The organism is Bacteroidales bacterium (genome assembly GCA_041671145.1).
Classification (GTDB): domain Bacteria; phylum Bacteroidota; class Bacteroidia; order Bacteroidales; family JAHJDW01; genus JAQUPB01.
Genome location: JBAZBZ010000012.1, coordinates 10817 through 68487, shown reverse-complemented (window position 1 = coordinate 68487; position 57671 = coordinate 10817). Strand labels below are relative to the sequence as shown.

The window sequence follows — 57671 nt, the reverse complement described above, 5'->3', positions numbered from 1 at the left end:
TCGGGAAATTTATTAACCTGTGCATTGAAAAAATGCTTTTTTGTTGAAGTATTAAGAAGAATCGCAATTGTATTTTCAAACTTTTTTTGGTTACTCCAGAATGTATTCCACACAAGACGTCTGTCGTCAGCTATTTTGGATTTTCTATATTTTAAATAATTTGTCAGATTTAATGTTACCTTTTGTCCGTTACTCATTATAACTTCAGGATAAGGGATTTCAACATTATTTAACATACTTGAAGCATTGCCGGGACCATCGGAAAATAAATTTGTAAGTGATACTATTCGTTGTTGCTCTTCAGGCAAAATATGAGCACTGCTTCGTAAAATATCATATATCCTAAAATCATAAGGTTTGAGTTTCGGTTCGGCTTTAAGATAGGAGGCGAATTTTTCCTTGCCGAGCTTAATTATGTCAGCATTTATAAAAGCAAGTTTCGAACTGAATTGAACATACATTTCCTGTAATTCACCTTTTAAATTTTGAAATATTGCATTTCCCATATCGGCATCACTCGACATCTGAATATAAGAAGATAATTTTTCTGCTTTTAAATTTACATTATCTATTAAGTCAAGTAATGCAAGCATTTTTTGAGGTGAAGAAGTCCAATCTTTTGAAAGCTCATCAACTTTGTTCATTATTTTTTTTGTTTCCTCCTTGTCATTTTTCCAAGCATCAAGATTAGGATACAAATCTTCAAGTTTCCATGTAAATTCCACCGGAATATCTTTTCTTTCTGTTAATGAATAATCAGGAATTTTTTTATCCTGTGAAAAGCCATAAACAGAAAGCATTATCATGAATGCTAATAAAATTTTTGTGATGAATCTGTAGTTTTTCATTCGTATAAATTTTAATTTAAAAAATAATTTAAAGCAAAATACTTTGAAGCCATAAATGTAATTAATTATTAATTATGCATACATTTTTATATATTTTTTTCATCATTGTTCGATTAAAAATAAAAAAATAATTGTTTAAATTTTTGAAATGACGAAATTTATTAAAATAGTTAAAAAAATACATGAGAAGTTCCAATTAATTTCATTCTATAATAAAATTGTTGCTAATTGATTTATAATAATTTATAAACGTAAAAGTAAACTTATTTTGTTTCATAAAAACATTTTTTCAACTTTTTATAGTATAATCAATTAATAATTTTTTGTTAATAAAAATATTATTTATTTCCCTTGGATTTATTATTTTTTTTGTAATTTTAATATTTTATACTTCATTTTTTAATAAAAAATACTAAAGATGACTAAATATTTGTACTTATTTATTTTTATATTAGTTTCAGAATCTAAATTATATTCGCAAACAAGTTGGAATGCAGATATTAATGGTAATTGGGATGTTTCTTCCAAATGGTCGAAAGGTGTTCCTGCCACTGGTGTTGCAACTACAATAAATAAAAATGTAAAAATCACTCTTAATGCAAACGGAAACTGCGGTAATTTAACAATAGGCAATAATGATGCCCTTTTGGATTTAAACAGCAACACAATAAATATCAGCGGCAATATAATTATAAATAAAGCTTCAAATATTTTTTGTAACAAAAGTAATGTTGTGTTAAACGGAGCATATCAGCAAACCATAACAACAAACGATAGTTCTACTTTAGTATTTTATGATTTAACAATTAACAATGTTGCCGGAATTAAATTAAATAATAATATTCGCGTTGTACACAAATTGAATATTATCTCAGGAGAATTTGATGTTAATAATTCCGCAATTACTATTGCCAATGGCGTAGAAATATCCTGCACCGAAGGAACAATAATATCTTCAACAACCAAAGGCAGTATTAATTTTGAAGGGGTTGTTGATTTGGTTTATAATACCACAAATACTATTTATGCAGGAAAAGAAATGCCTAATGATAATACAGCTTTGAGTAACCTTACTTTGAATCACAGAAGTTTAATTTTATTTATAAATTACAACATAACCATAAATGGAAATTTGATTTTTAATAGTGGTAATCTTAATTTAAATCAACATGATATAAAATTATGTCCAACCTGCTCAATAATCGGAGAAAATAGCAACAATAAAGTTTATGGCGAAGGGCATGTTTTTATAACAAAAAATTTGAACAAGCCCGATTATATAAATGCCGGTAATCTGGGAATAGCAATTACTTCTCCTGCCAATTTAGGAAAAACTACAATTATAAGGGGACATACACTTCAAACGGGTACAAATTTTACGGGCATCAATAAATTTTACAAAATAATACCATCAAATAATATGAATTTAAATGCTACTTTGGATTTTTACTTTTTTGAATCCGATATAAATAATCAGGATAAAAACCAGCTGAGTTTCTTTTATTCCACAAATGGAGGAACCGACTGGTCATTTAAGGAAACCAAATTAAAAAATCTCGAAAACAATTATTTAAAAACTTCCGAATTTAGTGAATTATCAATGATTACGATAGGTAATTATAAAGAACTTTCTGTTCCTCTTTCTCTATTGTCATTTGAAGGAATCTACGATGAAGGGAAAATTTCTCTTTACTGGGCAACAGCTCCAGTTGAAGATGGTGATAATATTATAGTTGAACGCTCCACAAACGGTAAATCTTTTAATACTATTAACATGATTAATAAAAAGTCGGAAAAAAACAGAAGTGCAAAATTCAATCTTTCCGATAACAATCCTCCGAAAAGTTCAATTGTTTATTACCGCCTGAAAAAAAAATCGGAAGACGGTTCTTATAAAACAAGCAATGCTATTGCTACAAAATCAAATAGCTATTCTTCCGAATTGATTGTTGACCATCCTGAGCATGATGGCGATGAAATGGAAGTAAGAGTCAAAAATTCCGGTAATTCAATTGTTTTTGTGGAAGTAACCGATATTTTTAATTCCATTTATTATTCTGAAATATATACCACAACACAGAATAGTTTCACAGGACTAAACATAAAACTTAAAAATCTCAATAAAGGTGAAATGTATTTTCTGAAAGTAACTAATGGTAAAGATAACGTTGCGAAAACATTTATTTACTAGAACCTCCGATATTTCTATTGTAATCTGATTGGATTTATAAACTTCCTATATATTGCCTGCAAATACTGATGTTTTATTTTAGCGAACTATCCTTCTTAAACCCAACAAACTGTCGGATTTTGCACTTTTCAGACATCCTCTAAATAATTATCAATAAATTATTTTTTCTCTTTTTTGGCTTTGACTTCTGTTTTAGCAGATTTTTCTTTTTTTGGTTCTTTATCTGCTTTTTCTTTCTTAGGAGCTTTTTCTGTTTTAGGTTCTGTCTTTTTTTCTGTTTTTGGCTTATTTGCTTTTGGTTGTGTTTTTTCAGTTTTCTCAGCAACCTTTATTTCATTGGGTTTTACAATTTCAACTACTTCCTCAATTATTGTTGTTTCAACAATCATAGATGTTTCAATAGGTTGAACAACTTCGTGCGCTTTTACAACTACAGGAGTTTCTTTTACTTCCTGTTTTTTTGGTTTTCCAACAGTTGTGGCAGTTTTTATGAATGGTGAGTTCTTTGCTTTTTTTCTTCTTCTGCTGGCACCATAAGAACCCATGAATATTTTACCTCTTCTAGATTTTTTATCACCTTTTCCCATAATATTTTTAAATTAAGTTTAGTGCAAAAATAAAAAAAAATTAATTAAATCCCCTTTTTTTATACTCTTTTTCCAATAATTCATGATTTTTCAATGAATTGCGGACCCATTGGAGAAATATTTCATCAATTTCCTTTTCAGCAAGCTGCCATTTTACAAGAGATTTTCTAAGTTTTAAAGTCAGGTGATGTAAACATATTGCAGCAGATACTGAAATATTCAAACTTTCTGTAAATCCGTACATCGGAATTTTCAAAAATTCATCGGCATTATTTATTGCATCTTCCGACAAACCTTTCATTTCAGTTCCAAACAGCAAAGCAAATTTTTTGTCAACCTTAAAATCGTCAAGCTCACAGTTGTTTTCGTGAGGTGTTGTTGCAATAATCTTGTATCCGTTTTTTTTGAGTTTATTTATGCAATACAAAGTATTATTTTTTTGTTCATTGTAATGATGAAGTGTAAGCCAATTTGCCGAGCCCAGAGCAACATCGGGATTTACCTTGTATTTATTTTTATTTTCTATAATATGAACGTCCTGAATACCAAAGCAGTCGCATGAACGCAAAACAGCGCTTGCATTGTGTGGTTGAAAAATATCTTCAAGAATAACAGTAATGTGCTTTGTACGAAGCTTTATTATTTCTTCAAATTTATTTTTCCTGTTTTCGGTGATGAATTGAGATAAAAATTTTATTAATTCTTTTGATTTTTGCATAAATTGATAAGGTATTTTCGTCAGAAATATTTCAATTAGAAAATTGTTAAATTGTCAAAAATTTTAATATTAAACTTAAATCCTAAATCTTAATTCCTAATTTCTGAATTTTGGTCCTTTTTACTCCTCGTCCTGTCTTCTTTTATAATTTCAGCTAATTTTCTTGTGAGTTTTTCCGATGATTCTTTCATTAAATGATTTGCATCATAAGTTTTATAGTTATCGCAATTAACAGTAAAATCAATATATTTTGCATTTTCTTTTTTTGAAAGAACAGCCATTTTATCATTAAAATCGGGCATATAGTTATTTTCAAGTTCAAGCATTCTTTTGTCAATGGGAACTCTTACCAGATAAACTTTTCCGTGTTGTTTCAGAAAGCTGATGGTTTCTTCAAGATAATCCAATCTCCATTGGCAGAATTTACTTGGCTTGAAATAAAAATCAATATATTTTTTAAGCCATTTGGTTTTTCTTTTTTCAATTTCACTATCCGATAATTTTGTAAAACCTTCGAGCCAACCGTCATCATGAATTAAAACTTCTTTTTTAATATTATTCAGAAACATGAAATAATAAGAGTTTTCGTAATGTCTTAATAAATATTCGAAGTTAGGATTTGTATTGAAGAAAAACTGATGATTAAGAAATCTGCCGTTTTCGGGAGCATTTTCGAAATAATTTTCTTTCACCGAATTTTGAATGGAAATACTCAAAGGGGATACTTCAAGAATGAAAATGCCATTATGCGTTTCGGGCTTAACTTTCTTTTTTATGGCATCAAGATAAATTTTTCCATAAGGTGAATTGCCGAAATTAAAACCAAAATTATACATTGGTTTATCAAAAACGAGCCCGCTGTTATTTATAATTGATGGTTGTATATCAATTACTGCTTTTGACATTCCAATAACAAGTGAGGGCTTTTGTGGGGTTGTGAATTTTAAATAATAAACATCAATATATCCGTTTGCAAAAACAAAAACTGATATAACAAATAAAATTATTACTGGAATTATAAGTATTAATATTTTAAAAATTAATTTTCTCACAAAATATTTATCTTTTTACAAAAGTAGGAAAAAGTAGTATAAAGAATAATTTATATTTCAATAATTATAATATAAAAAAATTAATTTTGCTGAAATTATATTAAACTAAAATATTGAATTTAAAAGAAAAATCAATACGCGATGAAATTGCTACAATAAAAGCAATGGTTTTGATTTATTGTAAAAAAAAACACAAAAAGAATATTGATGATTGCGAAGAATGCAAAGAGCTTATTGAATATGCAATTAATAAAATTCAGAAATGTCCGCATGAAGTAAAGCCGAAATGCAATAACTGCAAAATTCATTGTTATAAAAACGAAATGCGTGAAAAAACGAAACTGATAATGAGATATTCCGGTAAAAAAATCATATACAAGCATCCTATACTGGCAATTAAACATTTTATGCATTAAAAAAATTACTTTGAATAATAATATCAAATGACATTAATAAAAGGTACAATATTTTTAATTCCCACAACTCTTGGTAATGCCACTATAGACAAAGTATTACCGTTATTCAATAAAAATGTAATTAACGAACTTGATTATTTTATTGTTGAGGAAGTTCGCACTGCACGAAGGTTTTTGAAAGAAATGGGATACAAAAAAATTTTTGATGAAGTAACTTTTTTTGTTCTCAATGAACATACAAAGCACGAGGAAATATCCGACTTTCTGGTACCTGCAGAAGAAGGTAAAAGTATCGGAATAATTTCAGAATCGGGCTGTCCTGCTGTTGCCGATCCGGGAGCATCCATTGTCAGCCTTGCTCATAAAAAAAATATCAGAGTAATTCCTTTAATAGGACCATCTTCAATTTTGCTTTCACTTATGGCATCGGGATTTAATGGACAGAATTTTGCTTTTCTCGGTTATTTGCCGGTTGAAAAAAATTCAAGAATAAAAAAAATAAAAGAAATAGAAAGAGATGTTTACAATAAAAATCAAACACAAATTTTTATCGAAACTCCTTATCGCAATCACAATTTACTGAGTGATATTTTAAGTTCCTGCCGTAATGACACAATGCTTTGCATTGCTTGTGATATAACCCTATCAACTGAATTTATTAAAACAAAAACCATTTCTGAATGGAAAAAATCATTACCTGATATCAACAAACGTCCTGCAATATTTTTGCTTTATAAAAATTAATAGCAAAAAGAAAATTTTAAAAATATGTAAAAAAATAGTCATTTAAAATTCGGACTAAAATCCAAAAAGTGTGCATTTTGAGTAACCTCGACCTTAAGGTCGGAGATATTAAATCCAGCACAAACGGGCTTTAGCTCAAATTTAATGCTTTTCGTGAAACAATATTAAATTTAATTATTTTTCTAAACATTTTTTATAATTTTACATCTTAATTAAAAAAACAAATGGAAAATCAAGCAAAACAAAACGAATTAGATTTATCTCAATATGGGATAAAAGATGTAAAACAAATTTATCGCAATTTGTCTTACGAAGAACTCTATAAACACGAAACAAATCCCAATCTTGAAGGTTTGGAAAAGTGTTTTATAACCAGCGCCGGTGCAGTAAATGTTGATACTGGTATTTTTACGGGCAGGTCGCCAAAAGACAAGTATATTGTTTTTGAAGAAACTTCAAAAGACAATATCTGGTGGGCGGGACCTAATCGCAAGGGCTCTGACAACAAACCAATTTCGGAAAATGTGTGGGAAGATTTATATGAAACCGGCATAAATCAACTCAGCGGTAAATCGCTTTATATTACAGATGTTTTTTGCGGTGCAAATGAAAATTCGAGAATTAAAGTTAGGTTTGTTGCAGAAGTTGCATGGCAATCACATTTTGTAAAAAACATGTTTATCAGACCAACTGAAAAAGAACTTGAAAATTTCAAACCCGATTTTGTTGTGTTCAATGCTTGTAAAGTTACAAACCCCAAATGGAAGGAACATAAACTGAACAGTGAAGTTTTTGTTGCATTTAATTTAAAAGAAAAAAAAGCAGTTATTGGCGGAAGCTGGTATGGCGGAGAGATGAAAAAAGGAATTTTTTCGGTTATGAATTATTTTTTACCGTTGAAGGGAATTGCATCAATGCATTGCTCTGCAAATATGGGTAAGGGTGGAGATACAGCAATATTTTTCGGTTTGTCGGGAACAGGAAAAACAACATTATCTGCCGACCCCAACCGGCTTTTAATCGGCGATGATGAACATGGCTGGGATGATGACGGTGTGTTTAACTTCGAAGGTGGATGCTATGCAAAATGTATTGACCTCAGCAAAGAAAAAGAACCCGATATTTACAATGCAATTAAAAAAGATGCAATTCTTGAAAACGTTGTTTATGATGCAAAAACAGGTGTGATAAATTATAAAGATGGTTCAAAAACAGAAAACACACGAGCATCATATCCTTTGTATCATATTGAAAACATTGTGAAACCTATTTCAAAAGGTTCACACCCAAAAAATATTATTTTTCTTACCGCTGATGCTTTTGGTGTTTTGCCGCCTGTTGCTAAACTCACAAAAGACCAGACAATGTATCATTTCCTTACAGGATACACTGCAAAAGTTGCAGGAACAGAAAGAGGAATTATTGAACCGTCACCTACATTTTCGTCTTGCTTTGGTGCAGCATTTTTATTATTGCATCCTACAGTTTATGCACAGGAACTTGCAAAGAAAGTAGAGAAATACGGAGCAAATGCATACCTTGTAAACACGGGCTGGATTGGCGGTGCCTACGGTATTGGAAAAAGAATTGATATTGTTGCAACAAGAGGAATCATAACTGCAATACTTGATGACTCTATTAATAATGCTGAATTTGAAGAATTGCCAATATTCAAACTTCAAATACCGAAAAGTTTAAAAGGAGTTGATACGAAAATTTTAAATCCGCGTAATTCATGGACTGACAAAGCAGCTTATGATTCACAGGCAAAAATGCTCGGTCAGAAATTTATTGATAATTTCAAAAACTTTACCGACAATGAAGAAGGAAAACGTTTGGAATCAGAGGGTCCGCAATTATAAAAATTAGCTGTTAGTTTGAATTATGTAAAAACCCTGCAAGAGTTTGGAACTCTTGCAGGGTTTTTTATAAATAAAACAGATACTTTATCGGTATTATTTGAATAATCTCATAACATCATTGCCATTCGCAAGCAACACCAAAGCTAATAAAAATATCATTCCTGCGGTTGTGGCATATTCAAGAAATTTATCACTTGGTTTTTTACCTGTAATAATTTCATAAAGCACAAACAAAACATGTCCTCCGTCTAAACCAGGAACTGGAAGTATATTAAGAAAAGCCAACATTACAGATAAAAATGCAGTCAATGACCAAAAATGCACCCAGTCCCATTGCGAGCTAAAAATATTACCTATTGCAATAAATCCTCCAACAGATTCTAAAGCGGTTTTTCGGGTAAATATTATTTTAAAAGATTTTACATAATCATAAGTTGTTTCAAAAGTTTTTTTGATTCCGGCAGGAATAGATTCAATGAAAGAATATGTTTGAGTGTTTAAAGTAAAAAATGTATCAGCGCTTTTTATTTCAACTCCTATAGTTCCATCTTTTGAAATTTTAACTTTATACCTTAATGTATCTTTATTTCGTAAAGCAATTATTTCTGTTTCTTTGTTTTTTAATTTTATTATTTCTGTTCTGAATTCATTTACATATTCAGCTTTTACACCATTTATTCCAACTAACTTATCTCCAATTTTTAGTCCGTATTTTTTAGCTTCGGAATTTTTTAAAAATCCATTTATGTAAAAAGGGTAACGATAGGAAATAAAGCCGATACTTTTTCTTAATTTTAATAATTTATCAGTTACTTCTTTTTTTACAGGTATTTCCAATTTATTTCCATCACGTTCTAATTGTATTGTTTTTGCATAAAGTAATTCAATAGGTATTTTATTAAAATTATCCACATATTTATTATCTAAACTTAAAATTTTATCGCCATTTTTTAATCCGAGTTCTAAAGCCAGCGAATCGCAAGCAATTCCATATTTTACATTTTTTGTTGGTAGATATTGCTCACCATATAAAAATAATAAAAAGATGTAAATAATAATTGCAAGTATTAAATTCATGGTTACACCTCCAACTAGTATTATCAACCTTTTCCAAACTGATTTTGAACGAAATTCCCATGGCTGCGGAGGTTTTTTTAATTGCTCTTTGTCCATTGATTCATCAATCATTCCTGATATTTTGCAGTATCCGCCAAGTGGAATCCAGCCGATTCCGTATTCTGTATCTTTTCTTTTAATTTTAAACAAAGAAAACCACGGGTCGAAGAATAAATAAAATTTTTCTACACGGGTTTTAAAAAGTTTTGCAGGAATAAAATGCCCTAATTCATGAAGAATAATGAGTATTGATAAACTAAGAATAAGTTGCGTTACTTTTATTAAGATTTCCATTTTTAAAATTTATTGAGCAAATATAAAATAATTTGTTTAATCAGTAGCTAAAATGGATTAAAATAAGTTTGTGGTTTTGCCTAAATATTCATAAACTTTTAACAATCATAGCTGCGAGCTGTAAGCCACGAGCTACGAGAAAAACATAAATTAACTACAAACAACAAACTTTTCAAACAATAGAAAGCATTTCAAAATTTAATACTAAATAAATCAATTACAATAATTATTCTTTCTATTTTTGTAAAAAAACAATTATGAAATTTAAAATAAATGATAAAGTCAGTTTTCTCAGCGAAAAGCGCGAGGGAGTTGTAAAAAAAATCATAAACGATAAAATGGTCAGTATTGAAATTGAAGATGGTTTTGAAATTCCTGTTATGACTGATGAATTAATAAAAACAGGAAAAATTGAATTTGAAGAAGAAGAACTAATTTCTGAAGAAAAAGAATCAATAAACGAAACTTATGAAAATAAAGAAGAGTCGGAAACAAATGATGATGAAGATTATAAAAGTGATTTGTTTTTAACACTTACTCCGCAAATTGATGAAGGAATTTATATTGCATACACTTCGGAAAATCAGGATGCTCTGCTTTCCGGTGACATTCAAGTTTATATTTTAAATCATACTTCTTACGATATTTTATTTACATATTCTCTTAAACAAGATAACGACTTTTTCGGAATTGATTTTGACAGGGCAAAACCCGAAACTAAAGTTCTTCTTGGAATAATTGAAAGAACGAAATTGGAAGAATGGTCGGATATTTTTTTACAAATATTATTTTTCAAGGAAGGGAAATATGAAGCCAAAATGCCGATAGCAAATAGTTTTAAAGTTAACCCCATAAAATTTTTTAAAGAAGAAAGTTATCTGTATTGTTCATTAATAAATGAAAAATGTATTACTACAAGTATTTATTCCGAAAATAAAACCGTACCACTATTGCAGAACGAGCAAATTTGGAGAAAAGAAAAAATCGAAAAACCGAAAATAAAAGTTGTGGGACACATAAGTGATTATAAAAAAGTACAGTCAATGCCCTCAAAACATATTATTGACAAAGGAGTAGCAGAAGTTGATTTGCATATTGAAGAATTGATTGACAAAATTTCCGGCTTGTCTAACGGCGAAATGCTGACAATACAAATTAATTATTTCAGAAAAACATTAGAAACCGCTCTTGCAAATAATTTTTCAAAAATAATTTTTATTCATGGTGTTGGTGATGGAGTTTTAAAATCGGAAATAAGAAAAATTCTTGATGAATCATATCCAAAATGTAATTTCTACGATGCGCCAATGGCTAAGTATGGAATGGGTGCAACAGAAGTGGAATTAAGAAATAATTAGTCAATGGTCATTAGTAAACTAATCAAACTAACTTATTTTTCACCAGATATTCGGCAATCTGAATTGCATTTGTGGCAGCACCTTTACGTAAATTATCAGAAACAATCCATAAATTAAGTGAACTGGGCTGTGACTCATCTCTTCTGATTCTTCCTACAAATACTTCATTTTTTTCGTGAGCAGATAATGGCATTGGATAAATATTTTTTGATGGTTCATCCTGAACAATTATTCCAAGTGATTTTGATAAAATATTTTTAACGTCATTCAAATCAAAATCATTTTGAAATTCAATATTCACTGCCTCGGAATGTCCACCAACTACAGGGATTCTAACAACAGTAGAAGTTATTTGCAATGAATTATCGCGTAATATTTTTCTGGTTTCATTAAGTAATTTTATTTCTTCAGTTGTAGAGCCGTTTTCAAGAAAATCGCCGCCGTGCGGAAAACAATTCATATCAATCTGATGCGGATAAGCCATTTCACCTTTAATTCCTTTTCTTTCATTTTCCAATTGTTTTACGGCTTTAATACCTGTTCCGGTAACCGACTGATAAGTTGAAATAACCAATCTTTTAATTTTATATTTTTTATGCAACGGTGCTAACACCACAACAAGCTGAATTGTGGAACAATTCGGATTTGCAATGATTTTATCATTTTTTGTTAATACATCAGCATTAACTTCGGGAACAACAAGAGAAATATTTTCAAACATTCTCCATGCCGAAGAATTATCTATAACTGTAGTTCCTGCTTCAGCAAATTTAGGAGCAAATTGTTTTGATGTTGCACCACCTGCCGAAAATATTGCTATATCGGGTTTCTTTGCAATAGCTTCTTCTATGCTAATAACTTTATATTCTTTTCCATTAAATTTTACAATTTTTCCAATCGACTTTTCCGAAGCTACAGCAAAAAATTCCGAAACAGGAAAATTTCTTTCCTCTAATACTTTTAGCATAACATTGCCAACTAATCCGGTGGCACCTACAATTGCTACTTTCATTTTTATAATATTTTTATTAATTAAAATTATGCAAAGATAATATTTTACAAGAATATAATAAAAGCTGTCGGTTAATAAAAAATGCAAACAAACTTTTAGGGAATTATTTTGCCAAAAAGTCAAACTATTTGGAAATAATTTATCCAAATAGTATTTTTTTTAAAATATTTACCACAAATTTCACTACTTAAAATGCAAATAATATTTTAAATTTGTGACTTATTTTTGAATTTGTATAATTAGGTAAATTTGATAAATAAAATAATAATATCATTTCTTTTTCTTTTGCCATTGTTTCTTTCCGCACAGGTTACCGATAATTTTTCAGATGGAAATTTTTCCGATAATCCCAAATGGAGCGGCGATGATTCTTTGTTCAAATGTAATTTGGCAGACACAAATTATATTTTGCAGTTAGATGCAACTATTCCAAAAACAGCTTATTTGTACACTTCAAATACAATGTTCGACAGCACCGAATGGCGTTTTTACATGAAAATGAATTTTTCTCCTTCGAGTACAAGTTATGCGAGAGTTTATCTGGTCTCAGATAATTCAAATTTGAACGGTTCACTCAACGGATATTATCTTCAATTCGGTGAAACAAATAGTACTGATGTAATTCGGCTTTTTAAACAAACCGGCACTTCTTCAGCATTAATTTGCAGTGGAACAACAAGCATTGCATCTGCTTTTGAAATTAACGTAAAAGTTACGAGAAGCAAAAACGGAACATGGAAAATATTTTCTGCTCCGGCTTTTACACAGAAATATAATTTTGAAGGAACAGGAAGCGACATGTCTTTTAAATCAACTTCATATTTAGGAATCCTTTGTAAATTCTCAACAAGCTCATATAATAAAAATTTTTATTTCGATGATTTTTTTGTCGGAAATATTTCTGTTGACACTGTTCTTCCAAAAATTTCTGACATAAAAGTAGTATCCGGTAATAAGATTGATGTTGTATTTTCAGAATTTGTTGAAAAAAACTCATCAGAAAATATTTTGAATTACAACGTTAATAATGGAGTTGGAAATCCTGCCACTACTATAAGAGATATATCCGATTCAACAATTGTTCATTTAACTTTTTCATCGGAATTTTTAAACGGAGCAGAAAATATTCTAACTGTTAATGGAGTAAAAGATATTACCGGCAATACTATGACAGCAACATATAAAATTTTTTATTTTTATCATCCCGAAGCTTTGGATATTGTGATTAACGAAATTCTTTTCAATCCGAAAAATGATGGAGTTGATTTTGTTGAACTTTATAACCGTTCCGCAAAAATTGTGGATTTGAAAGAAATTAATTTATGTTCTTTTGATACAATAAAAAACATTTTAATTTCAATTGATGCAATTACTCAGCAAACATATTTTTTAAACCCCGGTGAATATGTTGTTCTCACTATTGCTCCTGATAAAGTAAAATCACAATATTTTACTTCCAATCCGAATGTATTTATTAAAATGAACTCCTTGCCTTCATTCAATAATGATAAGGGTTTTGTTGTAATTTCAGATAAGTCATCAAACATAATTGATATGTTTAAATATTCCGAAAAAATGCACTTTGCACTTTTGAATAATGTTGAAGGTGTTTCACTCGAAAGAGTTGATTTTAATCGTCCCACACAGGACGCAACAAACTGGCATTCGGCTTCGGAAACTGTTGGTTATGCAACTCCGGGATATAAAAATTCACAATATAATTCAGCCGATAGTTCGGATAATGCAATTACAATTTCACCCGAAATATTTTCACCCGACAATGACGGACATAACGATTTGCTTAACATTTCTTATAATTTTTTCCAACCGGATTATATTGCGAATATTGCTATTTACGATTCAAATGGAAGATTAATAAAAAATCTCGCAAAAAATAAAAGATTGGATGCAAAAGGTATTATTTCATGGGACGGTATTAATGAAACTAACGAAAAATGCCGCATGGGAATTTATGTAATTTATTTCGAAACATTCGACTTGCAAGGAAAAGTAAAGCACTATAAAAAAACATGCGTGCTTGGCGGAAAATTGAAATAAATAATTTCTTTGATTTTATTTTACTAAATTTGTATTAATAATTTGATTTAAAACAATTTTTAAACTTATCATGCAAAAAAATAGAAATTATATTTTTTATTTTTTATTTATTATTCTATGCAGCAGCTGTTATACCAACCTGTACATTGCCAATTATAAAATGAACCTGAAGGAGGTAAGAATTAAAAAGCAAGTAAATAAAGCAAATAAAAACTTTTATGAAGATTCATTATTTACATTTAGCTGGAAAACGGATACGATGAGCTTTATCTTGCAAATAAAAAATAAAAGCAAAATGCCTGTTAAAATAAGTTGGGAAAAAGCATATTTTACTTTTCCAAATGGTGAAACATCAACAATAGTTCATACAAATACAAAATATCTGAGCAGGGAAAAATCTGAAACATCAACTATAATTCAAAAAAATAAATTAGTTGTTGAGATGCTCTATCCTAAAAGTAATATTGTTTGGCTCGATGACACAACATATTACTGGAAAGAAAAAAGCTTTATGAAGGATTCATGGGGAATGGAATATTCCGATGCTGCACAGGATGCAGAAAATAATTTGAATAAAAAACTTCAAATTACTTTACCTTTCTTTATTAATAATAAATACAGCGAATATATTTTTTCATTTAATGTTTCTCAATACGACATAAAAAAAATAAAAGAATACGATACCCGAACAACTTATGGTACTTCTATAATGATAGGTGGATTAGCTTGCTTTTTACTTTTTGCTTTTATTTTATTAAGATGAGAATTGTTTGCACAAAATATTAAAACAATATACCGTTTTGCATGCCAATTCCTTTATGTTTTTTTCTTCAACACAATTCTGAATGTAGTTCCTTTATTTATTGTGGAATTTTTTACAAATATCTTTCCGCTGTGATATTGCTCTATGATTCTTTTTGATAACGACAGGCCAAGTCCCCAACCTCTTTGTTTGCTGGTATATCCTGGTTTGAAAATAGTTTTAAATTTTGACTTCTGAACTCCTTTGCCTGAATCGCTAATATCGATATAAATAAATTTGTTTTCAGCAGTTATGATTATGTCTATGATTCCTGCATTATCGCCAATTGCATCAACTGCATTTTTAAATAAATTTTCAATAACCCAATTAAATAAATATATATTCAACGGAACACAAATATCCTTATTATAAGTTACAACTGAAAATTTTATTCTTTCAGAAATCCGCAGTTTCATGTAATCAATACACTCATAAATTGTCTTTGAAATATTTGTGTCTTCAAGCTTTGGCTCAGAGCCAATTTTTGAAAATCTTTCGGTAACTATTTCGAGTTGTTTTACATCTTTTGCCAATTCTGTAATTATTGACTGCTCAACATTTTTTAATTTCAGATATTCGAGCCATGCAATTAAAGACGATAACGGAGTTCCCAATTGGTGAGCCGTTTCTTTTGCCATACCGACCCATACTTTATTTTGTTCGGCTTTTCTAACATTGCTGAATATTAAATAAGAAACAAATAAAAACAATCCGATAATGAAAAATAAAATGTATGGATAATATCTTAATTGCTTCAGTAAAAAAGAATCTTCCCAGAAAATATAATTTTTTGTTTTACCACTCAAATGCACTTCAATAGGCTTGTTCTGAAAAGACATAGAGGAAAGTTTTTTCAAAATATAATCGTTACTTTTAATTTTTTCGGAATCAATATTTCCTGATGCAATTACTTTTGTTTGTGTGCTGTCAGTGAATATTACAGGAACCGATGCCGAATTTATCACAACTTCCGAAATAAAAGTTTTTATCAAATCATTCATTACATTTTGCAGGTCGGCAAATAATTTCGAATCCTTATAATATAATAAACTTAACGTTTGACTTTTGTAACTTACCCTAATCGGCGGATATTTGCTGAATTCTTTTTTAATTGAATCAGATAGTTTTCTGTTTTGTTTTAATTTAAAGCTCAGGTTTATTGAAGAAGAAACAATGTTATTTTTGTCTGTAAGAATTATCGGAATATTTTTATTGCTTGAAATTATATCAATATAAAAAGTCAAATCTTTTGTGTTTTCTTCTTTTAGCAAGCGGTGCATTGCTTCTGCCCACAATTTAACTTTCACACGTTCATCATCTTTTATTTTATTAAATAATTCTTCGGTGTATTTTACCAAGCTTGCTTTTTTTTGAATTGCTTCAGCCCAAAGTTTCACTTTCTGTCTTTCTTCCTGAGCAAGATTTTTTGCAAACTGATTCGTGTACCATAATGAAGTCGCAACAATCAGAAATGCCACAATAACCAGCATCGCTTTCCATTGCCTGTTCTGAAGATAAATATTCATTTGTTTTTTAATGATTTTTTAAAATTCAAATGTAAATATAATTATTTTACAAATATAATTTCATTTATAATTGAAAGACGGCAGAGTGTTTGTTAGTTGCTATACTGCGGGAAGCTAAAGCAATAAGGTACAAAGTAAAATAATTTTATTCGAACAACTAACAACCGGCAACTAATTATTTTGATGTATATTTGTAAAACAAAAAAACGAAAAAATTGAACTTAAGTATAGTAACAGAATATCCTTTTTGGTATATTTTTATTTGCCTTGCAGTTGGTGCTGTTTATGCTTATACTCTTTACCGCAAAGACAAACACCTTGAAGAATTTCCGCAATGGCAAAAAAATCTTCTTGCCTCATTCAGATTTATTACAGTTGCATTAATTGCTTTTCTTTTACTAAACCCATTGATAAAAACAATTTTCAGAAATATTGAAAAACCTATTGTAGTTGTAGCTCAGGATAATTCCGAATCAATAATTATAGGAAAAGATTCTTCGTTTTATAAAACTGAGTACACAAGAAATCTGAATGATTTTATAAATAAACTTTCTGACAAATATCAGGTAAAAACATTTTCTTTCGGAGATAAAGTTAAAGATAATATTTCATCCGATTTCAGGCAAAAGCAAACGGATATGTCATTGTTGTTTGATGAAATTCAAAACAAATATGTAAATCGAAATCTCGGAGCAGTTGTAATTGCAAGTGACGGTTTATATAATAAAGGAACAAGCCCTGTGTATGCTTCCGAAAAATTAAAAGTTCCTATTTACACCATTGCACTTGGTGATACAAACATTCAAAAGGATTTGATAATAAATAAAATTAATTATAACCGACTTGTTTTTCTCGGAAATAAATTTCCTGTTGAAATAATTGTTAACGCAAAACAATGCAAAGGTGAAAATTCTATGCTCACTATATCTGATGGCATGCAAACTCTTGCTACCAAAATATTAAATTTTAAAAACAATAATGAAATTCAAACTCACAATTTTGAACTCGAAGCGAAAGAATCAGGAACCCACAGGTACAGAATCACTTTATCAAATCTGAAAAATGAAATAACTTACACAAACAATGTTCGGGATATATTTATTGATGTGATTAATGGACGCGAAAAGATATTAATTCTTTTCAGTACACCGCATCCCGACATTGCTGCTTTGAAGGAATCTATTGAATCAAACAATAATTATGAAGTACAAGTTTCACAGGCAGATAAATTCTTTGAGCCTATAAATTCATTCAGTTTGATTATTGTTCACCAGTTACCTTCATCGGATAATTCAGGAACAGCATTGTTTTCAAATATTCTTAAATTGAATATTCCTGTTTTATTCATTATAGGAAGTAAAACAAACATAAATTTTTTCAATACACTTAAAACCGGACTTAATATTTCGGGAATAAAAAATAAAATGAATGAAGCACAGGGAAACTTCAATAATAATTTCAGTTTATTTACAGTAAGCGATAATTTTAAAAATTTTATTGAAAAACTTCCGCCGCTTTATCCGTTTTTCGGAACATATAAAATGTCTCCCGATGCAAATGTTTTTCTTTATCAGAAAATAGGTAGTGTTGATACCGATTATCCTTTGATTTCGCTTTATCAGGCACCAAATGCCAGAATTGGAATTATTACCGGTGAAGGTTTATGGAAATGGCGATTGCAGGATTTTGCAATTCATGAAAATAATGACATATTCAACGAAATGTTCAATAAGATTGTTCAATATCTTTCTGTAAAAGCTGATAAAAGGTATTTTCGCATTATCAGCAAAAATATTTATTTTGAAAATGAGCCCGTAACAATTGATGCAGAAGTTTATAATGAAAGCTATGAATTGATAAATACTCCCGATATTAATATTGATATTTTTAATTCCGATAATAAAAAATTCTCGTTTGTTTTTAATAAAACTTCAAAAGCATATATGCTTGATGCAGGAATATTTCCGGTAGGAACATACAGATATGAAGCAAAAGTAAAAAGCGGTGAAAAGATGTTTTCAGATAAAGGACAATTTACTGTAACCCCTGTAACTGTTGAAGTATCAAATACAGTTGCCGACCACCAATTGATGAATAAGCTTGCGAAAACCCACAATGGTAAAATGTATTTTCCCAATCAATTTGAAAATCTTCTGAACGATATAAACAGCCGCGATGATATAAAAACCGTTTCATATACGAGTAAAAAACTAAAAGATATTATTAATATGAAATGGATTTTCTTTCTTTTAATTTTTTTGCTTTCTGTTGAATGGTTTGTTAGGAAAAGAGGAGGAGCATATTAGAGTAGTATTTTGAAACTGACGGGGTGACTTTGAGTCACCCCGTCAGCTTCAAATTGCTTATTTATTTTATCTTTGCACAACCACTCTGCTCACATAATTTTCTTTATCATTTTGTAGCGTAATAATATAAACGCCTCCTGCCAAATGCTGCAAGTCTATTGGATAAGTATTTGTGAAATTTATATTTCCCTTTAATACTTCTTGTCCTTGTATCGTTTTAATTGTTAATTGAAATTTTTGTGAAGTATTGTTATTCTTTTGCAATATAAATAAACCATTATTCGGGTTAGGATAAATTTGTAATTCATTATTATTCCCTGAAATATTATTTACAAATGTAGAATTAACTGTAACAATTGATTGTGTTGTTCCCGTGCAACCATTAGCATCTGTGCCGGTAACCGTGTATGTTGATGTAACATTCGGAGTTACGCTAATACAAGAGCTTGTTTCAGTTGTACTCCAACTATATGTCGAGCCACCACTTACGCATAAAGTAGCACTCTGACCTTGAAGAATTGATTCGCTGTTAACTGTTATTGTTGGAGAAGGATATATAGCTACTGTTGCCTGTGCTGTGCCTGTACAGCCATTTGCATCTGTTCCTGTTACAAAATATGTTGTATTGGTTGTGGGACTAACTGTTTTTGGATTTCCTGCACCTAACGGATTTACCCATGTGTATGTATTTGCTCCGCTGGCAGCTATACTTGCAGATGCACCATTGCAAATTGTATTTCCTGTTGCAATAACAGTAGGGTTTGAATTTATTGTTACCAAGGTCTGAGCAGTATTCGCACAGCCATTCATGTCTGTCCCTGTTACAGTATAGCTTGTAGTAATGGTTGGGGAAACATTTAATGGATTTGTACTTGAACCGTTATTCCATGTGTATGTATTCGCTCCGCTGGCATTTATATTTATACTTGCTCCGTTACATATAACACCTCCTGTCGCAATAACATTTGGCTTTAAAGGACAATAAACAGGCGATTCCCAAAGTCCTCTGCCATAAGTAGCAGCTCTCAGTTTATCATTTTGAGGTAATGTGGCATAATAAATTTCCATTTCGCCAATTTTAACATTTGGCAACCCTGTGTTATATGCAATCCAATTATCAGAATCTTTTTTGAAATATACACCAAGTTCGGTGCCGACATATAATTGAACTTCGCTTGTTGATTTTTTATATTGAACTATTGTATATGCAGGAATCTGGGGTAATCCGGTTGAAATATTAGTCCATGAAGTCCCGCCGTTTGTTGATTGGTAAACTCTGTTTGCGTTATAACCGCTCATTGTAACCCAAAGTGTATTTGCATCATCGTCTTTAACCGCCATATTAGTGATGCTCCCTGAACCTACAGGCAAAGTTCCGGTTACATCAGCCCATGAAGTTCCGCCGTTTGTGGTTTTCCAAAGATGAGTTCTGTCTGCAACGTACAAATATTGTGTGTTTGAAGGTGCAATTGCCATGGAACGTATTTTATCTGATGTGTTCATTGTGGATATTTGCGACCAATTATCCCCTCTATCCATAGTTTTCCAAATATCAGAATATCCTACATATAAAATTTGAGGATTGTTCGGGTCAATTATATATGGTGTAACCCATGCCCCGTCAGCTCCGCCAGGAATATTTGCTGAAATTTCAGTTGTAGAATTCCAAAGGTCTGTAGTCCTGTTAATTTCGCCATATACATAAGTTTCGTACTGAATATTATCATCCGTATAATCAATTAAACATTCCATACCGTCTCCACCATACACATCGTACCATGTTCCGTCATAGAGTAATTTTGTTCCGTTATCTTGTAAACCGGTAATAATTTCATTAGAATCCAATGTTGAATTACCTAATTTATACATTTGGCTAATTACCATTCCATCTGTTTTATCTGTCCAGGAAGTACCATTATTTGTTGAAATGTATATGCCTCCATCGTTGCACTCGAATAAATTTCCGCTGCTTCGGTATTTAAGCATATGTTTATCGGCATGCACTGCTTGTACTCCGTCTCCCCACCAATGATTTACAATTGACCAAGCAGTTCCACCATTTGTAGAGCGCCAGGTATTAATACCTCCGACTAAAAGAGTATTTGCGTTAGAGGGCGAAACAGCAATGCTCAAATCGTACCAGCCCTGCCCACTTGTTGAACTACCATCGGCATTTCCTCCTAACAAATTCGATGTAGCTCCATCAAAAACCTTTGAGAAGCTTAACCCGCTATTTGTTGATTTATAAATTCCATAAAGGCCATTGTCTGAATTTACAGTTACAGCATAAACCCATGTAGGTTGATTTGCAGAAACTGTCAATTCAATCCTATAAGCATTTGCATCGTTAAAGGATTGTGCCCAAGATGCTCCGCCATTTGTGGAAAGATAAATGGTACCATCATATTGTGTTGAACCGTAGAGTGTATTAAAATCGCCCGGATTATATTCCATGTCAATAAAGATGATGCTTGTTAATTGAGTACTCCAGTTAGTACCACCATTTGTAGTTTTATAAACACCGTTCGATGTTGCAGCAATTATGGTTTGGTTATTATTTGGGTCTAGTAACAGTTTATTAACCATTGAACCACCAGATAATACATAACTCAATCCTGTTGTGTTCCATGTAGAGCCACCATTTGTTGATTTTAAAACACCAATACTACGATTATCCCAATGGTCTTTATCGCCTGTGGCAACATAAATTGTATTTGAAGTTGCATAATCTGTTGGAATAACAATATCACTTACAGCAAGAATGCCATTATTATCGGTTAAACAATTCCAGCTTGAACCATTATTCATCGTAACCCATAAACCACCAGAAGCTGCGCCAGCCCAGTAAGTGTTATTATCTGAGGGATGGAATGAAATACAATTAATACGTCCAACTCCCGCATATCCGCCGTCTGAGCTATTTGTTCCTAAGCATGTCCAATCAGCTAAATTTCTTGATTTTGAATTAGGATTTGCTTTTAAATATTTTTCATAAATTTCTTGTGCGGTTTTTTTTGGAAATTCGCCTGTGGTAGGATTTATTTGGTTTTCCATATAATACTCCCACCTTTTAAATTGCTTCCACCCTTCTGCTTTTTTCTTTACTCCATTTTCATAATAATAACCTTTTTCAACATTAAATGGCGTCCAATATTTATTAAAGGCATTTTTATAATCAAAGAAAGTTAATTCCCCTTTAAATTTTTTCTGTGGTAAATTTTTTAACCATGTTTGTGAAAACAACATTAATGTCGGAGACATTAATACTAATAAAAAATAAAGTTTCTTCATAAATTTAAAGTTTTTAAAAGTGTAAAAACAAAAGTACGATACTTTATTCGTATCTATTCATAAAATAGATAAATTACAATTTAAGAATAGTAAAATAAAACTTTTCGAAGTGTAAATTTTTACTTTAATAAAATATCATAAATTAAAGGCATCTCTAAAAAAATTTGACTTCTGTCACGTAAAAGTAAAGCGAATTTCCAGTTATTCTGGGTGTCCTTAATTCCTGCTCACAACATAAACACCCGCAAAAATTAATACTGCCGAAATTATTTTATCTGTAGTCAAAACATCTCTTGAAAGCAAAATTGCCGAAAGTGCTGCAAATAATGGTTGAAGATAAATATACATGCTGACAACCGTGGGACTCACAAATTTCATCGACTCGGTAAGCAGAAGGTACGCAACAAAAGTAGTTGCAATTACAACATATCCCAAAGCGAACCAGATATGAACCGAAAAATTCCACGTTACTTCGGTGAACGAGTTATAACAAAACGGAGCTACGAAAATAAATCCGAATAAAAATATCCATTTCATAAGTGTAACAGAAGAATACTTTTTCATTAATGGTTTTAATAGCACAAGGTAAACCGCATACGACGCGGAATTAAGTATAATATAAATATCCCCTTTAAGTGTTTTCAAACTCAAAGTCATGTCGCCTTTATTAAGAATTAAATAAATTGCTCCTGCGGCACCTAAAATTATTCCGATAATTTTTTTTGAATTTATTCTCTCTTTAATTATAAAAGCCGCCATGAGCAAAACAAGAATAGGATTTATAGTTTGAATTATTGCAACATTTATCGGCTTTGAAAGATTCAATCCTTCGAAAAACATAATCTGATTAAATGCTACGCCAAACAGTGCACACAAAGCAAGGAGCAGCAAATCTTTTTTCTCTACTTTTTCGTTTTTTCCGAAAGAAAATAATATCCAAAATAAAAATGAAGTAACTAAAACCCTTACAAATATTATTGCTTTTGGCATGAGATAAAGCGGCATCAAATCTTTTGCAATTGTATAATTCAACCCAAACAAAATATTTGCCGTTAACAAAAGTATATGTGCTCTTAATTTCGAATTCATTAGAAATTGTTTAAAATTTAAAGTTTAAGGTTTAAAGTTTCTGTTATTTGAACTTATTACTCTTTTTTTATTTTCGATTTCAAAAAAATTAAAATTTGCAAGTTATTTATAACTCATTGTCTCCCGCATATTTAGCAGATAAACGCAAATGATTTTATTAAAATCAAGTTCTGCGTAAATCAGCGATATCAGCGGAAAATTGAAAAGGCATATTTTTTACTTGCGAATTTTGGGTTTATTGTTAATCTTATTCTTACTGTTCTGAACTTCAATATGCATTACTTTAAACCTTAAACTTTAAACAACCTTAATATGGGAATTTGTGGCTTATTATTATTCATTTCACTCTCCCTCCACAATAAAAATGTTTCTGAAAATAATCCTCATTTAAATTACTAATCATCACGCCTTTTTTACTTGATGCATGAGCAAAATAGCCGTCTTTTATGTATATTCCGATATGGTCTGGTTTCTTTAAAGCAATCAAAAAAAATACCAAATCACCTTCTTTTAAGTTACTTTTATTTATTACGTTTATATCTTTCTCATAAATATCAACGGTTTGGCGATTAATATCTTTTTTGTAAACGATTTTATAAACATTCTGAACGAGACCTGAGCAATCAGTTTCCTGTTTTGTACATTCTCCAAATTTATAAGGAACACCAAGCCCATCGGCAATTGTTGAAATAAGCAATTTATTTTCCGAGCCATCAAGTTTTATGTTTAATTTTTCGGAATATGTTTTTTCAAAATTCTCATTTTTTATTTCATTCTTTGTTTTACTTGTTTTTCGTATAGGAGTGCAAGAAATAACAATAATTATTATCGCACATAAGAATATTGAATAATTAACTTTAAACATAAACTCTAAACTTTAAACTAAAATCTGTATCCGATTCCCAAATCAAAATCATCGGCATCCACTAAATTTGCTTTCAATGTTATAGTAGAAAAAATATGATTTGTAATAAAATATTTCCATCCGAGTTTTTCATAAACATCGCCCTGCAATTTGTATTTTGCAAAAACATAAGTTCCAAACTGCAGACAAATTGATATTTTGGAAATCACTATTTCATAAGTTAAATTTATTCCCGGTCTTAATATTTCATAATTATGTGAAATATTTATACTGTCGTTTTTTAGTAATTTTATTATTGATGAATTATAAAATAAATCAAAACCTAATCCGAGTTTATTTTTAAAATTCAAAGGTTTTAATACACAAAATGCTAAAGAGTATGTTCCGTATTTTGGTCCATCCTCAGGATAAATTTCTTTGATTCCGCCGGTAACAGAAATAAGATATTGAAATTTTTTATTTACTACTGTATCTTTTTTAATTGATAAAAAATTATTTTCACCTAATTTATAATAAGCTCCCAGAGATATTGTAGGAATATTAATTCCAAGATTAGGAGTTTTAAAAGCACTGTTTGAGAAATGTGTTAATCCAATTCCTGTTGTTAAAATAAATTTTTTCGATAATTTAAAGTTTGATTCAAAAGTCAGGTTTATTGCGGCATTCAGATGTGAACCAATAGCTATATCTTTATAGTTTTCGGTTCTGTTATAAGGTTTTGTAATATATCCGAGTCCTGTACCAAAGCGAAAACTAAATTTGTAAAAGCCACAATTAATCATGGGAAAATTTATATACGGATATAATGCAATTACATTGCCCAGATGTTCTTTATTTGCAAGCCCCGAATAAAAAAAACAAATGCCTATATCAGGAAATTTATAGAGCCGTTGCCATAATTTTTCTCCGTTTGTTATTTTTCCTATAGTAATTTCTAATGAAGGAAAATGTCCTGTTTCCAAATGACGCATTGATTTGGTATGACAAATTATAAATCCGTAATGACATTTTGAACCAATAATTAATTTGTTAAGATGTTTGGATTTTAAGGTGTCTTGGGAGAATGAAAATTTAAAGTTTAGTGCAAAAAATAATAAAATAAAAAAACGCAAAATTTGGATTGTACTTGAATTGTATGATTTTCGTGAGATTTGGTGTTTTTGTGTTTTAGTGGCAAAAAAATTATAGCCACCAAAACACCAAAACACCAAATAACACCAAAAAAAAATATTTATCTTTTTAATTATAAATTGTTTTGATTGCGAATTCACGTTTTATAAATTATACTACATTTGTATTGAACAAAAATAATTAAAATAACAATCTGTTTTATGAGAGACGAAACATTGTTGGCATTTCGACGATTGCTTGATATAATGGATAAATTACGTGAAAATTGTCCATGGGATAAAAAACAAACTTTTGGAAGTTTACGCCATTTAAGCATCGAAGAAGTATATGAACTTTCCGATGCAATTCTTGAAAAAGACACAGATGAAATAAAAAAAGAATTGGGTGATTTATTATTGCATATTGTTTTTTATTCAAAAATTGCTTCCGAAAAAAAATCATTTGATATTAAAAATGTTATTGACAGTATTTGTGAAAAGTTAATTATCCGTCATCCACATATTTTCGGCGATGTTAAAGTTAAAAATGCTGAGCAGGTTAAAGAAAACTGGGAAAAAATAAAATTAAGAGAAGGTAAAAAATCAGTATTGGAAGGCGTTCCAAAGTCATTACCTGCAATGATAAAAGCATATCGTATGCAGGAAAAAGCAAGAGGTGTTGGATTTGATTGGGATAATAAAAATCAGGTGTGGAAAAAAGTTCAGGAAGAATTAGGCGAGCTAAAAAAAGAAATCACCAAGAAAAACAATCATGAAAGAATAGAAGATGAATTTGGCGATTTACTTTTTGCATTGATAAATTATGCTCGTTTTATTGATGTTGAACCTGAAACCGCTCTTGAAAAAACAAATAAAAAATTTCTGAAACGTTTTCAATATGTTGAAGAAAATATTAGCAAAGACGGAAAAAAGCTCAGCGAAATGACTCTTGCAGAAATGGATGTTTACTGGAATAGAGCAAAGAAAGCTTGAAATATTAAATTATAATATAAAAAGTTTAAGGTATTGGTAATAGAGGCTATATGATTTGAAATCACAAAATGCTATATCAAAGCATCGAGATTCCATTTTTTAAAAAGATGGAATCTTTGGAATATATTAATAAAATTTACGGCTAACCATAAAAATTAGCGTGAATATTTATGGTTGACGGTAAATGTTTAAAATTAATTCAATTAAGAAAAATGAAAAAAATTATTTTAATATTAAACATCTTTTTATATCTGACTTCTTTTGGTCAAATAGGCGATTCATTAACATTATATTTTTGTTATGATGAGGCAATTAAAAATTATCCTTTAAGCAAGCAAAGAGATATATTCACTTCGTCAACAGAATTAAAAATAAAAAATATTGGTGTAAATTATCTTCCGCAAATTTTTTTGAATGGACAAGCTACCTTGCAATCCGACGTTACAAAAATTCCACAGTTCATTCCTAATATGAAAATACCTAAACTCAACAAAGATTCATATAAGGCAACTATTGATATAAATCAGCTTATTTATGATGGCAATTTAACAAAAAAACAAAAAGAACTTGAAAAAAGTATATTAGACGCAGACCAGCAAAATCTGGATGTTCAATTATATCAAATTAAAAACAGCATAAATCAGCTCTATTTCAGCATTCTTTTATTTCAAAGCAATGAGAAAGTTTTAAAACTTACGAAAGATAATTTACAATACAAACTTGGCAGTGTTGAATCCGCTGTCAGAAATGGAGCAATGCTTGAAAGCAATGCCGATATTATTAAAGCAGAACTTTTGAGAACCGACCAGCAGTTGTTCGAACTGAATATGGGAAAACAAGCAGCAATAAAAATGCTCGGGGATTTTATAAATAAAAATCTTACTGACAGTGTGAAACTTTCTGTACCTAATGAAAAAATAAGTCCGGTACAATCGGAAAACAGTCGTCCTGAGATGAAACTCTTTGATATGCAAATTCAGAAAATCGAAATATCAAAAAATTTATTATCAAGCAAATTTAGTCCAAAAATTTCTGCTTTCGGACAAGTTGGTTATGGGCGCCCCGGCTTTAATATGTTATCAAATAATTTTGAACCGTTTTATATTGTAGGTGCAAGATTGAACTGGAACCTGTGGAACTGGCATCAAACTTCAAATGAAAAAAAATTAATGGATTTGCAAAGCGATATTCTGAATACACAAAAAGAAACTTTTGACAAAAATTTAAAAATAATACAGGAAAAAGACATTGCCGAAATTCATAAATATGAAATTCTTATTTCAAAAGATATTGAGATAATTAATTTGCAGACAAAAATAACAGCAAATTCATTTTCGCAACTTATAAACGGAGTTACAACTGCAACAGATTATGTTTCTGTTTTACATTCGGAATTACAGGCAAAATTAAATCTCGAAGCTCATAAAATACAATTAATTCAGGCGAGAGTTAATTATTTGAATGATGCAGGAAAACTTTAAAAAAGTTAATATTTATTAGTTAAAAAAATATGAAAAAAATTATTTTTATTTCAGCGTTAGCAGTTTTAGTAAGCTGTTCAAGGAACAATAAAAAATCGGATGCGTATGGCGTATTTGAAGCAACTGAAATTACAATATCTTCAGAAGCAAACGGCAAAATCATTTTATTCAATATTGATGAAGGACAACAATTAGATTCGGGAACAGTAATTGGACAGATTGATACTACTGATTTGCAACTGAAAGTTGAACAATTACAGGCACAAAAAGATGCAATAGCAACCAAAACCGAAAATATTGAATCGCAGATTGAAATTCAAAATCAGCAGAAAGAAAATATACTAATTGAGAAAGCACGAATTGAAAAAATGCTTAAAGACGGAGCCGCAACATCAAAACAAATGGACGATATAGTCGCTTCATTAAAAATAATTGACAAACAAATCAATTCAATAGAAACACAGAATAGCTCAACTGCCGATGAATTGCGAAGCATTGATAAACAAATTGCACAATTGAAAGAAAACATAAGAAAATGCAGAATTATTAATCATGTTAAAGGAACCATTCTTGCAAAATATGTTGAGTCGAAAGAATTTGCAACAATCGGTAAACCGCTTTATAAAATTGCAAACATGGATGAAATATTTTTAAAAATATATGTCAGCGGGGAACAACTGCCGCATATTAAAACCGGTCAGAAAACAGAAATATTTATTGACAATGATAAAAAAACAAATACTAAACTTGAAGGTGAAATAAGTTGGATTTCCTCAAATGCGGAGTTTACACCTAAAATAATTCAAACAAAAGAAGAACGCGTAAATTTGGTTTATGCAATGAAAGTAAAAGTAAAAAATAACGGCTTCGTAAAAATCGGAATGCCGGGGGAAGTAAATTTTGGTAAATAGTCAATAGTCATTGGTCATTAGTAAAACTTCGACATTCGAAATTCAGTGTTCGGTGTTCGATATTAAAAAAGTTTAAAGTTTAATGTCTAAAGTTTAAAGTTTCGGAATTTTATTGTTAGTGCAAATAATAATTTTTTTAAAATATTTTTCATAGAAAAATTAATCTTATGCTTTCTGCCCAAACCCTTCCGCCCTCTGCTTTTCGCTCTACGCATTCTACTTCAAGCATAAAAGTTACAAACCTCACCAAAAGTTATAATGAAGTTAAAGCTCTCGGTAATATTTCTTTCGAAATAAAAAAAGGTGAATTGTTCGGTTTTATAGGTCCCGATGGTGCCGGAAAAACGACCCTTTTCAGAATATTAACAACATTATTAATTCCTGATAATGGTGTTGTAACGGTTGAAGGATTTGATGTTGTTAAAGATTATAAAAAACTTCGAAAAATTCTTGGTTATATGCCGGGCAGATTTTCGCTTTATCAGGATTTATCGGTTGAAGAAAATTTAAAATTTTATGCAACAATTTTTGATACAACAATTGAAGAAAATTATTATTTAATAAAGGGTATTTATTCGCAAATCGAACCATTCAAAAAACGCAGAGCAGGAAAGCTTTCGGGAGGCATGAAACAAAAACTTGCTCTTTCGTGTGCAATGATTCATAAACCGGAAGTGCTGATTCTCGATGAACCCACAACTGGAGTTGATGCCGTTTCAAGAAAAGAATTTTGGGAAATGTTAAAAAAACTTAAAGAAAACGGAATAACAATTGTAGTTTCCACGCCATACATGGACGAGGCAAGCTTATGCGACAGAGTTGCACTAATTGAATCGGGCAGAATATTAGATTCTGAAACTCCGGAAAATATTGTTAAAAAATTTACAAGAAAATTACTTGCAATAAAATCAAATAAAATGTATGAACTTATTCACGATTTGAGAGAGTATAATGAAGCAGCAACAGTTTTTCCGTTTGGTGAATATCTTCATTTTACTGCAAAAAATAATGATATTAATGTTGACATAATAAAAAAATATCTTCAAGAGAAAAATCATGATGATATTAAAATAAAAGAAATAATACCAAATATTGAGGATTGTTTTATTGAATTGACAAAAAAGACCTCCTAACAGGTCTTTGAGACCTGTTAGGTTTGATTAAGAAACATTAAAAAAACCTAAAAGGTTTTAGAAACTTGTTAGGAAATCTGATTAGCTAAATAAAAATCATCAAAATGAAACAAGATGTTTTTGAAACCGGTGTAGTGTATCATATTTTCAACAGAGGAAACAACAAAGAAGATATTTTCCGTGAAGACCGAAATTATTATTATTTTCTTTCACTTGTAAAAAAATATTTACTTTCGATTTCTGATATATATGCATATTGCCTTTTAAAAAATCATTTCCATATCCTATTACGAATAAAGGATAACAATGAATTATCCGAGAAATTACAAGCAAAACCATTTCTTGCTTTTTCAAATCTTTTTAATACTTATACAAAAAGTATAAACAAGGCATATAATCGTACTGGTAGTCTTTTTCAAGAACACTTGCAACGGAATAGAGTAAAAGATGAAAGTTACCTTATTAAATTGATAGCCTATATTCATTTGAATCCATTGAAACATCAATTTACTAATGATTTCAGAAATTATCCGTTTTCTTCTTATAAAGCATATACCACAAATAAAAAAACAGATATTAAAAAAGATTTTATAATGGAAATATTCGGGAATGTGGAGAATTTTGAATATTGGCATAATTTGAAAAAAATTAGTTATGAGGGTATTATTGAAGAAATTGAAAATATGGATAACTGAAATAATACCTAACAGGTCTCGAAGACCTGTTAGGAGAAGGAAATAAAATTAATATGTCAGAAAAAATAATTATTGAAGTTAAAAACCTATACAAAAAATTCGGTTCATTCATAGCAAATAATGACCTGACTTTTGATGTAAAGCAAGGTGAGATTTTTGGATTTCTCGGAGCAAACGGTGCAGGAAAAACTACAGCAATAAAAATACTTTGCGGCTTGTCGAAACCAACTTCAGGAAAAGTAAATGTTGCGGAATTTGATGTTTATACACAAACTGAAAAAATAAAAAAGAACATTGGTTATATGAGTCAGAAATTTTCTCTTTATGAAGATTTAACTGTTGCCGAAAATATAAGGTTTTATGCCGGTATTTATGGTATTTCAAGAAAAGAAATAAATGAAAGAACAAATGTATTAGCTGAAAAATTGCAGCTTGAAAGCGTCAGAAATACGTTGATAAAATCATTACCTCTGGGGTGGAAACAAAAGCTTGCATTTTCTGTTGCCATTTTTCATGAACCGAAAATTGTTTTTTTGGATGAGCCTACAAGTGGCGTTGACCCTATTACACGCCGCCAGTTTTGGGAAATGATATATGAAGCGGCAAATAATAACATGACCGTTTTTGTTACTACACATTATCTGGATGAAGCTGAATATTGCAACAGGGTTTCAATAATGGTTGATGGTAGAATTGAGGCACTTGATTCGCCAAAAAATTTAAAGGAAAAGTATAATGCAGAAAATATGAATGATGTATTTTTAAAATTAGCAAGAAATTAGAAACTAGTCGTAAGTCGTAAGAAAAAATAAAAATTTTAAAAATAAATTAACTAAAACCAAAATTACATGAACAATTACAAAGAATTAAAAGTTTGGAAAAGAGCAGTGAATTTATCAACTGAAGTTTATAAAATCACAAATACATTTCCAAAAAGTGAAATTTATGGAATTACTTCACAAATAAACAGAAGTGTAATTTCAATAGCAGCAAATATTGCTGAAGGTGCAGGAAGAAATTCTAATAAAGAATTTAATCATTTTCTTGGTATTTCTTTAGGTTCATCTTTTGAATTGGATACTTTGCTTTATATAGCAAAAAATCTTAATTATATTAATGATTCCATTTTAAAAAAGGTATCAGATGAAATAACAGAAATACAAAAAATGACAAGAGGTTTTCAAAAATCCCTAAATAAATCAATATAAAAATACTAACGACTTGCGACTAAATACTTACGACTATTTACATGAAACGTTTTAAAGGTTTTGTAATAAAAGAATTTTATCATATTTTCAGGGATTACCGTTCTCTGTTGATTTTGATTGGTATGCCCATTATTCAGATTTTGCTGTTTGGCTTCGCAATTACAAATGACATCAAAGATGCAAAGATTGCAATTCTCGATAATTCAAAAGATGAAATCACTCAGAAATTAACTCATAAAATTCTTTCATCGGGTTATTTTATTCTTGAAAAAAATATTTCAAATACAAGTGATATTGAAAAAAGTTTTCGACAGGGAAAAATAAAAGAAGTGATAATTTTTGAAAATGGCTTTGCAAAAAAACTGCAAAAAGAAGGAAAAGCGAATATTCAGGTTATTTCCGATGCTTCTGACCCGAATACTGCAAATCTTTTAGTCAACTATACAAATGCAATAATTTCATCTTTTCAAATGGAAATGCTAAAATCGCAGCTAATGCCTTATCAGATTGTTGCTGAAGTAAAATTAAGATATAACCCCGAAATGAAAAGTGTTTTTATGTTTATCCCGGGTACAATAACACTTTTGCTTATGCTTGTTTCAGCAATGATGACATCAATTTCAATTGCTCGTGAAAAAGAGCTTGGTACAATGGAAATACTTCTTGTATCTCCGTTAAAACCGCTGCAAATAATCGTTGGCAAAGTTGTTCCTTATATTTTATTGTCATTCATAAATGCAATTACAATTTTATTACTTGGTTATTTTGTTTTCAATATGCCGTTTAACGGTAGTTTGCTATTATTGCTTTTTGAATGTTTATTGTTTTTGATAATGGCGTTATCGTTAGGGATTTTCATTTCAACTTTTGCAAATAACCAACTTACTGCGATGATGGCATCAATGCTGGGACTTATGTTACCAACGATTTTACTTTCGGGTTTTATTTTTCCTAATGAAAATATGCCTTATTGGTTGCAGATAATTTGCAATATTGTTCCTGCAAAATGGTTCTTGATTATTATTAAAAGTATAATGTTAAAAGGTATTGGCATTAAATATGTATTGAAAGAAACTCTAATTTTAACAGGAATGATAACGTTTTTTATAGCATTGAGTGTTAAAAAATTTAAAGTTAGATTAGAGTAAAGTGCGAGATAATTTTTAAAAAATTAAATTCTGTTTTGACTGCTGTTTCAGCTTATTTAAATCAACTTTATATACAGTATTTATTTCGGGTAAAGCATTTATTTTTTCAATACAATCTTTTATTTCTTCATTTTTAACAGGTCCTTTTATTAAAACAAAATAATCAACTGAAGGCAATTCAGTAATTAATGTTCCCTTTTCGCTTCTGTTTGAAATTAAAAAATAAAAAGTATGATTTTCTTCTATTGCAAAATAGTATTGCGAAAACCCTGTAATATTATTATTTTCGGAAATATTATTTTCACTTTTCTGATTAAAAATTTCAACTGTTTCTTTTTTATTCTTATTCAATGGTGTTATCTGAAAATCCTCAATTTTCTTAAAATTAAAACCAAGTGTTTTGTTCAAAAGCCAGCTTATTTTATAATCCTTGCTCGAAGAAGTAATTCCGAGTAATTCATAATTGAATTTAAAATCAACATCGAAATTTATTTTTTTCATTAGAAAAAGTTTTCTGTTGTTTTTTGTCTTCAGTTCTTGTATGTGTTTACAGTTTTAATAATATTTTTTACTAAAAAATTAAAGCAATAGTAATAAAAAATATAAACTATAAACTGAGAACTGTAAACTTTAAACTTTTTTACCTTCCAATCATTTTTAACGGGTCAACCCACTGTGTGAATTGTTCGTCAGTTACGAGTCCGAGTTCAATTGCTGCCTGTCGTAATGTTTTTCCTTCTTTAAGTGCTTTTTTTGCGATTTTTGCCGAGTTGTCATATCCAATATGAGGATTTAAAGAAGTTACAAGCATCAATGAATTTTCAAGATGACGTTTTATTATTTCCGTATTCGGTTTTATATCGGCAATACAATTATCATTAAACGATTTACAGGCATCGCCAAGTAATCTTATTGAATTTAAAAGATTATTTATTATTAACGGTTTGTAAACATTGAGTTCGAAAAAGCCATTTAAATTACCAACTGTAATAGCCATATCATTTCCTATTACCTGAGCACAAACCATTGTCATTGCTTCACACTGTGTTGGATTTACTTTTCCCGGCATTATTGATGAACCGGGTTCATTTTCGGGCAATAATAATTCTGCCAAACCGCTTCGTGGTCCTGAACCAAGTAATCGTATATCATTTGCAATTTTTAGAAGAGCTGTTGCAAGAGTTTTTAAAGCACCTGAAGTTTCAACCATAGCATCGTTTGCAGCAAGTGATTCGAATTTATTCGGAGCTGTTATAAATGGCATTCCTGTTAATTGTGCGATTTTTTTTGCTATTAATTCCGAATATCCTTTTGGTGCATTTATTCCGGTTCCAACGGCTGTTCCACCCAAAGCTAATTCCGATAAATGAGACAAAGTATTTTTCAAAGCGAGCAATCCATGGTCAAGTTGAGAAACATAGCCGGAAAATTCCTGTCCCAATGTTAATGGAGTTGCATCCATAAGATGGGTTCTACCTATTTTTACAATATCTTTGAATGCTTCTGATTTTTTATTTAAAGTATTTCTGAGTAATTCGATATTGGGAATTGTATTTTTTATGAGCATCTTGTATGCCGCAATGCTCATGGCAGTTGGAAACGTATCATTTGACGACTGCGATTTGTTTACATCATCATTTGGGTGGATAAAAGTTTTTCCTTCACCAAGTTTTCCGCCTTTCAGAACGTGAGTCCTGTTTGCAATAACTTCATTAAGGTTCATGTTGGTTTGAGTTCCGGAACCTGTTTGCCAAACTACAAGCGGAAATTCATCATCAAGTTTCCCTTCAATAATTTCATCACATACTTTTGAAATAAGTTCGCATTTTTCAGCAGGCAATACACCAAGGTCTGAATTTACGAGAGCTGCGGCTTTTTTAACAATAGCCATACTTTCAATAATTTCTTTAGGCATTTTCTGGTTGCCGATTTTAAAATTATTGACAGAACGCTGGGTTTGCGCACCCCAGTATTTATCTACGGGAACGTCCACGTCTCCCATTGAGTCCTTTTCGATTCTTGTTTTCATCTGTTTAAATTTTGTATGTAATTAATATTTCTGCTGTTAATTTGCTGTTCTGTTTATTTAGATTTTTTAGTTGCTCCCTCCCTCAACCGAAACACAAGCTGGTCGCGAATATCCATGCCTTTCTTTGTCAAAAATAGCACTGAATTTTTAATCATTTATGGTTTGTGCAATTTTTTTTAATTGCATGGATATTTCATATTTTTTTATTTTATTATTATACAAATTTAATAAAGTCATAATTGGAATTACAAAAAAATTAATTGTGAGATATTCAGCTGTTAGCTTTAACCTTCCTGACAGGGCTCTTCTAATATGCAGTTCTTATAAAAGTCCTGCAGCACCGGCAGTTGAAATTATTTTAATGAAATCTTCGACAACTGTAGCTGCATTTTTTACAGCAGCAGCCACACCTGAAAGTTGCTCTGCCGATTCATCTATTTTTTCTGCAAGATTCTTTAAAGCTTTGCTGTCAGTTGTTAATGAATTAATAAGATTCTGCCCAATTAAACCAACTATTGAGCGTTCCATATTTCTGAGTTTAGTTGAAGCGTCTTGCAGTGCCTTAATTTGAATAGGTGTTAAAGTTGGGTCAGCCATTGCATCAATAATGGTATCCTGTGCAGCATGGATTTGTGCGAGTGTATTTTCTTTACTCATTTTCTTTTATTTTTTAGGTTTTTCAATTTTTTCAATTGTTGATTTTATATTTTTTACTTCTTCATAATAAGCTTGAAGTTCTTTGATGTTCTCTGTTAGCGTTTTCTTTTTTTCAATTACATTGAGTAGTTTTTTGTGTGCTGTTCTTAAGTCATCAGTTGCTTTAATTGTTTGTTTAAGTAATATGTCGGTACCATCCAAACTATTTTTCAACTGTAAATATTCGTTTTCACTTTCAATTGTTGGAATTGCCTTTAACCTTGCACAACTGGCTATATATGCTTTGTATCCTTCTTTTATTCCGTCATTTTCATTTTTAATAAGGTCTTCGATGCTATATGAATTATTGAGTTCTTTAATATATACCTTACCATTAAGAAATTCTTTCAGGTTAGCAGTCATAATAGAAATCAACGTGTCAGCTTTGGGTACAAACTTTTTAATTTCCTTTGCTTGTTTTGTTTTTATATATGCATCACCTCCCAAAATAATTAGTTGACTTGCCAGTCCACCAATGCCGCTTGGTATTTTATTCACTCCGCCAATTTTGTTATAAACATTTATTAATGAATCAATGTCAGTTCCGAAATTTTTCGATTGTTTTTCGAGGTCGGTAGTATATTTATCTGAGGATAATAATAGCAAGGATTGTGCATATTTATCAATTATTTTAAAAGTAATATCAGATTTTGCAGATAATTTATAATCACGATTTTTTTCATTATATGCAGAGTCAAGTTCATTTACGTACGCTTTAGGTTCAGCACAATAAAAATTAGCATAGTAAACTCCTCTTTTTAACCGAATGTCTGCTAATTCTGTTATTATTTTACTTGGATAAACTGAAAAATTTTTACTTGTTTGAGCAAATTGATTTACTGATTCAATTTGTGTTTTTGTTAATGAAGCACAACCTCCGAGTAGTATTGAAATGCTTAAAATATAAATTCTCCTTTTCATTTTTTTATTTTTTTAGTGTGAAGTTATAACTTCGCATAATAGTTAACAAATATAAATTTTTTGGCTAATGACCCAATACTATTTGAAGTGCTTGAAAATATTAAAAAAACATACATTTAAGTACATTGACTATTTACAAGAGTTCATTGATTCTTTAAAAGAATAATTAATTTACTTAAAGTATTTTTCTTTCACATAATTTAATTCAGGAAAATCGTTATAATGCCACTTGGCAATAACGGTGCCGTTTTTAAGTAAAATTAATCCGGGGTTGGAGCGAATCATTGTTTTGAGAGCAGTTTCATCAACATTGTAAAAATCGTACATTGCCTGTACATCGTGACGGAAGTAATCTATTTTATCGAATGAAGTTGCTGTGAGTGCTATAAAAATTATATTTTCCGCATCGCATTGTTTGACGAAATTATTTATTTTTAAAAATGCTTTTTTATTGGTTTTTTCCAAGCTGTGAGCAATGAGAAGAAAATTATAATTCGGTTGATTTATTACTGCATCGGTATGGTCTTTGCCATTTTGGTCTATAATTTTAAAATCATGAATTGGCGCATCTTTAAATGGAGTGATTATTTCTTTTTTTTGTTCAACAAATTTCCAATTCTTCATCCATAATGAATCCTTCCATACTCCTGATTTAGTATATTCTTCTGTAGTAAATTCTTTTGTTTCACCTGTAGTAGTATTTTTATAAACTAAATAAATTTTAGCTACTTCAGGTGTAGGAACAACCTGTTCGGAAATTTTGTTTCCGACTTTCCATGGCAGAAAATCAATTAGCGGAAGATGCCTGTAACAATAAACAGAAATTAACAAAATAAAAGCAATAGCAATTGCAGGAAAAATTGATTGCCCCTTAATTGTGAGAATAGATTTATATTTTTTCCTGTATGAAAAAATAAAAAAAGTTAAAATAATAAGAACAACATTTTTATAAAAAGTTTGCCAGTTTGTAAGGTGAATTGCATCACCGAAACACCCGCAATCACTAACTAAATTAAATATTGCCGAGAAGTAAGTTTGAATTGTAAAAAATATCATAAGTCCGAGTGCAAGCCAACTGAAAATTTTTACTCTCAAATTAAATAAAAGTGCAACACCGGTAACAAATTCGAGCATGCAGAAAAATATTGCAATGCAAAGTGCCAGAGGAGAAAGCCATTGAATATAATAAACAATAAAATATTCCTGAAGTTTATAAGTTAAACCAAGCGGGTCGATTGCTTTTACAAAGCCGGAAAAAATAAAAACCAAACCGACTAAAATCCTGAATGTAACGGCTATTATTTTAAAAATATTTTCTGACAAAGTAGGTTTATTCATAAGTTTAAATTATTTTTCTTCCATTCTTATCAAAGCAAATATAGCGTAATTAATCATATCATAATAATTTGCATCAATACCTTCCGAAATAAAAGTTTCACCCTGCAAATCTTCAATTTGTTTTATCCGCATTATTCGCATTAGTATTATATCTGTGAATGAGCTTATGCGCATATCACGCCATGCTTCGCCATAATCATGATTTTTGTTTTCCATTAATGATTTTGCTTCAGCAGCATATTTGTCATACATATTCATGATTTCTTTTTTCTGCAAAGTGCAATTATCAGTATTTCCCAAATTAAGTTGTATCAATCCGATTATTGCATAATTCAAAATGCCGATATATTCGGGTATTATGCCCTCGTCAACTTTCTGTTTACCTTTTTCTTCAATGCTTCTTATGCGCTGTGCTTTTATAAAAATTTGGTCGGTAACGGAGCGGGGACGCATAATCCGCCATGAACTTCCGTAATCATGAAGTTTCTTTTCGAAAATCTCTCTTGATTTTTTTATAACCGAATCAAATTGTTTTGATGTTGAACTCATTTCACAAAATTAAAAATAACAGATGATTTTACAAATAAACAAAAAACATTTTTTAATATTGTAGTTTGAATAATTATGAAAAGAGTTAAAAAAACGGAAATTGTCAGTTGCTGGTTGTCGGTTGTTAGCAGTTGAACAGTGGTGTTTTATACTTTTTCTTTTTCTCGAAGCTCATGGCTTGTAACTCTATGCTAAAATTCACAATTTAATTCAGTAATAAAAAAATTAAAATGTTATCATTTATGAAAAAACAATTCATAAACTGCAGAGGTAAACTTATTGATTTGTCAACGCCTTTGATAATGGGGATTTTGAACATCACTCCCGATTCATTTTATGATGGTGGAAAATATTCAACAGAAAAAGATTTAATAAAGCAAACAGAAAAAATGATTTCCGAAGGTGCTGTCATTATTGATGTTGGAGCAGTATCAACCAAACCCGGAGCCGAAAATATTACCGAAGAAGAAGAAAGAAAACGATTATTTCCATTTCTCGAAAAGCTGATAAAAAGATTTCCCGAAACAAATTTTTCGGTTGATACTTTTCGTTCGGGCGTTGCCGAAATGGCTATTGATAAAGGAGCAGCGATAATCAATGATATTTCTGCCGGAAGTTTTGATGAAAAAATGTTTGATGTAATTGCAAAATACAACGTACCATATATTATAATGCATATTAAAGGCACACCTCAGAACATGCAGAAAAATCCGATTTATGAAAATATTGTAAAAGAAATAATGTTTTATTTTTCCGAAAAAATAAATGCTCTAAAACTTCGCGGAGTTAACGATATTATTATTGACCCCGGATTCGGATTTGGCAAAACCGTTGAGCATAATTACGAAATTCTGAAAAACCTAAAAACCTTTGAAGTATTCAAAATGCCCATATTAGTTGGTATTTCCCGAAAATCAATGATAAATAAAGTTTTGAATATTGATTCTGAAGATGCGTTGAATGCCACTACATCACTTAATACATTTGCGTTACTGAACGGCGCAAATATTCTTAGAGTTCACGATGTTAAAGAAGCTATGGAAGCAGTTAAGATTGTCAAGATGTTCGAAACTAATAAATAAGTACTTCAAACTTCAGGCACTTTAAGTGTTTATTAGTTAATCACCACCTTTTTGGTTTGAATAAATTTATCATTTCTAAGAGTAAGCACATAAATACCGGAAGCAAGATTACTAATTGAAATCATATTGCCGTTCATTTTTGTAATAACAATAGCATTCCCTTCCATGTCAAAAAGCGAAAATGTAAGTCCGCAAATGTTTGTAAAAATAGATAGAGTTCTTGTATTTTGGTCAATTCTTATGCATGCCTCAATGCAGTCAATTCTTACAGTTTTTGTTGGAAAATATTTATAAGCTCCATTGTAATCGGTTTGTTTTAAGCGATAATACGACAAACCCGGAAGAGGCGTGGCATCAACAGCACTGTAGCTTATAAGTCCGATGCTGTTGCCTGCTCCATCAATAGTAATAACCGGCTCGAAAGCAATTGCATCTTTACTTCTCTCAATTGTAAAATAATCGTTGTTAGTTTCGGAATAAGTAGCCCATTCAAGTATAATATAATTATCAACAGAGCTTACGTCAAAGCTTTCAAGTTCAATTGGCAATGTAGCACCAACCATAACAACATTAAGTACACTGAACTCACCGTTTTTAATTTGCCAGAATTTGCTGTTACTACTTGTAAATCCTATCATCTCAAATTTTACAGTATCTCTGTTCTTCATTCTCACAGAGTCAACAAATTCAAATACATTATTTGTTCCGTCACCGTGAAAAGTTCTATCATGCGTCCAACTTCTTTGATTAATTTTATGCCTGAAGTGCATTGTATCGCTGTATGTGAGGTTACCGCTCTGATTAACTTTTAAATTAAATCTTACCCAGATGCTGTCAACTCCATTTGCTTGCAAAATCGGTGTTGAAAGAGTACAGGTTTCGTTTTTAACTTTCCAATGGTCGGGTGTTATATCTCCGCAGGTTTTTCTGTAGGTTGAAGTATCTTTGAAATCCATTGAATAAGTTTGAGCTTCTGCAATATTATAAAGTATTCCACTTAAGAGGAAAATTGAAAAACAAAAAAATATTTTGATTTTTTTTTTCATACCAATCCTTACTTTATAATAATCTTTTTAGTTTCATTTAGCTTTTCATTATTTAATGTCAGAATATATATACCGGAAACTAAATTGCTAATCTGAAACATTTTGCTGTCGAACTTGGTATTTGCAATAAGGTTACCTTGAACATCGTATAGTTTAACATGCAAATTACAATAATTGGAATATACTGTAATTGAATTTGAATTATCATCAGTAAGTATATTAATATCTTTAGTATCTGTTTTTATTGATTTAATAGTGACGATTACATGCTTTCCATCAAAATCTGTCTGACTTAAACGGTAATATGATACCCCCTGATAGGATTCTTCATCAACTGCAGAATAATATAATAATTCATTACTGTTACCTGCACCATCAATAGTAATAATCGGCTCGAAAGCAATTGCATCTTTGCTTCTTTCAATTGTAAAATAATCATTATTTGTTTCAGTATAAGTTGACCATTCCAGAATAACATAATTCAGGGTTGTACTTACTTTAAATTCGCCTAATTCAATAGGAGTAGGAAGATTAATTGTTACATTTTGAATATTAAAATCACCTTTTTTTATTTGCCAGAAATTATTACTATTGTTATTATAAGCATGAATAACAAATTGTATTGTACTTCCATTTGTTAAAGTATAGCTTTTAGTAACAGTAAATACACCATTTTTGTTATCGCCGTGAAAAACCGTATCTGTTACAATTGTTCCGCCATTAATCTGATGCGTCACATAAACTGTATCATAAGTATCTAAATTACCACTTTCATTAACTGTTAATGAGTAGGAAACACTGATACTTGAGCCGGTACCCGTAACAGTCAAAACCGGTGTTGATACAGAACAAGTATTATTTTTAACTTCCCAATGGTCACTATTAACAGTACAGCAACCTGTGTTAGTAATGTAAGTTGCAGAATTTGAAAAATCCATTGAGTAAGTTTGAGATTTAAGTATTGGTGCGAAAAGCATGAAAGTTGCAGTTATTAAAATTTTGCTTGCTATGTTTCTTGCAGTTTTCATGATTTGGATACTTTTTGGGTTTCATTTTCATTTTTTCTACTTACTAAATTAATCATTTTCTATAAATATACAATAAAATAATACGAAAGTCAAGTAAAAATTGATAAAAATCTATTTAATGATAATCTTTCTTGTGTCATTTATTTTATCATTACTTAATTTTAAAATATACATTCCATGAGTAAGATTACTTATTTCAAACATTTTGCTATCGAGTTTGGTATTTAGCACTAAATTGCCTTGTATGTCATACAACATAATATTAATATTGCAGTAATTTGAATAAATAGTTATTGAATTTGTATTGTCATTGGTTAATACTCTCAAATTACTAATATCATTTTTTACAGGTTTCATAATGACAATTGTTTTTTTTCCATCATAGTCGGTTTGAGATAAACGATAATACGAAATCCCTTGATATGGTTCCTGGTCAATGGAGGAATAATTAATATTTTCAATACTATTGCCGGCTCCCTCAACAGTAGCAACCGGTTCGAAAGCTATTGCATCTTTACTTTTTTCAACAGTGAAGTAGTCGTTGTTTGATTCGGTAAATGTATTCCAATTAATAATTACATAGCCCTCTTTGGATAATTCTAAGCCAAAGGAGCCAATTTGAATAGGTAAAGGATCCAATTCGCAAGGAATAAAAGAAATATCATCCAAGCCAAAATCATTCCCTGTTGCAATTGTATTTTGGTTTACAATACTTATATTGGCATTGGTATTGGAGCCCGAATCCCATGTAGCATAAAATTGCTGCCACTCACAAGTTGTGCTTGAAGCAGTAAAAATAGAACCAAGTAAAACGCTATCTGCCGAAAATTGAAGTCTGGCAGGATTAGTAGGGCAAACCGAATTTATCCAAGCAGTGAAATAATATTTTGTATTTTGAGTAACCGGAATACTCTGCCTCCATATTTCCACGCCTGCAACAGTAGCACCATTAACAATCATGTATTTTCCCGAATCTGAAGGATATCCCTTACATGATGACCACGATGCATGCAAGTCATTAGAATTTGTCCAAACAGAATAATATCCTTCTGGTTGTAATTCATTTTGAACACCATCTTGGTTGGCAACCCAAGTATATTGACTTGTAAATCCAGAATTACCGGATTCGAAATTTCCGTTTGTTACGCGTTCTATTCCTGTTGAGTGATATCCTGATGGGCATTGTGAGAAACTTATATTTTGAAGAAAAATAAATACTGTAAAAAAAGTAAGTTGTTTAAAATAGCAATATTTTATATTTGTATTCATAACTTTTCTTTATTTTATCTACCAACGAATTATTATTTGATATAAAGATACGAAAATTTAACATAAAAGTCAAGCAAAGTAATAAAAACATTTAGAAATTTTACTAAAACAGTTATAATTTCAAATAATAAACAAAATTTTTATAGCAATTATAAAAAAGCCATATATGGCAATATTACATAAATACAATGAAACAGTACATTGCGGCATTTATTAAATACAAATTATTATGCAATAATAGTTAACTTGTTGCTATGCATTAGAAATTTCTATTACATAATTTGGGTCAAATTAATTTTATCAGACAATACTAAAAACTGTACTATTAGCTTTTGAGCCAAAATTCTTTACTTCGGGGACAAACATTCATTAATTCAATTTACAATTAACCGGTAAATTTGAAGAAATATCATTAAAAAAATCATTGCTTGGTTCTATAAAATATTTTTTAGAAAATAATTCCACAGCCAGCTTATCGGTTTTGTCAATTATTGCAAATTTCAGTTTTGATTTACCGGGATATTTTTTTACAATAGTATTAATATTTAAAATTGACTTTTCATTAATTTCTGCAAGCTCTATCTGGAGTGTGATGCTTCGGATATATTTATCTTTTATTTCGGACAATAACTCAATTGAAGATATTCTTGGTTCAAAAATGTCAAGTGAATTGTATCGCGGCTCAATTTTTCCTCTTATAAATAAAAACCAGTTTTTTTCGAGATATTTTTTAAACTGAACATAATCTTTTGAAAACAATGCAAACTGATATGAGCCGCTATAATCTTCAATAACAAATGTTCCGAAAGGATTTCCGTTTTTTGCTGTTTTATGAAGTACAGAAGTAACAATTCCGGCGACAGTATATTCTTTATTTCTATATAAATCGGTATTGTTAGCAAGTTCATCTAAAGTGAGTGTGCAGAAATTTTTTATTTCAATTTTAAAATTATCGAGCGGATGGCCTGATATGTAAATTCCTATAACTTCCTTTTCTTTTTTCAATTGCTCAATATTCGACCACGGTTCACATTCAGGAATTTTCGGCTCTGCAATCATGCTGTCATCTGTTTCTCCGAAAAGTGATTGCTGTGAAGAATCTTTATTATTCTGATAGTCGCTGCCAAAAGAAATTAATTTTTCAATAAAAATTGTATCATTCACTGATTCCTGATGAAAATATTGTGCGCGGTGAATATTTCCGAAACTGTCAAATGCGCCTGAGAACACAAGTGCTTCAATACATTTTTTATTACAAGTTCTAAGATTAACACGCTCCACAAAATCGAAAATGTTTTTATAACTGCCATTTTCTTCTCTTTCTTTAATTATTGATTCTACTGCATTTCCGCCTATTCCTTTTATTCCTCCCAAACCGAAACGTATTTCACCTTTTTTATTCACTGTAAATTTGAATGAGCTTTCGTTTACATCGGGACCTAAAACAGGAATTCCTGTTTTCTTCGATTCATCCATGTATAGCGTAATTTCATCAAGGTTGCTCAGGTTTCTGGTAAGTATTGCTGCCATGTATTCGGCAGAATAATTTGCTTTCAGAAATGCTGTTTGATATGCAAGAATTGCATACGCCGCAGAATGAGAACGATTGAAACCATAATTGGCAAATTCCTGCATCATGTCGAAAACTTCTCCTGCCTTTTTTTCATCCACACTTTTAGCAACAGCTCTTTCAATAAATATTTTTTTCTGCTGTTCCATTATCGACATTTTCTTTTTTCCCATGGCACGACGCAGCAAATCGGCTTCAGCGAGTGAAAATCCCGCCATTATCTGTGCTGCCTGCATTATTTGCTCCTGATAAACCATTATTCCGTAAGTCGGCTTAAGAATGTCTTCGAGCCACGGATGAGGATATTCAATTTTTTCTTTTCCATTTTTTCGGTTTATATATAATGGAATAAACTGCATAGGACCTGGGCGGTACAAAGCGTTCATTGCAATAAGGTCTTCGATGTTTGTAGGTTTGAGGTTTTTCAAATGCTCTCTCATTCCGTCCGATTCAAATTGAAATATTCCGATTGTATCGCCTTTTTGAAATAATTCGTAAGTTTTTACATCGTTAAAGTCAATTCCTTCCAAATCAATTCTTGTTTTATGTCTTTCGTATATGTTGTCAATGGCATCTTTTATTATCGAAAGTGTTTTCAAACCCAAAAAATCCATTTTTAACATACCCACGAGTTCGACCAGATGTCCTTCATATTGTGTAACGAGCAATTCCGAATCTTTCTGTCTGCACAAAGGAATATGCTCCATTAAATTATCAGGTCCTATGATAATTCCACAGGCATGAGTTCCGGTTTGTCGAACCGAACCTTCAAGTGCTTCGGCAAATATTAAAGTTTTTTTAATTAAAGGATTTTTACTGTTTTTTTCATCTGCTAATTCTTTTACATCCTTAAATGCCGATTTGAGAGTTACGCCTGGTCCGATTGGAACAAGCTTTGCGAGACGATTAGCTTCGGGCAGCGGTAATTTTAAAATTCGTGCAACATCACGGATAGATGACTTTGCAGCCATAGTACCAAATGTTACAATCTGAGCAACTTTTTCTTCTCCATATTTATTTATAACATATTGTATAACCTTATCTCTGCCATCATCATCGAAATCAATATCAATATCTGGCATTGATATTCTTTCAGGATTCAGAAATCTTTCAAAAAGAAGATTATATTTTATGGGGTCAATATCTGTAATGCCTGTGCAATAAGCAACTTCCGAACCCGCTGCAGAACCTCTGCCGGGACCTACCGAAACTCCCATTTTTCTTGCTTCATTTATGAAATCCTGAACTATCAGAAAATATCCCGCAAAATTCATTTTTTTAATAACCGATAATTCAAAATCCAAACGTTGCTTTACTACTTCTGAAATTTCACCAAAACGTTTTTTAGCTCCTTCGTAAGATAAATGTTTAAGATAATCGTCTTCAGAGGAAAACTCTTTTGGAAGAGGAAAAACAGGAAGTATTACATCGTGATATAAATTAAAATCTTCAATTTTATTTGTTATTTCTACGGTAGTTTCAATGGCTTCGGGGTATTCCTTAAATAATTCCGTCATCTCTTCGGGTGTCCTTAAATATTCCTGCCCCGTGTATTTCATTCTGTTCGGGTCGTCATAATCTTTGTTTGTGTTCAAACAAATAAGAATATCATGTGCTTCGGCATCTTCGGCATTTATAAAATGACTGTCATTTGTTGCAACAAGTTTTATTGACAATTTTTCTGAAATGCGTTTCGAAACTTCTCTGACCTTCTGTTGTTCGGGTAATCCGTGATTATGAATTTCCAAATAAAAATCATCACCGAAAATTTCCTTGTATTCTTTTACAACAATTTCTGCTTTTTCTTCACCTTTGGTTATTATTGTATCGGCAATTTCTCCACCCAGACATGCTGATAATGCTATTAATCCTTCATTGTATTTCTTCAGAAGTTCCTTGTCAACACGCGGTGTGTAGTAAAATCCTTCCTTAAAAGAAAGCGTACAAAGCTTAGAAAGATTATTATAACCCGTGAGATTTTTTGCAAGTAATATCAGATGAAATCCGCTTCTGTCTTCCTTTCCTTTTTTATCAAACCTGCTTTCTTCAGCTACATAAACCTCGCAACCGATAATAGGTTTTATTTTGGCATTTTTACATGCATCAATAAAATCAAGAACTCCGTACATATTGCCATGGTCGGTGATTGCAAGAGCATTCATTCCATTATCTTTGGTTTTTGCTACAAGCTTTTTTATTTCAGCTGCACCGTCGAGTATTGAAAACTGCGTGTGAACGTGTAAATGTGTGAATTCAGGCATTTGTGGAATTGGAAATTAAAAACAGAAAAAATTTAAGTTTCGAGCTACGAGAAAATCCAAATGCTAATTAAAATTTCTTTGAACTATAAACTGAAAATCGAAAACTATATTTAGCAAAAATATTTAATTTCCTTTTAAATAAAGGTTTTAATTAAAAAAAGTTTTGAACAAAAATTATCTTAAAAAGAAAAAAATGTTTGTGGTTTGAATATTCATACTTCGTACTTCGTAAATCTACACTTCATAAATCAATCTGTGGCAAATTTAAAAACTCTAATTTTAAAAATTATCTCAAAAAGTTTTTATATCTCAGAAATATTTAAGACATTTGCACCCCTTAAAATAAAGAAATTAATTAAAAAGTAAAAATTAACAACTTATGCCGACACGAATAAGACTACAAAGAAGAGGGAAAAAAGGACAACCTTTTTATCACATTGTTGTTGCAGATAGTCGCAGCCCACGGGATGGGAAGTGTATCGAGAAAATTGGCGTTTACAATTCACTCACTTCACCTGCCACTATTGACATTAATTTTGAAAAAGCTGTAAGCTGGATTCAAAAAGGAGTGCAACCATCAGACACATGCAAAATACTTTTATCACAAAAAGGAGTGATGTATAAAGCACATTTGCTTAAAGGCGTAAAAAAAGGAGCTTTAACCGAAGAGCAGGCGGAAAATAAATTTCAGCAATGGCAGAAAGAAAAAGAAGTAAAAATTGAATCGGTAGTTAAACAGAATATTACCAAAATCCATTTGGAGACAAAAAAACGTATGGAAGCCGAAGCAAAGGCAAATGAAGCAAAGGCAAATGAAGTTGCACTGAAAAGGTCGAAGCTTGCAAAGGAACTTGAACAGTCAGAAATTTCAGCTCAAGCTTCTACCGAAGCTGCAGTTGCAAATCCAGTTGAAACTGCGGTTGCAGTACAGGAAGAAAAACCTGCTGCAACAGAAGAAAAAGCCGAGGCACCTGCTCCTGAAACTGCTGCTAATACCAACGCAGAAGCACCTCAGGCAGAAGCATAATTATCTAAAATGCAAATAAAAGATTGCTATCTTCTTGGTTATGTAACCAAAGCTATTGGATACAAAGGAGAAGTAGCATTTTTTATTGATGCCGACAATCCAGCAAAATATAAAACACTTGAATCGGTTTTTATTGAAATAGCCGGACAACTTGTACCGTTTTTTATAAAAAAAATAAAAATAAATAAGAATACAGCTATTGTTACTATTGATGGACTTGACTCTGCTGAAAAATCCTGCATGCTTGTTAATGCAAAAATATTTCTGCCGCTTGAATTATTACCGCAACTCAAAGGCAACAATTTTTATTTTCATGAAGTAACAGGATTTACAGTAATTGATTGCCTGAAAGGAAATATTGGAACTATTGAAAGTATAATTGAAAATTCAAGTAATCCTCTTATTCAGATTAGATTCGGTGAAAAAGAAATTTTAATTCCCTTAAAACAAAATTTCATAAAAAAAGTTGACAAGGAAAATAAAATAATTGAAATTGATGCACCGGAAGGACTTATTGACGTGTATTTAACATGAATTTTATAAAGCGAACATAAGCAATTAGAATGTCTCAAAGATAAATTATTATTGTTTTTTCTTTGAGTTCTTTTTTGTTCAATTTTTTACTAATTTCATAAACTGCTCTCCTCTGTCTTCGAAATTTTTAAACATTCCATAACTCGCAGCAGCAGGCGAAAGCAGACATATTGTATTTTTTTCGGTTTTTGCTTTTGAAATTTCAACTGCTTCTTTCATTGTATTTACAAAAAACATTTCTGAGTTGCATTTATTTCTGCTTTTCATTGCGACCATAATTCTTTTTCCGGTTTCATCAATGAAAACAATATGTTCGATATAATTATTTTCAAGAAAATCAATCAGAATATTGTAGTCAATGCCTCTGTCAAAACCGCCAATGATAAGTGTATTCACCTTTTTCAATGCTTTAACAGCTTCAATAGTAGCTTCCGGAATTGTTGCAATGGAATCATTATAAAAATCAATACCTTCATAATTTCCTACATATTCCATCCTGTGTGGTAATCCTTTAAATGACGATAATCCTTCATTTATTATCTTATTTGATAAACCCAGAATTTTGCCAACTGCTATTGCTGATATCATATTGTATAAATTATGTTCTCCTTTTATATTTCTAAAAGAAGTTATGTCATAAACTTTTTCTTCGGTAAAATTATTTTTATATATAACAAAATTACACGAAACATAAATCCCTTCTTTTAAAGCATTACATATTGAAAAAGGAACATAACTCCTTTTAAGATTATATTTTTTTATCATCTCCACAGTTTCATGGTTGTCGCTGTTGTAAATAAGATAATCCTTTTCATTTTGATGAAGTACAATATTGAATTTTGCAAGTTTGTAATCATCATAAGTTTTGTAATAATCGAGATGTTCCTGAAAATAATTCAGCAAAATTGAAATATGAGGTGCGTTTCTAATATACTCGAGCTGATGTGATGAAATTTCGCAAACTATTAAAGTTTTTTCATTTATATCATCAATTATATCGAATACCGGAATACCAATATTTCCGGCAAACACAACATTATCATTATGTAATTTCAAAATGTGATAAATCAAACTTGAAGTTGTGCTTTTGCCTTTTGTACCAGTTATTCCTATGATTCGTTCTGAAAATAAATTAAAAAAAATGCCTGTTTGCGAAGTTATTTTTTCAAAAGGAAATTTCTCATTTATCTTATTTAATGAAATCCCAGGAGACTTTATTATTAAATCGAATTCGTCCAGATTTTTTAAATATTCTTCACCTGTTTTGAAATTAATATTTTTGTCTCCTTTTAAGATTGAGCTTTCCTGAATGCCTTTATTCAAATCGGCAATTGTGAGTAAAAGATTTTGAAAATATTTTCTGATAACCTTGTAAGTCGATTGTCCTTCTCTTCCGAAGCCAAGAATAAGAATTTTTTTATTCTTTATTATGTCCTTAATTCTATCTTTCATTGAATTTTGCTTAAAACTTAATATCTTTTTTTACACAAAACTAAATAATGAATATCGAACACCGAATAATGAAGTAAACTTCGACATTCGATATTCAGTGTTCGATGTTCGATATTTGTTCTTTCAATATTTTCTCCAATTCTTCAGGTAAAAAATGCATTTTGTTAAACTGCCGTAATAGTATTTCGGGATTTATGTTTTTGTAACTATTAATTTTTTGGGTTTTGCTGTAATATTGCAGTAAATATGGCAATTTTTCATTTCCATAAGTTTTAATTACAATATTTAGAGCAATATTAATTTCTTCAATTGTTCCAATACATTCAAAAGGTTTTTCTTCCGAAATTCCTGTTAATTGCTCTAAATAGAATGTCAGATTTGCCTTTTCAAATAAATTTTCACCAAATATTTTCACCAATTTTTCGCTACTGATAAATGGTGATAAAATTATGAAAGTGAATAAACACTTTGGGCAATTACAACACCATTCATCTGTTTTGCTGCCTGTATTACAACTTTTGAATACTTTAAAATATTTTTCTTTTGCAGAAAATAGTTTTGCAATTTGCAATTCGTTCAAAGGACGCAGGAAGCTGAAATAATTAACACTTTCTGTGATATATTTTTTAAAATATTCCCTGAAATCTTTTTCAAATTCGTATGATTTTGAATATTGGTGATTTATTTCAGTATCGGCTATTGTCGGCTCATTTGCACTCGATTCGTTTGAAAGTGCAATATTTTGCGTTCCTGTTATTATTGCAGCAAATGAAGATAAAAAAGCAAGCAATGCCGAAAAAGGAGTGTGTCCGTTCAAATATCCTTCTTCATTTAATTTCAAAAGATTTTTATCAATTGTTCTTTTTATTTCAAAAACATTATTTTCGGGAATGTCTGATTTACTAATTGTTTCAGAAGTTGCCATTCTTTGATTTACAACAAAGCATTTAACAGAATACCCTGCTTTCTGAAGAATATCAAGCGTAACAGCAGAATCTTTTCCTCCTCCAACGGGAACAAAATAACTATCATCAACATTAAAATCGTTACTTTTCAATTTTTCATCCGACAAACATTTAATATTAACAAAATCTTTTACACTCGTCTTAATTGAATTCTTATAAAAAAATTCTCCGAGTCCGTTGAAATAAACTTTTTTCCAGAAACCAATCTGTTCATCATTTAAAAAATACGGCTTAATGATTATTTCGGGTGAGCAGGTGGCTTTCCAGTAGCTTATGAACTCAATCATGCCTATGTTAAAAATTATGTTCCTTAATTTTTTATCATTAATATTTAATTTGAAATTAATATTTTTTTTAGGAATTTCTAATTTGGGGTTAAAGAAATGTTTGTTACTTGAATTGAAATTAAATGAAATTATTATTTTATTACTATCTTCAAAAATATCAAAACTTTCATATATGAAAAATGGATATTCATTTCGAAGTTTTAAATATTTCGATTCGTTCTTTTCAGTCATACCGTATTTTTATAATAACGAATTAATATATATCATTTTTAAAAATAAATTTATATTTGCACCAAAAATACATATTTTTGAAATCAGATTTGTAAATATACTACAATAATGAGTAAAGCATATACAGAACCGGTAAAAGGACGATTATTACTATCGGAACCATTTTTAAATGACTTCTTTTTCAAGCGTTCTGTAATATTGCTTGCCGAACATAATGAAGAGGGCTCTTACGGCTTGATTATAAACAAACCGGCAAATGTTAAAATAAAAGAGATTTTGCCCGATTTTCCCGAATTTGATGCCAGTGTTTATATTGGCGGACCTGTTAAAACCGATTCCCTCTTTTTCATTCATACTCTCGGTTCTCAAATTGCAAACAGCGAGCTGATTGTTGAAGGCATATACTGGGGCGGCAATTTTGATGATTTAAAAAAACTTATTTCAGATAACAATATTTTACCTACCGAAATAAAATTCTTTATTGGTTACTCCGGCTGGACACCTAAACAATTGGAAAAGGAGCTCAAAGAAAATTCGTGGGTAATTACTGATTCCGATAAAACTCAAATTATGAAAACAGATAATTCCGATTTATGGAACAATGTTGTTAAATCTATGGGAAAAGAATATGCCGTCTGGGTAAATTACCCTGTTCATCCTTCTTTAAACTAAATGGCAAAAACGGAATAAAACCATTCAAAGTATATAAATACAAGTTATTTGTAAACTACTTGTTACTTAGTAAATTTTATCTGATTCACCTAATTTTTTAGTTCTCTTTTAAATGAAATTTTAAAAAGTAGTTCTCTTGCTTTCTTTACATACTTGCATCGTTTCATATAGCAGGTTTTAGTGAAATTAGATAAAATTTTTGATTTCTTTACGAAAAATTCTAATTGAGTATAATAATTAGTACTATTAGTTTTTCTATTTTTTTATCACTTTTTATAAAAATATGAAATTTATCTTGACAAATAAGTTAAAATTTGTTATATTTGAATTAAAATTATCGACCAAATCAGAGATAGCATAAAACAACTTTTAAAAACCTAAAACTATGAGAACACTAAAATATACCCAAAAACTTTTAGCTCTTGTTGTTTTAGTATTTATTATTGCATTACAATTGGAAGCACAAATTAGCGTAGTTACTACTTTTGGTGATGGTGTTAATGGCAATGACTGTTATGAATCTTTTAGTAATTTGGTTTATGACGGTACTTATCTTTATGGAACCACATATTTGGGTGGCTCGCATGGAAACGGAACTATTTTTAAAGTTAAACCTGATGGCACTGGTTTTTCTAAGTTACATGATTTTGATGAATCAGATGTTGCTAATGGAGCAAATCCCCAAAATACAATAGTTTTATCGGGTTCAAATTTATATGGAATAACCCAGATTGGAGGGGCTTATGACGATGGAACAATATATAAAATAAGTACTGATGGTACCGGTTTTGCAGTACTGTATAGTTTTAATACCGGTAATAACGGACTAAATCCTTGGGGCGGATTGGTGATGTCCGGCTCTGTTTTATATGGTACAACCTATGACGGTGGAGTTTCAAGCGGCGAAGGTGTTATTTTTAAATTTAATACAGTTGGTTCAGTATATACTGTTCTCCATACATTTGCAGGAACAGATGGGGGTTATCCGGTTGCCACTTTAGCTTTATCGGGAACGGCATTATATGGAACAACTTCTGCCGGAGGGACTAATAATATGGGAGTCGTTTTTACAATTAACACAGATGGTTCCGGATTTGGTATTCTCCATAATTTTGGAGATGTAGTATCAGATGATGGCTCAGCACCGGAAGGAGAGTTAACTTTATCAGGTTCTATTTTATATGGCACAACCTATTTTGGAGGAACATCTGATTTTGGAGTTATTTATAAAATAAATATTGATGGTACAGGATATAATAAAATATTTGATTTTAATGATAATAGCGGTCAAAATCCAGGGTTTGGTTCATTACTTTTAATAAATGGTTATTTATGGGGTATGACTCGTAATGGAGGGACAACCAATGACGGAGAACTTTTTAAAACAAAAACTGATGGCACTTTCACAAAAATATACGATTTTGTTAGATTTGATGGTGATTATAATCCTCTTCAATATGGTGCGAATCCTGAAAATTCTCTTCTTTTAATTGGTTCTACATTATATGGGACAACTCTTTTTGGTGGAGTTTATGACCAGGGTGTTTTATTTGGATGGACAGATGAAACCATTTTACCTATAACTTTATTGAATTTTAATGGAAAATATATAACCAATAAAACATTTTTAACTTGGACTACTGCCTCGGAAATAAATAACGATAATTTTATTGTTCAAAAAAGTACGAATGGTGTTGACTTTGAAAATATAATGAAAATAAAAGGAGCAGGCAACAGTATTCAAACAAAACAATATAGTTGCACCGACGACAATCCTTACAAAGGAGTATCTTATTATAGGTTACAACAGAATGATTATGATGGAAAATCTTCTTATAGTAAAATTATTAGCGTTAGCAATTATGATAATCCAAGTATCAAAATAATTTCAAGTCATAATACAAATTCAGTAATTATTCAAAATGAATCCGGTAATAATTTAAATTTATTTCTATATGATATGCAAGGAAAACTATATAAACATTCAAATGTTGAAAATGGTTTTACGGAAATAAATAATTTAAATCATGGGATTTATATTTTAACTCTGCGTAATGACAAATATAATACTTCTCAAAAAATCATTATTAATTGATAGTTTTACTTGAAATAATTACAGGTATAGAAGCAATTTCAAAATGATAAAAGGTTTTTTAATGAATTTATTAGTTGAAAAAAATATTAATTAAAATAGCTATTAAATTAATATTTTGAATAAAAATTAAGAATATCAATAAAAAGCTTTTTAAAAAATTAATAAAATTTTAATGTTTAAGCTGAGATGATAAACTGTTGAAAAATCAATGCATACTATTTTTATAAATTCCTTAACCAATAAATAAATAAAATTGCATTTCAAATATTTATTTAAAAGTTTGATGGGTTACGAAAAAACCAAGCGGAAATTGCAAACATAAACGAATCGATTGGAATAAAAAAAACAACGACAATAATAAAAATTAAATCGCTGATATTATTTTAAAAAATTAAATGTTAAATTTGTAATTTTTAAAAAACATAACTATGAAAACTAAAAAAATAATAATCGCGTTACTTGCTATTATATTTCAAGGAATTTGTAATAGCACTTTAGCTCTTGTTGATAATTCAAATGGAGCTGAATCGGCATCATTATTTAAAATTTCAAATAGTGGTGTTTTTTTAAATAATTTTAATAAAAATATTTATTTTCGTGAGAAAATCGCAGTAAATACTTTTTCTCAGCAGATAGCTCCACCAAGTAATCCGACCACTTCCGTATCAAGTATTTATCCACAATTAGGAGCATTTAATGTTGACTCTTCTGTAATAGTGAAGGTAACATTTAATAATCCGGTTATTACAAATACCATTAATAATTCCAGTTTAATTATAGCTGGAGAAGTTTCCGGAGTACATACGGGAACTTTTTTGTTTTCAGAAAATAACACCGTAATAAAATATTTGCCTGATTCTCCATTTAAGAAAGGAGAAAAGGTGCAAGTAAACATATCAAGTAAAATAAAAGACATTAACAATGCCAATATTGCAGCTTTTACCTCGCAATTTACAATTATAACTAATCAGATGCCCGACAAATTCACGTCTGTGAAAGCATATAATGTTGGAGAAAGACCAGTTTGCGTAGTTGTAAATGATGTGAATAGAGACGGATTTGGGGATATTATAACTGCAAACTCTTCATACCAAGGAACCGGTACATCAAAAACCATTTCTATTTTAACAAATGATGGTAATGGAAATTTTCCCTTAAAAACCGATTATGTTACTGATACCTTATCTCAAGTCGAGCCTTTTGATATTAGTGTCGGCGATGTTGACGGCGATGGTTTTGGCGATATTGCCGCAGCTAATTTTTATGCCAAAAGCATATCTGTTTTAAAAAATGATGGTAATGGAAATTTTAGTTTTCCGAAAATTTACAGAATAGCCGGACATCCTATGAAATCGAAACTTTATGACATAGACGGAGATGGCGACCTTGACATTGTTGTAACATGCGGCGGAATTAATTGGTATTCAGATGCAACAAGTAAATATGTGTATGTATTAAAAAATAACGGAGATGGAACATTTGCTTCACCAATAACTTATAATGTCGGATACGGACAATATGGATTAGATATTTTTGATTTGAATGGTGATGGATTCGGAGACATTGTTGTAGCAATTCCTAAACAAAATAAAATATGTGTACTTTTTAATAATGGAGATGGAACATTCGGAACTCTTACTAATTATGCAAGCGGTGTTTCTAATCCACAACGAGTATTTATTGCAGATATTGATGGTGATGGTGATGGCGACATTGTGATTACAAATCAATCTTCATATAGTGTAATGGTGTTTAAAAATAATGGACATGGTGTTTTTTCAGGAAAAAATTACTCAACACAAGGGCAACCTGTTGGTTTATTTATTAGCGATATTGATGGAGATGGCGACCAGGATATTATTGCTGCTAACAATAATGTTGGATGTAATACTTTTACTATTTGGAAAAACAGAGCTGATGGCGTATTTAATCAAAGAGAAGATTTTTATGTTCCTCCCGGAAAACAACCTATAGACATTTATGTTGCTGATATTGATAATGACGGAGATGTTGATATTATAGTGGCAAACTGGATGGGAAATTCTGTTACAGTAATGAAAAACGCAATACCCGGTATAAATGGGAATGTGTTTGAAGATACTAACGGTAACGGAATACGTGATAGTTCAGAATATGGATTGGCTGACAGAGTGATTCTGTTAGATGGTAATGGCATACAAACACAATATGCAACAACTAACAGTGATGGGGATTATTATTTTGTAGTTGCACCTGGAACATATACTTTAAAACTAAAACCCGAGGAAGGATGGATAAAGACATACCCTATAAACGACTATACTATTGATGTTCCGGAAAATAATAAAGAAGTGAAAAATATTAACTTTGGAAGTAAATTTATTTTAACAAATGGTACCGATTTAGGTGTTAGCATTCAGGGAATACAATTACCTGATAGTTCAAATTGTTTTTCCGGACTTACAGATTATTGCAATGGAGTTTGCAGCAAATGTGTTCAAAATAATTATACTGTAAATTACTTTAATAACGGGTCGATGATAAGTGACCCTTGTACGCTGATAGTACATCTTCCGACAGGCGAAATGTATGATAGTTCTCAGGTTAGCGGTATATTATGTCCGCCTGATAACATTTCAGGAAGCATTGCCGACGGCTTTGTTTTTGAATGGTATCATTTATGCGATAATCCGGGACAAAATCCCTGCCCATCAATAAAGCAGCATTCCATTCAACCCAAATCATTAAATATAATAACACATACAGCTTGTTGCACACCTGTTGGAACCATCTTGCATTCTTATGCCGATATTCTTCCTGATGATGGTAATAATAATAATCATTCCGAATATGATATGGCTTATTCGGGTCCGATTTTTCCTAATGTTAAAAAACTTGTGTTTCCTGAAGGAAATGGTCCCTGCAAAACTATTAGTGCTGCGGACAGCCTTACTTATGAAATTTATTTTCAAAATGTGGGCACTGCTCCTGCTAATTATATTCAGGTTGTTGACACACTTGATTATCTTAATTTAGATGTTTCTTCATTAAAAATACTTCTTACCAGCCATCCTGCTACTTTTAATATCAGCGGAGCAGGTATACTTACATGGACTTTTAGAAACATCCATCTGCCCGATAGCAGCACAGACCAACAAGGTAGTATAGGATATATTAAATACCGCATCAAACCACGCTCAGGTATTTCAGGTAAAGTTATAAAAAACAGAGCAACTATTTATTTGGAAAGCATCCCGCCTGTATTTACAAATTATGTAACCAGCACGATTGCCGGTGACACAACAGCAATTGCAAAGTTTGAAGCAAAGCAACCTGATTTTTGCGGGCAGCCCTTAGTTTATGATTTTAATTATATCGGTAATTTGCCTTCCGGAACATTTGAATGGAATTTTGGTGCAGAAACCACTCCTTCCACTTCTTTAGTAATGAATCCGCAAGGTATAAAATTTAATGCTCCCGGACAGAAAATTATAACTTTAAAAGTTACTACTCCTTATGGATGTATAAGCAGCTTTACTGATACAATAATGGTTAATCAATCATCAGCAATTACAGGAATTACACCAAGTGGTGCTACAACTTTTTGTAGCGGTGATTCGGTTATTTTAACTGCAAATCCGGATAATAGCATCTATAATTGGTCAACAGGTGCAACAACTCAATCAATCACTGTTTCAACTTCCGGCAAATACGATGTGTATGGGTGTTCAGGTTCTCATGCTTTTATTATCGTTACTGTAAATCCAATACCTGCTCCGGAAATTGTAACCGAGAAAAATCCTGCAATTTGTCAGGGTGATTCTGTG

At 30.6% G+C, this 57671-nt stretch carries 45 protein-coding genes (1 of these 45 cut by a window edge); 22 read left to right on the top strand and 23 right to left on the bottom strand.

What is annotated here, in order from left to right; translation table 11 throughout:
• Positions 1-848 carry the start of an oligoendopeptidase F gene (gene pepF, locus WC223_06205; protein ID MFA6923833.1) on the bottom strand. The gene continues 1072 nt to the left of window position 1, outside the view, so the window shows 848 of its 1920 coding nt (coding positions 1-848); it begins with the start codon at positions 846-848; the stop codon falls past the left edge of the window.
• 418 nt (positions 849-1266) lie between these two features.
• Here pepF and WC223_06200 point away from each other — a divergent pair, with 418 nt between their 5' ends.
• Positions 1267-3039 (top strand): hypothetical protein, encoded by a 1773-nt coding sequence (locus WC223_06200; protein ID MFA6923832.1) that lies wholly within the window; start codon positions 1267-1269, stop codon positions 3037-3039.
• 158 nt (positions 3040-3197) lie between these two features.
• Here the strand turns inward: WC223_06200 and WC223_06195 are convergent, their stop codons facing one another.
• From WC223_06195 to WC223_06185, 3 genes are all read right to left on the bottom strand, one after another.
• Positions 3198-3626 carry a 30S ribosomal protein THX gene (locus WC223_06195; protein ID MFA6923831.1) on the bottom strand — a complete coding sequence of 143 codons (429 nt, stop codon included), beginning with the start codon at positions 3624-3626 and terminating at the stop codon, positions 3198-3200.
• 40 nt (positions 3627-3666) lie between these two features.
• Positions 3667-4344 (bottom strand): RNA methyltransferase, encoded by a 678-nt coding sequence (locus WC223_06190; protein ID MFA6923830.1) that lies wholly within the window; start codon positions 4342-4344, stop codon positions 3667-3669.
• Between the two features lie 89 nt (positions 4345-4433).
• A complete protein-coding gene (locus WC223_06185) occupies positions 4434-5396 on the bottom strand; it encodes a hypothetical protein (GenBank protein MFA6923829.1) in 963 nt (320 codons plus the stop codon).
• A gap of 113 nt (positions 5397-5509) precedes the next feature.
• On the opposite strand from WC223_06185, the gene WC223_06180 reads away from it, so the two are divergent.
• From WC223_06180 to pckA, 3 genes are all read left to right on the top strand, one after another.
• Positions 5510-5812, top strand: coding sequence for a nitrous oxide-stimulated promoter family protein (locus WC223_06180; GenBank protein ID MFA6923828.1), 303 nt, complete (start codon positions 5510-5512; stop codon positions 5810-5812).
• Between the two features lie 36 nt (positions 5813-5848).
• Positions 5849-6556 carry an SAM-dependent methyltransferase gene (locus tag WC223_06175; protein ID MFA6923827.1) on the top strand — a complete coding sequence of 236 codons (708 nt, stop codon included), beginning with the start codon at positions 5849-5851 and terminating at the stop codon, positions 6554-6556.
• A 224-nt stretch (positions 6557-6780) separates the two neighbouring features.
• Positions 6781-8418, top strand: coding sequence for a phosphoenolpyruvate carboxykinase (ATP) (gene pckA / locus WC223_06170; GenBank protein ID MFA6923826.1), 1638 nt, complete (start codon positions 6781-6783; stop codon positions 8416-8418).
• A 93-nt stretch (positions 8419-8511) separates the two neighbouring features.
• Here pckA and rseP read toward each other — a convergent pair whose 3' ends face one another.
• Complete coding sequence (gene rseP / locus WC223_06165; GenBank protein ID MFA6923825.1) at positions 8512-9828, bottom strand: RIP metalloprotease RseP; 1317 nt, start codon at positions 9826-9828, stop codon at positions 8512-8514.
• 257 nt (positions 9829-10085) lie between these two features.
• On the opposite strand from rseP, the gene WC223_06160 reads away from it, so the two are divergent.
• Entirely contained in the window at positions 10086-11186 is a 1101-nt protein-coding gene (locus tag WC223_06160) for a DUF2027 domain-containing protein (protein ID MFA6923824.1), read from the top strand.
• A 22-nt stretch (positions 11187-11208) separates the two neighbouring features.
• Here the strand turns inward: WC223_06160 and WC223_06155 are convergent, their stop codons facing one another.
• The gene (locus WC223_06155) at positions 11209-12198 is read right to left on the bottom strand and encodes an aspartate-semialdehyde dehydrogenase (protein MFA6923823.1); all 990 of its coding nucleotides are present in this window, start codon (positions 12196-12198) and stop codon (positions 11209-11211) included.
• Between the two features lie 249 nt (positions 12199-12447).
• Here WC223_06155 and WC223_06150 point away from each other — a divergent pair, with 249 nt between their 5' ends.
• Positions 12448-14256: a lamin tail domain-containing protein gene (locus WC223_06150; protein ID MFA6923822.1), complete on the top strand. Its 1809-nt coding sequence runs from the start codon at positions 12448-12450 to the stop codon at positions 14254-14256.
• Positions 14257-14416: 160 nt separating this feature from the next.
• On the top strand, positions 14417-15019 hold the full coding sequence (locus WC223_06145) for a hypothetical protein (protein MFA6923821.1): 603 nt from the start codon (positions 14417-14419) through the stop codon (positions 15017-15019).
• 53 nt (positions 15020-15072) lie between these two features.
• Here the strand turns inward: WC223_06145 and WC223_06140 are convergent, their stop codons facing one another.
• A complete protein-coding gene (locus tag WC223_06140; protein ID MFA6923820.1) occupies positions 15073-16584 on the bottom strand; it encodes a HAMP domain-containing sensor histidine kinase in 1512 nt (503 codons plus the stop codon).
• 215 nt (positions 16585-16799) lie between these two features.
• Between WC223_06140 and WC223_06135 the strand changes: the two genes are divergently transcribed.
• Positions 16800-18890 (top strand): hypothetical protein, encoded by a 2091-nt coding sequence (locus WC223_06135; GenBank protein ID MFA6923819.1) that lies wholly within the window; start codon positions 16800-16802, stop codon positions 18888-18890.
• Between the two features lie 66 nt (positions 18891-18956).
• On the opposite strand, the gene WC223_06130 is transcribed toward WC223_06135, so the two are convergent.
• The 4 genes from WC223_06130 to WC223_06115 all read right to left on the bottom strand — a co-directional run bounded on the left by WC223_06130 (position 18957) and on the right by WC223_06115 (position 25106).
• Positions 18957-22181 carry a T9SS type A sorting domain-containing protein gene (locus WC223_06130; protein ID MFA6923818.1) on the bottom strand — a complete coding sequence of 1075 codons (3225 nt, stop codon included), beginning with the start codon at positions 22179-22181 and terminating at the stop codon, positions 18957-18959.
• Between the two features lie 216 nt (positions 22182-22397).
• Positions 22398-23270 carry a DMT family transporter gene (locus tag WC223_06125; protein ID MFA6923817.1) on the bottom strand — a complete coding sequence of 291 codons (873 nt, stop codon included), beginning with the start codon at positions 23268-23270 and terminating at the stop codon, positions 22398-22400.
• Between the two features lie 337 nt (positions 23271-23607).
• Positions 23608-24135, bottom strand: coding sequence for a C40 family peptidase (locus WC223_06120; GenBank protein MFA6923816.1), 528 nt, complete (start codon positions 24133-24135; stop codon positions 23608-23610).
• 17 nt (positions 24136-24152) lie between these two features.
• Positions 24153-25106 carry an acyloxyacyl hydrolase gene (locus WC223_06115; GenBank protein ID MFA6923815.1) on the bottom strand — a complete coding sequence of 318 codons (954 nt, stop codon included), beginning with the start codon at positions 25104-25106 and terminating at the stop codon, positions 24153-24155.
• Between the two features lie 360 nt (positions 25107-25466).
• Between WC223_06115 and mazG the strand changes: the two genes are divergently transcribed.
• The 8 genes from mazG to WC223_06075 all read left to right on the top strand — a co-directional run bounded on the left by mazG (position 25467) and on the right by WC223_06075 (position 32813).
• Positions 25467-26237, top strand: coding sequence for a nucleoside triphosphate pyrophosphohydrolase (gene mazG, locus WC223_06110; protein MFA6923814.1), 771 nt, complete (start codon positions 25467-25469; stop codon positions 26235-26237).
• A 212-nt stretch (positions 26238-26449) separates the two neighbouring features.
• Entirely contained in the window at positions 26450-27718 is a 1269-nt protein-coding gene (locus WC223_06105; GenBank protein MFA6923813.1) for a TolC family protein, read from the top strand.
• 29 nt (positions 27719-27747) lie between these two features.
• Positions 27748-28629, top strand: a complete 882-nt coding sequence (locus WC223_06100; GenBank protein ID MFA6923812.1) for an HlyD family efflux transporter periplasmic adaptor subunit — start codon at positions 27748-27750, stop codon at positions 28627-28629.
• Between the two features lie 167 nt (positions 28630-28796).
• The gene (locus tag WC223_06095; GenBank protein ID MFA6923811.1) at positions 28797-29762 is read left to right on the top strand and encodes an ABC transporter ATP-binding protein; all 966 of its coding nucleotides are present in this window, start codon (positions 28797-28799) and stop codon (positions 29760-29762) included.
• Positions 29763-29866: 104 nt separating this feature from the next.
• The gene (locus WC223_06090) at positions 29867-30457 is read left to right on the top strand and encodes a hypothetical protein (protein ID MFA6923810.1); all 591 of its coding nucleotides are present in this window, start codon (positions 29867-29869) and stop codon (positions 30455-30457) included.
• Between the two features lie 53 nt (positions 30458-30510).
• Positions 30511-31239: an ABC transporter ATP-binding protein gene (locus WC223_06085; GenBank protein MFA6923809.1), complete on the top strand. Its 729-nt coding sequence runs from the start codon at positions 30511-30513 to the stop codon at positions 31237-31239.
• Between the two features lie 66 nt (positions 31240-31305).
• Positions 31306-31665 (top strand): four helix bundle protein, encoded by a 360-nt coding sequence (locus WC223_06080; protein ID MFA6923808.1) that lies wholly within the window; start codon positions 31306-31308, stop codon positions 31663-31665.
• Between the two features lie 41 nt (positions 31666-31706).
• Entirely contained in the window at positions 31707-32813 is a 1107-nt protein-coding gene (locus WC223_06075; protein ID MFA6923807.1) for an ABC transporter permease, read from the top strand.
• Between the two features lie 15 nt (positions 32814-32828).
• Here WC223_06075 and WC223_06070 read toward each other — a convergent pair whose 3' ends face one another.
• The 6 genes from WC223_06070 to WC223_06045 form a co-directional block, all read right to left on the bottom strand.
• Positions 32829-33314 (bottom strand): IPExxxVDY family protein, encoded by a 486-nt coding sequence (locus WC223_06070; protein ID MFA6923806.1) that lies wholly within the window; start codon positions 33312-33314, stop codon positions 32829-32831.
• Between the two features lie 139 nt (positions 33315-33453).
• The gene (gene fumC, locus WC223_06065; protein MFA6923805.1) at positions 33454-34842 is read right to left on the bottom strand and encodes a class II fumarate hydratase; all 1389 of its coding nucleotides are present in this window, start codon (positions 34840-34842) and stop codon (positions 33454-33456) included.
• Positions 34843-35163: 321 nt separating this feature from the next.
• On the bottom strand, positions 35164-35499 hold the full coding sequence (locus WC223_06060; GenBank protein ID MFA6923804.1) for a hypothetical protein: 336 nt from the start codon (positions 35497-35499) through the stop codon (positions 35164-35166).
• Between the two features lie 6 nt (positions 35500-35505).
• Positions 35506-36459 (bottom strand): hypothetical protein, encoded by a 954-nt coding sequence (locus WC223_06055; protein ID MFA6923803.1) that lies wholly within the window; start codon positions 36457-36459, stop codon positions 35506-35508.
• A gap of 171 nt (positions 36460-36630) precedes the next feature.
• Positions 36631-37797 carry a BT_3928 family protein gene (locus WC223_06050; GenBank protein MFA6923802.1) on the bottom strand — a complete coding sequence of 389 codons (1167 nt, stop codon included), beginning with the start codon at positions 37795-37797 and terminating at the stop codon, positions 36631-36633.
• A gap of 9 nt (positions 37798-37806) precedes the next feature.
• Entirely contained in the window at positions 37807-38346 is a 540-nt protein-coding gene (locus tag WC223_06045) for a DUF1599 domain-containing protein (GenBank protein MFA6923801.1), read from the bottom strand.
• A 242-nt stretch (positions 38347-38588) separates the two neighbouring features.
• Here WC223_06045 and folP point away from each other — a divergent pair, with 242 nt between their 5' ends.
• Positions 38589-39428, top strand: a complete 840-nt coding sequence (folP, locus tag WC223_06040; GenBank protein MFA6923800.1) for a dihydropteroate synthase — start codon at positions 38589-38591, stop codon at positions 39426-39428.
• 32 nt (positions 39429-39460) lie between these two features.
• On the opposite strand, the gene WC223_06035 is transcribed toward folP, so the two are convergent.
• The 4 genes from WC223_06035 to dnaE form a co-directional block, all read right to left on the bottom strand.
• On the bottom strand, positions 39461-40474 hold the full coding sequence (locus WC223_06035) for a T9SS type A sorting domain-containing protein (protein MFA6923799.1): 1014 nt from the start codon (positions 40472-40474) through the stop codon (positions 39461-39463).
• An 8-nt stretch (positions 40475-40482) separates the two neighbouring features.
• Positions 40483-41502: a T9SS type A sorting domain-containing protein gene (locus WC223_06030; protein ID MFA6923798.1), complete on the bottom strand. Its 1020-nt coding sequence runs from the start codon at positions 41500-41502 to the stop codon at positions 40483-40485.
• A 111-nt stretch (positions 41503-41613) separates the two neighbouring features.
• Positions 41614-42771 (bottom strand): T9SS type A sorting domain-containing protein, encoded by a 1158-nt coding sequence (locus WC223_06025; protein MFA6923797.1) that lies wholly within the window; start codon positions 42769-42771, stop codon positions 41614-41616.
• Between the two features lie 369 nt (positions 42772-43140).
• Complete coding sequence (dnaE, locus tag WC223_06020; GenBank protein MFA6923796.1) at positions 43141-46602, bottom strand: DNA polymerase III subunit alpha; 3462 nt, start codon at positions 46600-46602, stop codon at positions 43141-43143.
• 379 nt (positions 46603-46981) lie between these two features.
• On the opposite strand from dnaE, the gene WC223_06015 reads away from it, so the two are divergent.
• Both WC223_06015 and rimM read left to right on the top strand, forming a co-directional pair.
• On the top strand, positions 46982-47629 hold the full coding sequence (locus WC223_06015; GenBank protein ID MFA6923795.1) for a 30S ribosomal protein S16: 648 nt from the start codon (positions 46982-46984) through the stop codon (positions 47627-47629).
• 9 nt (positions 47630-47638) lie between these two features.
• Positions 47639-48163 carry a ribosome maturation factor RimM gene (gene rimM, locus WC223_06010; GenBank protein MFA6923794.1) on the top strand — a complete coding sequence of 175 codons (525 nt, stop codon included), beginning with the start codon at positions 47639-47641 and terminating at the stop codon, positions 48161-48163.
• 78 nt (positions 48164-48241) lie between these two features.
• On the opposite strand, the gene murD is transcribed toward rimM, so the two are convergent.
• Together murD and WC223_06000 are read right to left on the bottom strand one after the other, a co-directional pair.
• The gene (gene murD, locus WC223_06005) at positions 48242-49615 is read right to left on the bottom strand and encodes a UDP-N-acetylmuramoyl-L-alanine--D-glutamate ligase (protein ID MFA6923793.1); all 1374 of its coding nucleotides are present in this window, start codon (positions 49613-49615) and stop codon (positions 48242-48244) included.
• Between the two features lie 94 nt (positions 49616-49709).
• Positions 49710-51098 (bottom strand): hypothetical protein, encoded by a 1389-nt coding sequence (locus WC223_06000; GenBank protein ID MFA6923792.1) that lies wholly within the window; start codon positions 51096-51098, stop codon positions 49710-49712.
• A 108-nt stretch (positions 51099-51206) separates the two neighbouring features.
• Here WC223_06000 and WC223_05995 point away from each other — a divergent pair, with 108 nt between their 5' ends.
• The 3 genes from WC223_05995 to WC223_05985 form a co-directional block, all read left to right on the top strand.
• The gene (locus tag WC223_05995) at positions 51207-51770 is read left to right on the top strand and encodes a YqgE/AlgH family protein (protein ID MFA6923791.1); all 564 of its coding nucleotides are present in this window, start codon (positions 51207-51209) and stop codon (positions 51768-51770) included.
• Between the two features lie 385 nt (positions 51771-52155).
• Positions 52156-53865 carry a choice-of-anchor tandem repeat GloVer-containing protein gene (locus WC223_05990; protein ID MFA6923790.1) on the top strand — a complete coding sequence of 570 codons (1710 nt, stop codon included), beginning with the start codon at positions 52156-52158 and terminating at the stop codon, positions 53863-53865.
• 428 nt (positions 53866-54293) lie between these two features.
• Positions 54294-57671 (top strand): FG-GAP-like repeat-containing protein (locus WC223_05985; GenBank protein MFA6923789.1); only part of this gene is annotated, 3378 nt, incomplete at its 3' end.

Coding starts and splice junctions, on each gene's coding strand:
- WC223_06200 (MFA6923832.1), top strand. CDS start 1,267: ATGACTAAATATTTGTACTTATTTATTTTTATATTAGTTTCAGAATCT.
- WC223_06195 (MFA6923831.1), bottom strand. CDS start 3,626: ATGGGAAAAGGTGATAAAAAATCTAGAAGAGGTAAAATATTCATGGGT.
- WC223_06190 (MFA6923830.1), bottom strand. CDS start 4,344: ATGCAAAAATCAAAAGAATTAATAAAATTTTTATCTCAATTCATCACC.
- pckA (MFA6923826.1), top strand. CDS start 6,781: ATGGAAAATCAAGCAAAACAAAACGAATTAGATTTATCTCAATATGGG.
- rseP (MFA6923825.1), bottom strand. CDS start 9,828: ATGGAAATCTTAATAAAAGTAACGCAACTTATTCTTAGTTTATCAATA.
- WC223_06160 (MFA6923824.1), top strand. CDS start 10,086: ATGAAATTTAAAATAAATGATAAAGTCAGTTTTCTCAGCGAAAAGCGC.
- WC223_06155 (MFA6923823.1), bottom strand. CDS start 12,198: ATGAAAGTAGCAATTGTAGGTGCCACCGGATTAGTTGGCAATGTTATG.
- WC223_06145 (MFA6923821.1), top strand. CDS start 14,417: ATGAACCTGAAGGAGGTAAGAATTAAAAAGCAAGTAAATAAAGCAAAT.
- WC223_06140 (MFA6923820.1), bottom strand. CDS start 16,584: ATGAATATTTATCTTCAGAACAGGCAATGGAAAGCGATGCTGGTTATT.
- WC223_06130 (MFA6923818.1), bottom strand. CDS start 22,181: ATGAAGAAACTTTATTTTTTATTAGTATTAATGTCTCCGACATTAATG.
- WC223_06125 (MFA6923817.1), bottom strand. CDS start 23,270: ATGAATTCGAAATTAAGAGCACATATACTTTTGTTAACGGCAAATATT.
- WC223_06120 (MFA6923816.1), bottom strand. CDS start 24,135: ATGTTTAAAGTTAATTATTCAATATTCTTATGTGCGATAATAATTATT.
- WC223_06115 (MFA6923815.1), bottom strand. CDS start 25,106: ATGCGTCATTTGGAAACAGGACATTTTCCTTCATTAGAAATTACTATA.
- mazG (MFA6923814.1), top strand. CDS start 25,467: ATGAGAGACGAAACATTGTTGGCATTTCGACGATTGCTTGATATAATG.
- WC223_06105 (MFA6923813.1), top strand. CDS start 26,450: ATGAAAAAAATTATTTTAATATTAAACATCTTTTTATATCTGACTTCT.
- WC223_06100 (MFA6923812.1), top strand. CDS start 27,748: ATGAAAAAAATTATTTTTATTTCAGCGTTAGCAGTTTTAGTAAGCTGT.
- WC223_06095 (MFA6923811.1), top strand. CDS start 28,797: ATGCTTTCTGCCCAAACCCTTCCGCCCTCTGCTTTTCGCTCTACGCAT.
- WC223_06090 (MFA6923810.1), top strand. CDS start 29,867: ATGAAACAAGATGTTTTTGAAACCGGTGTAGTGTATCATATTTTCAAC.
- WC223_06085 (MFA6923809.1), top strand. CDS start 30,511: ATGTCAGAAAAAATAATTATTGAAGTTAAAAACCTATACAAAAAATTC.
- WC223_06080 (MFA6923808.1), top strand. CDS start 31,306: ATGAACAATTACAAAGAATTAAAAGTTTGGAAAAGAGCAGTGAATTTA.
- WC223_06075 (MFA6923807.1), top strand. CDS start 31,707: ATGAAACGTTTTAAAGGTTTTGTAATAAAAGAATTTTATCATATTTTC.
- WC223_06070 (MFA6923806.1), bottom strand. CDS start 33,314: ATGAAAAAAATAAATTTCGATGTTGATTTTAAATTCAATTATGAATTA.
- fumC (MFA6923805.1), bottom strand. CDS start 34,842: ATGAAAACAAGAATCGAAAAGGACTCAATGGGAGACGTGGACGTTCCC.
- WC223_06060 (MFA6923804.1), bottom strand. CDS start 35,499: ATGAGTAAAGAAAATACACTCGCACAAATCCATGCTGCACAGGATACC.
- WC223_06055 (MFA6923803.1), bottom strand. CDS start 36,459: ATGAAAAGGAGAATTTATATTTTAAGCATTTCAATACTACTCGGAGGT.
- WC223_06050 (MFA6923802.1), bottom strand. CDS start 37,797: ATGAATAAACCTACTTTGTCAGAAAATATTTTTAAAATAATAGCCGTT.
- WC223_06045 (MFA6923801.1), bottom strand. CDS start 38,346: ATGAGTTCAACATCAAAACAATTTGATTCGGTTATAAAAAAATCAAGA.
- folP (MFA6923800.1), top strand. CDS start 38,589: ATGAAAAAACAATTCATAAACTGCAGAGGTAAACTTATTGATTTGTCA.
- WC223_06035 (MFA6923799.1), bottom strand. CDS start 40,474: ATGAAAAAAAAAATCAAAATATTTTTTTGTTTTTCAATTTTCCTCTTA.
- WC223_06030 (MFA6923798.1), bottom strand. CDS start 41,502: ATGAAAACTGCAAGAAACATAGCAAGCAAAATTTTAATAACTGCAACT.
- WC223_06025 (MFA6923797.1), bottom strand. CDS start 42,771: ATGAATACAAATATAAAATATTGCTATTTTAAACAACTTACTTTTTTT.
- dnaE (MFA6923796.1), bottom strand. CDS start 46,602: ATGCCTGAATTCACACATTTACACGTTCACACGCAGTTTTCAATACTC.
- WC223_06015 (MFA6923795.1), top strand. CDS start 46,982: ATGCCGACACGAATAAGACTACAAAGAAGAGGGAAAAAAGGACAACCT.
- rimM (MFA6923794.1), top strand. CDS start 47,639: ATGCAAATAAAAGATTGCTATCTTCTTGGTTATGTAACCAAAGCTATT.
- murD (MFA6923793.1), bottom strand. CDS start 49,615: ATGAAAGATAGAATTAAGGACATAATAAAGAATAAAAAAATTCTTATT.
- WC223_06000 (MFA6923792.1), bottom strand. CDS start 51,098: ATGACTGAAAAGAACGAATCGAAATATTTAAAACTTCGAAATGAATAT.
- WC223_05995 (MFA6923791.1), top strand. CDS start 51,207: ATGAGTAAAGCATATACAGAACCGGTAAAAGGACGATTATTACTATCG.
- WC223_05990 (MFA6923790.1), top strand. CDS start 52,156: ATGAGAACACTAAAATATACCCAAAAACTTTTAGCTCTTGTTGTTTTA.